This window comes from Pelomonas candidula (genome assembly GCF_043555985.1).
Lineage (GTDB): Bacteria > Pseudomonadota > Gammaproteobacteria > Burkholderiales > Burkholderiaceae_C > Pelomonas > Pelomonas candidula.
On record NZ_JBIGIC010000006.1, the window covers coordinates 1 to 57032 of the forward strand.

Consider the following 57032-nt stretch of genomic DNA (forward strand, 5'->3'; position numbering starts at 1 on the left):
CATGGTGATCACTCCTCACACCCCCGCCCAGCTGTGGATATCTCGGGCAGGGTAGGTTGAACACCTGGGTCAAATTTGGGTCGGCAGGGCCCTCACGGGTGGGTCAAATTTCAGTCGGCGTCAACAAGCCAGTGTTCAATTCCCCCCGGCCCACCATCCAAAGAGAAAGGCCCGTGTAGGTGACACGGGCCTTTTTTCATTTTGGGCGAGCCGGGGAGAATTGAACCCCTGTCCGTGAACCTGATGGTCAGTTGAATCCCTGGCCGCGGATCAGGCCGACTGCCAGGCCTTCGATGCTGAAGTTCTCGCTGTTCTCGTTGACGACGATAGGCTCGAAATCAGGGTTCTCGGGCAGCAACTGGATGCCGTCGGGGCCGCGCTTGAAGCGCTTCACGGTGACTTCCTCGCCGACGCGGGCGACGACGATCTGGCCGTTGCGTGCGTCCTTGGTCGACTGGACGGCGAGCAGGTCGCCATCGAGGATGCCGATGTCCTTCATGCTCATACCCTTGACCTTGAGCAGGTAGTCGGGCTTCCTGGCGAACAGGCCGGGTTCGACGGTATAGGTCTGCTCGACGTGTTCCTGCGCGAGGATGGGCGCGCCGGCAGCGACGCGGCCGATCAGCGGCAGCGTGAGCTGGGCGAGGGCGGGGATGGGCAGGCTGAACTGACGGGCCCGGTTGACGGCACTCAGCGTGTCGGACTTGAGGCGGATGCCACGCGACGTGCCGCCGACGAGTTCCAGCATGCCTTTGCGCGCCAGCGCCTGTAGGTGTTCTTCGGCGGCGTTGGCGGATTTGAAGCCCAGCTCGGCGGCGATCTCTGCGCGGGTGGGGGGGGCACCGGTGCTCTCGATCGCGTTGCGGACCAGATCGAAGATCTGCTGCTGGCGGGCGGTAAGCTTGGGTCGGTCTTGCACAGGCGGCCTTTTGTTGTGACTGGCAATTTGTCCAGTACCTGTATTTTTGCCCAGGAAACCGAGAAATTGCAAATCCCTGAACCTTTGATTGTCATTCTGGGGACCGGCGGCACGATTGCCGGCACGGCCAAAACGGCCAGCGATGGCGTGGGCTATACGGCCGCGCAACTGCGCGTCGAGGATTTGCTGGCGGCCGTGCCGGCGCTGCAGGCGCGGCGGCTGGAGGCGCATCAGGTCGCTCAACTGGACAGCAAGGACATGGATTTTGCTACCTGGCAACGGCTGGCGCAGGCTGTGCAGGCGCAACTGGCGCGGCCGGAGGTGGGGGGCATTGTCGTCACTCACGGCACGGACACGCTGGAGGAGACGGCCTATTTCCTGCACCGCGTGCTGGCGCCGGCCAAACCCGTCGTGCTGACGGCGGCGATGCGGCCTGCGACGGCGCTGGCGCCGGACGGACCGCAGAACCTGTTCGATGCGGTGCAGGTCGCCGCGACGCCGGGGGCGTCGGGTGTCGTCGTCGCCTTCGCGGGCCGCGTGCACGACGCGGTTCAGGTGCGCAAGACGCACAGCTATCGCGTCGATGCGTTCGAGTCGGTGGACGGGGCGCTGGTAGCTCGCGTCGAGGAGGGCGCCGTGCGCCTGCTCGGGTGCTGGCCGGCGGGCGAGGCCGTGGGGTTGGCTCGCGTCGAGAGGTCGGCCGAGAACTGGCCGCGCGTGGACATCGTGATCAACCACGCCGGCGCGGATGGCCGAGTGGTGCAGGCGCTGGTGAGGGAGGGCATTGACGGCCTCGTCGCAGCGGGCACGGGCAACGGCACGCTGGCCGCGCCGCTGGACGCGGCGTTGCGCGATGCCGAGGCGCAAGGCGTGCGTGTCGTCCGCAGCACGCGCTGCGATGCCGGGCCGGTGATGGACCTGCCCGGCCTGTTGCCGGCTGCTGGGGCGTTGAGCCCCGTCAAGGCCAGGATCGAGTTGATCCTGGTGCTGTTGGCATGTTGAGCGGCGTCGCTCAGACGATGGTCAGGGTCACGTCCACGTTGCCGCGGGTGGCGTTGGAGTAGGGGCAGACCTCGTGGGCCGTGGCCACCAGTTGCTCGACGACGCTGCGCTCCAGGCCGGGCACGGAGATCTTCATGTCGACCGAGATGCCGAAGGCGCCCGGCTTGTTGGCGTGAGGGCCGATGCCGACGTCAGAGGTGATGGATACCTCGGCGGGCAGGCTGATCTTCTGGCGACCGGCAACGGCCTTCAGCGCGCCGATGAAGCAGGCGGAGTAGCCGGCGGCAAACAGCTGCTCGGGGTTGGTGCCGGTGGCGCCGTTGCCGCCCAGTTCCTTGGGCGTCGTCAGCACGAGGTCCAGCACGCCGTCGGACGACTTGGCGGTGCCGGCGCGGCCGCCGGTGGCGGTGGCGGTGGCGGTGTAGAGGGCTTTCTCGATGGCCATGGTGGGCTCCAGTGGGGGGGAAGGATTCACGCGGCCGCGTCGGCGGCCCGGTTGAGTTGCTGACGCAGCTGCGTGAGCCGCTGCGTCAGCGCGATGACCTCGTCCAGCTCGCAGGCGCTCGCGCAGGCGAGTTGGCCGGGGATATCCAGGGCCAGCTGGCGCAGCTTGCGGCCCCGAGAGGTGAGGAAGAGGTCGACACGACGCTCGTCGTCGCGGGCGCGGCGACGTTCGACATGGCCTAGGGATTCCAGGCGTTTGAGCAGTGGCGTCAACGTGCCGGAATCCAGCGACAGGCGCTGCCCCAACTGGCTGACGCTCAGGCCCTCGACCTCCCACAGCACCAGCATGACGAGGTATTGCGGGTAGGTCAGGCCCAGCGGAGCCAGCAGCGGCTTGTAGATCTTCGTCATGGCCAGCGAGCTGCTGTAGAGCGCAAAACAGAGCTGGCGATCCAGTTGCAGCCATTGCTCGCGACTGTCGCTGGCGGTGGATGAAGGCTTGCTGCGTGGCATGGCCATAAATATAGTTTGCAATTTAATTGCACGCAAATGAAATGGTCTTTTGGGAGACAGCTCACGCTAGGTTGATCTGCGACGATGCGCCACCCCCAATCGGTAGAGATCAACGAGGAGAGAGGCAATGCTGATGGTCGCGAACGTGCTGGCAGCGCTGGTGGCGCTGCTGCACCTGTACTTCCTGGTGCTGGAGATGTTCTTCTGGACCAAGCCGCTGGGCCGCAAGGCCTTCGGGCTGAAGGCCGACTTCGCCGAGCAGAGCAAGACGCTGGCTGCCAACCAAGGCCTTTACAACGGCTTCCTGGCCGCCGGCCTGGCCTGGGGGCTGATGCAGGGCGCCGCGGGCGCGGGCAAGCCGTGGCTGGCGTTCTTCCTCGGCTGTGTCATCGTCGCCGGTGTGTTCGGCGCCGCGACCGTGTCGCGCAAGATCCTGTTCGTGCAGGCCGTCCCGGCAATGCTGGCGCTGGCGGCGCTGATGCTCATCTGAGGGACCGATGCCGGAGCATGCCGACCGATGGGCGTCGGCGCCTCGCCCGTCAAGCATGCAGCATGCGTGAAAAACGGGGTTAGGTGCCGAGGCCGCCCGCCGGGGTGCCAGCGAGCGCTCGGCTGCCACGCGTCAAGATGCGCGGCCTACTTGCGGCTGAGCTTCATGGTCCGACCGTCCTTGAGCGTGGATTGCAGTGTCTTGCCGTCGACGAACTTGAGCGTCGCGGTCTCGTCAAAGCACCCCTTCAGGACCTTCGCACCCTGGATCGCGATGACCATCTCGGACGCCGTCTGGGACACCACGGAAACCGGAATGTCCCGGTTCGCACACTGATCGATGGTGGTGTAGTTGACCTTCTGCTCGTAGCGCATGGTGCCGCCGCTCTTCGCGATCGTCAGGTCGACCTGGATGTCGCCAGCGCTGGGGCTCGTCGCCGGGCCGCTCCACTTCCCATCGAACGTCGACTGCTGCGCAAACGCAAACGACGTGAAGAGCACCAGGAGCGAGGCAAATTTTGCTGAGGTACGCATGTGATCTCTCTTTGGTTGGTAGGAATGCGTCGCCAGGCGTGAATGCCCGACAACCGAGGTCCCAAGCTTTTTGACTTGGGCGTCTTCAGCAGTGGCGTCGAACCGGTTCGACGCCTACCGCCACCTATTCGGCCGCGACCGGCCTGAATCCCGCCGATGTTGCCTGCTGGTTCAAACGCGGGCAAGACGCAACCTGCGGTTTACTGGCGCGTCGTCGCCGCCAGCTCAATGGCGTCGAAGCTGGCGTGCGTGTCCGCGTGAAGCCCAACACCGGTATTCCGACGAAAAAAAGCGCCCTGCAGGGCGCCTTTCTTTGCTCGCCTCAGGCGCTCATCGCCTCGATCTGCTCGCCCAGCTCCAGCCAGCGCATCTCGTCGGCTTCGAGCTGGTCGGCAATCGCCTTCAGCCGCTTGCCCATCTCCGCGATGGCCGACGCAGCGGCGCCCTCGGCAAGCTGGGCCTCGATCTCGGTGCGTTCCTGGGCCAGTGCGTGCAGGCGCTTGTCGATGGCTTCCATCTCCTTGCGCAACGGCCGCGTTTGCTCGGCCAGCTTGGCGCGGGCCTGGCCGGAGGCCTTTCGGTCATCGCGCGATGCGGGCGCCGGTGCGGCGACAACGGCTGCAACCGGCGCGGGGGCGGGCGCTGCCGCGGGTTGTTTCTTGGCCGCGCGGGCCGCTTCCTTGCTCTGGTCCAGCAGCCAGCGCTGGTAGTCGTCCAGGTCGCCATCGAAGGGCTTGACCTTGCCGTCGGCTACCAGCCAGAACTCGTCGCATACCTCTCGAAGTAGCGCGCGATCGTGGGACACCAGCATGACGGTGCCTTCGAACTCGTTCAGCGCCAGGGACAGCGCCTCGCGGGTGTTCAGGTCCAGGTGGTTGGTGGGCTCGTCCAGCAGCAGCAGGTTGGGGCGCTGCCAGACGAGCATGGCCAGCACCAGCCGCGCCTTCTCGCCGCCAGAGAGGCTGCCGACCTGCTGGTTGACCATGTCGCCGGTGAAGCGGAACTGGCCGAGGAAGTCGCGCAACTCCTGCTCGCGGCCTTGCGGGCCGACTTCGCGGGCGAGCCGAACCATGTGTTCGAGCGGGCCTTCGTCCAGGCGCAGCACGTCCAGCTCCTGCTGGGCGAAGTAGCCGATGGACAGCCCCTTGCCCTCGGTCAGCTTGCCGCCCATCGGCGCCTGCGCGCGGGCGATGGTCTTGACCAGCGTGGACTTGCCCTGGCCGTTGGCGCCAAGGATGCCGATGCGCTGGCCCGCCAGCACGGAGCGGTCCACACCGCGGACGATGATCTTGTCGCCCTCGTCAGTGCGGTAGCCGGCGCTGAGCTCGTCGAACATCAGCATCGGGTTGGGCAGGTTCAGCGGCTCGCGGAACTCGAAGTTGAAGTCGGCCGACGCCAGCACCGGCGCCAGCTTCTCCATGCGCTCCAGCGCTTTCACGCGGCTCTGCGCCTGCTTGGCCTTGCTGGCCTTGGCCTTGAAGCGATCGATGAATTTCTGCAGGTGGGCGACCTTCTCCTGCTGGCGCGCGAAAGCCGCCTGCTGCAACACCATGCGCTCGGCGCGCTGCGTCTCGAAGCTGGTGTAGTTGCCGCCGTAGCGCACCAGCTTGCCTTCGTCCAGATGCAGCGTGACCTTGGTGATCGCGTCGAGGAATTCGCGGTCGTGGCTGATGATGATCAGCGTGCCGTCGTAGCGCTGCAGCCAGGCTTCCAGCCAGACCAGGGCGTCCAGGTCCAAGTGGTTGGTCGGCTCGTCCAGCAGCATCAGTTCGGCCGGGCACATCAGCGCACGGGCCAGCTGCAGACGCATGCGCCAGCCGCCAGAGAAGCTGTTGACGGGCGCGTCGAGCTGCTCGGTCCGGAAGCCCAGGCCCATCAGCAGCGCCTGGGCGCGCGAGCGGGCGTCGAAGGCGCCGGCGTCGGCCAGCGCGGCGTGGGCCTCGGCCATCGCGTGGCCGTCGTTGGCCTTCTCGGCCTCGTCCAGCGCCACGCGCGCGGCCACCAGCGTCAGGTCGCCCTGCAGCACGAAGTCGGTCGCGCCGTCTTCGGTCTCGGGCATGTTCTGGGCGACCTCGGAGCGGCGCCAGTGGCGCGGCACCTCGACCTCGCCCTTGTCGTTGCCCAGACGGCCGGTCAGCAGCGCGAACAGGCTGGACTTGCCGGCGCCGTTGCGGCCGACGAGGCCGATCTTCTCGCCGGGCTGCAGCGTGGCGGACGCACCGTCCAGCACCACCTTGACGCCGCGGCGCAGCGTGATGTCGCGAATCGTGATCAAAGCAAATTCTCTTTCGTCACCAGCAGCACCTGGTCGGCGCCCGATGAGGTTTCCATCCAGACGACTTCGAGCTGCGGGAAGGCGGCCTCGAAGTGCTCGCGCTCGTTGCCGATCTCCAGCACCAGCACGCCGTCCTCGGCCAGCGCGGCGGGCGCGGCGCGCAGCAGGTCGCGGATGAAGTCCATGCCATCCGTGCCACCGGCCAGCGCGAGTTCGGGCTCGGCCAGGTACTCGGCGGGCAGGGATGCCATGCTCTGGCTGTTCACGTAGGGCGGGTTGCAGAGGATGAGGTCGTAGGGGCCTTGTGCACCCTTGAGGCCGTCGCCCTGCAGCAGCCGGATGCGCGCGCCCAGGCCATGGCGGGCCACGTTGAGCTTGGCGACTTCGAGCGCGTCGGTGCTGAGGTCCAGTGCGTCGACTTCCACCTCAGGCCACGCCATCGCGGCCAGCACGGCCAGGCTGCCGTTGCCGGTGCACAGGTCCAGCACGCGGCGGCTGCTCGGGTTCAACCAGGGGTCGATGCTGGCGTCGGCGATCAGCTCAGCGATGAAGCTGCGCGGCACGATGGCGCGCTCGTCGATCGTGAACGGCACGCCCTGCAGCCAGGCCTCGCCGGTCAGGTAGGCGGCGGGCTTGCGGGTGGCGATGCGCTCGTCGATGAGCTTGACGACGGAGGCCATCTCGGCCTCGGTCAGCTCGTCCTCTTCGTGCTCTTCCAGCTCGTCCAGCGGGATGCCGAGGCGCCAAAGCGCCAGCCACATGGCCTCGTCGAACGCGTTCGTCGTGCCGTGGCCAAAAAACAAGCCCGCCTGGGCGAGGCGGGCGGCTTGGGTGTCGATGCAGTCAATCAGCTTCAAGTGCCGCGGACGTCCAGGGTGATTTCGGTGAAGCTGGCTTCGTCGCCGGCCTTCTCTTCCTTGCGCGGCGCCTGGGCGAGGCGCGAGCCGGGCGCCTCATTCTGCAGGCGCCAGAGCAGGTTGGTCGGCGAGTCGGCGAAGGCCAGGCCTTCCTCGCGGGTGATGGTGCCGTCGGTGATGAGCTTGGCGAAATGCTCTTCGTAGGTCTGCGAGCCCTCGGCGATGGACTTCTCCATCGCTTCCTTCACGCCGGTGAAGTCGCCCTGCTCGATGAGCTCAGCCACCAGCTTGGAGTTCAGCAGGATCTCGACGACCGGCACACGGCCACCGGCGGTCGCGCGCACGAGGCGCTGCGACACGACAGCCTTGAGGCCCGCGGCCAGGTCGTTCAGCAGCGCCGGGCGGGACTCCGGCGTGTAGAACGACAGGATGCGGTTCAGCGCGTGGTAGGTGTTGTTGCCGTGCAGCGTGGCCAGCACGAGGTGACCCGACAGTGCATAGCTGATGGCTGCCGTCATCGTCTCGCGGTCGCGGATTTCGCCGATGAGGATGCAGTCCGGGGCCTGGCGCAGCGCGTTTTTCAGCGCGATCTGCAGCGACGCCGTGTCGCGGCCGATCTCGCGCTGGTTCACCACCGAGCGCTTGTTGCTGAACAGGTACTCGATCGGGTCCTCGATGGTGAGGATGTGCCCGGTCATCGTCTGGTTGCGCATCTCCAGCATGCTGGCCAGCGTCGTGCTCTTGCCGGTGCCGGTGGCACCCACCATCAGGATGAGGCCGCGCTTTTCCTTGATCATCGATCCCAGCACCGGCGGCAGCATCAGGCTTTCCAGCGTCGGGATGTCGTGCGGGATGTGGCGGAACACGCCGGCGATCGACCCGCGCTGGCGGAAGCCCGACAACCGGAAACTACCGACACCGGACACGCCAACAGCCAGGTTCAGCTCGCCGGTGCTGTCGAGCTCGGCGAGGCTGCCGGGGTCGATGACCTCGGCAATCAACTGGCGCGGCTGCGGCGGCGTCAGGAGCTGGTCCGACAGCTGCACGGTCTGCCCGTTGATGCGGATCAGCACCGGCATGTTGGCCGACAGGTAGCAGTCCGAAGCACCCTTGTCGGCCATCAGCCGCAGGATGCGCTCCATGTTTCCAGCAGACATTACAGCCCCTCGTCAGTCGGGTACGCCTGCCAATCCCCCGAGGGGATGCGGGCCGGCTTGGGAGCGGCCCGGCGCTCGGCCCGCATGGCGTGGCAGGACGTAGGCAAGGTTTACGCGCGCAGCAGTTCGTTGATGCTGGTCTTCGAGCGCGTCTGCGCGTCGACACGCTTCACGATGATGGCCGCGTACAGCGAGTAGCGGCCGCCATCCTTGGGCAGCGAGCCCGAAATGACGACGGAGCCGGCCGGGATGCGGCCGTAGCTGACGGTATCGGTCGCACGGTCGTAGATCGGCGTGCTCTGGCCGATGTAGACGCCCATGGAGATGACCGAGTTCTCTTCGACGATGACGCCTTCGACGACCTCGGAGCGGGCGCCGATGAAGCAGTTGTCTTCGATGATGGTCGGGTTGGCCTGCAGCGGCTCCAGCACGCCGCCAATGCCGACGCCGCCGGAAAGGTGCACGTTCTTGCCGATCTGCGCGCAGGAGCCGACTGTGGCCCAGGTGTCGACCATGGCACCTTCATCGACGTAGGCGCCGATGTTCACGTAGGACGGCATCAGCACGACGTTCTTGGCCTGGAAGCTGCCGCGGCGGGCGACGGCCGGCGGCACGACGCGCACGCCGCTGGCGCGCAATTGCTCGTCGCTCCAACCGGCGTACTTGGTGGGCACCTTGTCGAAGAAGGTCAGTTCCTTGTCGCCCATGAGGCGGTTGTCGTTCAGGCGGAACGACAGCAGCACGGCCTTCTTGATCCACTGGTGCACCGTCCACTGGCCCACGCTTTCGCGGGTGGCCACGCGCAGGCGGCCGGCGTCCAGCTCGGCGATGACGTGCTCGACGGCCTGGCGCAGTTCGGGTGCGTTGGTGGGGTCCAGCGAGGCGCGGTTGTCCCAGGCGAGGTCGATCAGGCTTTGCAGTTCAGCGGTGTTCATCAGCGTGCTTGGAGAGATTGGGTGTAGGAGACGATGCGGCGGGCGCCTTCGAGGCATTCGGCCTCGTCGGCCACCAGGGCGAGGCGGATGCGCCCGGCGCCGGGGTTGTTGCCATGGGCGGCGCGGGCCAGCAGGCTGCCTGGCAGGACCACGAGATTGTATTGAGCGAGCAGACCCTGGGCGAAGGCGACATCGTCACCATCTGGAACAGCCGCCCACAGGTAGAAACCAGCGTCAGGCAGCGCAACGTCCAGCACGCCAGCCAGCAGCGGCGTGACCTCGGCGAACTTGCGCCGGTAGCGCGCGCGGTTCTCGACGACGTGGGCCTCATCGCCCCAGGCCGCGATGCTGGCTGCCTGCACGATGGGGCTCATCGCGCTGCCGTGGTAGGTGCGGTAGAGCAGGAACTTCTTTAGCAGCGCAGCATCGCCCGCCACGAAGCCCGAGCGCAGGCCCGGCACGTTGGAGCGCTTGGACAGCGACGTGAACGCAATGAGGTTGCGGAAGTCGCTGCGGCCCAGCTTGGCCGCGGCCTCCAGGCCGCCCAGGGGCGCCTCGTCGCGGAAGTAGATCTCCGAGTAGCACTCGTCGGACGCGATGACGAAGCCGTGCTTGTCACTCAGCTCGAACAGTGCCTGCCATTCGGCGAGCGGCATTACCGCGCCGCTGGGGTTGCCCGGCGAGCAGACGTAGAGCAGTTGCGTCTTCGCCCACGTCGCGTCGTCGATCTGCGACCAGTCCACGGCGAAGTTGCGTGCCGGGTCGGAGTTCGCATAAGCCACCTCGGCACCGGCCAGCAGCGCCGCGCCTTCGTAGATTTGATAGAACGGGTTGGGGCAGACCACCGTGGCGCCGGGGCGGCTGCCGTCGACGACCGTCTGCGCGATGGCGAACAGCGCCTCTCGCGAGCCGTTGACGGGCAGCACCTGGGTGGCGGGGTTCAACGTCAGGCCGTAGCGGCGCGAGATCCAGCCGGCGATGGCCTCACGCAGCGCCGGCGTGCCGCCGGTGGCGGGGTAGCCGGCCAGCTGCGGCATCGCGGCCTGGATGGCCTGGGCGATGAAGGCCGGCGCCGGGTGGCGCGGCTCGCCGATGCCCAGCGAGATGGGTGCGAAGTCCGGGTTGGGCTTGATGCCTGCCGTCAGCTCGCGCAGGCGCTCAAACGGGTAGGGATGCAGTCGGTCCAGCAGGGGATTCATTGACCGAGCATCCCCGACTCGAAACCGTGGGAAGGCAACTCGACGCGCGGCGCTGGCGTCCAGCCAGCCTTGCGGTGCTCGGCGACGACGTTGGTGTAGATACCGCCGCGCACGTACCACTTGGCCGTGATGCGGATGAAGCGCGGGTCGGTGACCTTGACGATGTCATCGAGGATCTTGTTCGTCACCTTCTCGTGGAAGGCGCCCTCGTTGCGGTAGCTCCAGAAGTACATCTTCAGGCTCTTGAGCTCGACGCAGAGTTCGTCCGCGATCATGTCGATCGTGAAGTGCGCGAAGTCGGGCTGGCCGGTCAGCGGGCAGTGGCAGGTGAACTCGGGCACCTGGAACTGGATGACGTAGTCGCGCTCCGGGTTCGGGTTCGGGAAGACCAGGATGTCCTTGCTGGGCTTGCTCGGCGGATTCGGGGGCACCTCGCGCATCTTGGGCTTCTTCTTCGTGGCGGGCGCGGCGGCGGACTTCTTGGTGGCCATGTTTCTTGGTCTTTCTGGGAGGGGGTGAATGGTATCATCCGGCCCCGTCGAAGCGCCTGTTGAAGGCGCTTTTCTTTAGCCAAATCAAGGGCTTACGTCCAAGCTTCATGCGGCTGAATTCGATCAAGCTGGCCGGCTTCAAATCCTTCGCTGAACCCACTACCTTCCAGTTGCCCGGGCAGCTCGTCGGCGTCGTGGGCCCCAACGGCTGCGGCAAGTCCAACATCATGGATGCGGTGCGCTGGGTGCTGGGCGAGAGCAAGGCCAGCGAGCTGCGCGGCGAGTCCATGCAGGACGTCATCTTCAACGGCTCGGGCAACCGCAAGCCGGCGGGGCGCTCCAGCGTGGAGCTGGTGTTCGACAACAGTTCAGCCCGCGCCGGCGGGCCGTGGAACCAGTTCTCCGAGATCGCCGTCAAGCGTGTGTTGACGCGCGACGGCACGAGCAGCTACTTCATCAACAACCAGCCCGTGCGCCGCCGCGACGTGCAGGACGTGTTCCTCGGCACCGGGCTGGGGCCGCGCGCCTACGCCATCATCGGCCAGGGAACCATCTCACGCATCATCGAGAGCAAGCCGGAAGAGCTGCGCCTGTTCCTCGAAGAAGCGGCCGGCGTGTCCAAGTACAAGGAGCGCCGCCGCGAGACCGAGAACCGGCTCAAGGACACGCGCGAGAACCTGACGCGCGTCGACGACATCCTGCGCGAGCTGAACGCCAACCTCGAGAAGCTTGAACGCCAGGCCGAGGTCGCGGCGAGCTATCGCAGCCTGCAGGACGCCGGCACGCTGAAGCTGCATCAGCTGTGGTGGCTGAAGGCACGCGATGCCGGGAACGAGGCGACGCGCGTGAAGACGGCGCATGCCGAGGCGCTCAACGCTCTGGAGTCGCGCACGGCCGAGCTGCGCGCCGTTGAGGCGACGCTGGAGGAAGTGCGCCAGGCGCATTACGCCGCCGGCGACGAGCTGCACGCTTCGCAAGGCCGCTACGCCGAGGCGCAGCTCGAAGTGAGCCGGCTCGAAGAGCGCATCCGTTTTGTCGTCGAGAGCCGCAACCGCGCGCAGCAGCGCCTCGCTGAACTGCATGCGCAGGACCAGCAGTGGCGCGAGCGCGTCGAGCAGTCGACGGCCGAACTGGGAGGCATTGCCGAGCAGATCGCCGGTGCTGACGAGCAGAGCGAGATCCTGGCCGCACAGGCCGAGGAGCAGCAAGCGCAATTGCCCAACAGCGAGGACGCGCTGCGGGCCGCTCAGGCTCGCGCCAACGAACAGCGTGCACTGGTGGCGCAGGTGCAGCAGCAGATCCAGGTGCTGGCCGCCGAAAGCCGCAGCGTTGACGAGCAGGCGAGGGCGCTGCGCCAGCGCGAGGACAAGCTGACCGCGGAGTCCCGCGCTCTCGGCGCACCCGATCAAGAGGCGCTCGATGCCTTGCGCGAGCGTAGCGCGGCGGCCGACGAGGCGCGCGAGCTGTCCGACGGCCGCCTGCAGGAACTGGCCGAACAGCTGCCGCAGCTGGAAGAACAACGTCGCGCCGCGCAGCAGGATGCCAACGCGCAGCTCGCCAGGCAGTCCGAGCTGACCGCCCGCCTGGAAGCGCTGAAGGCGCTGCAGGAGAAAGTGCAGACCGAGGGCAAGCTCAAGCCCTGGCTGGCCAAGCATGGCCTCGATGGCCTGCAGGGGCTGTGGACCAAGCTGCACATCGCCCAGGGCTGGGAGAACGCACTGGAGGCGGCGCTGCGCGAGCGCATGGGCGCGCTGAGCGTGGGCCGGCTGGAGACGGTGCGCGCCTTCGAACTGGACGCACCGCCGGCCCGCCTGGCCTTCTATTCGACGCCGGCCGGCACGATCGCCAACACGCACGAGACGCTGCCCAAGCTGACCTCGCTGCTGAAGCTGGAAGACGCCGGCCTCGTCGCGCTGCTGAACGACTGGCTGGAAGGCGTCTACACGGCGCCGAACCTCGACGACGCGCTCGCGGCCCGCGGCCGCCTCACGCATGGCGAGCTGATCCTGACGCCTGCCGGCCACGCCGTTGGCCAGTTCTCCGTCACGTTCTACGCGCCCGACTCCGAGCAGGCCGGGCTGCTGGCCCGGGCGCAGGAGATCGAACAGCTGACGACGGCCCAGCGCGCGCAGAACCTGATTGCCGACGAGGCGCGGCTGACGCTGACGCGCGTCGAGCACCAGTTCAACGACGCCAACGGACGGCTCACGACGCTGCGCCGCGAGGCCAGCGAGGCGCAGACGCGCGCGCACCAGATCCATGTCGAGCTGCTGCGCCTGACCCAGCAGGCCGAGGCCAGCCAGCAGCGCCGCAGCGCGCTGGACGCCGAGCTGGCCGAGATCGCCGAGCAGCAGGAGTCGCTGCAGGAGCGGCGTGCCGTCGGCGAGGCGCGCTTCGAGGAGCTGGACATCCAGTTGGGCGACGCGCAGCAGCGCCACGCCGAGCTGGAAGACGGCACCATCGCCGCCGAGCGCAAGCTGGCGGAGGCCCGTGAGCAATTGCGCACGCTGGAGCGTCGCGCGCAGGAAGCCCGCTTCGCCACGCAGACGCTGGCCGCGCGCCGCGGCGAGCTGCAGCGCGGCATCGAGACTGCGCAGGCGCAGATCGCCACCGTGGCCAGCTCCGCCGCCAGCTTGCAGACCGAGCTGGATGGCTTCAACGACGCCGCCGCACAGGCCGGCCTGCAGGACGCGCTGGCGCTGAAGGTCGAGCGCGAGCAGGCGCTGGCCGCCGTGCGCGCGAACTATGACGACCTCAGCTTGCGCCTGCGCAAGGCCGACGAGCAGCGGCTGACCTTCGAGCGCAGCCTGGACCCGCTGCGCGAGGCCATCACCAAGCTGCAGCTGGAAGAGCAGGCTGCGCAGCTGGGCGGCGCGCAGTACCGCGAGCAGCTGGAGGCGGCGGCCGTCGATCTCGAAGCACTGGCCAAGTCCATCGAGGAAGGCGGCGTGAAGCTCTACGGCCTGCAGGGCGAGATCGACCGCATCAACCGCGAGATCGCCGCCTTGGGCGCCGTCAACCTCGCCGCGCTGGACGAGCTCACCGCGGCGCGCGAGCGCAAGACCTTCCTCGACTCGCAGTGCGCCGACCTGAACGCGGCCATCGGCACGCTGGAGGACGCGATCCACAAGATCGACCTGGAAACGCGCGACCTGCTGGGCTCGACCTTCAATCAGGTCAACGAGCACTTCGGCCGCATGTTCCCGGAGCTGTTCGGTGGCGGTCAGGCCAGGCTCGTGATGACGGGCGACGAGATCCTGGACGCCGGCGTGCAGGTCATGGCGCAGCCGCCGGGCAAGAAGAACAGCACCATCCACCTGCTCTCGGGTGGCGAGAAGGCGCTGACGGCGATCGCACTGGTGTTCGCGATCTTCCAGCTCAACCCCGCGCCGTTCTGCCTGCTGGACGAGGTGGACGCGCCGCTGGACGACGCCAACACCGAGCGCTACGCCAAGCTCGTCGCGCAGATGAGCCGCGTGACCCAATTCCTCTTCATCTCGCACAACAAGATCGCGATGGAGATGGCGGAACAACTGATCGGCGTGACGATGCAGGAGCAGGGGGTGTCCCGCATCGTCGCCGTGGACATGGACAAGGCCCTCGCGATGGCGGAGACGTGAGCCCCTCGCCCAGTCTTGCCGCGCTGGACGCGGGCAAGCCTGGTCGGTCCCCCGAGGGGACGGCGATGGCTTGGGAGCGGCCCGGCGCTCGGCCCGAATGCAAAATGGATAAATAAATGAGCGTCACCCTGACCCAACTTCTCGCAATGGCCGGCGGCGTCGTGCTGGCCGGCGTGGTCGCCCACGGCGCCTGGACGGCGCGCAAGGCCGGCCCCAAGCGCGCCGTGCCGCCGCTGGAGGAGCCGCATTTCGACGCACCGCCGGCGGGTGCGACCGAGGCGGCGGCGGCTGTCGCGGCGGACCCGCTCGACATGACGATGCCCGCCGTGGCCCGCCCGGTGCGACGCGCGTCCAACCGCATCGACGCGTTGATCGATGCGATCGCGACGATCACTGTCGAGTCGCCCGTCTCCGGCGAGCTGGCGCTTCAGCACCAGCCCGGCAGCCGCCGCGCCGGCACCAAGCCGCTGCAGATCGAAGGCCTGAACGCCGGGAGTGGCGACTGGGAGTTGCCGGCGCCGGGCCAGCGCTACAGCGAGTTCCAGGCCGGCCTGAAGATGGCCAACCGCAGCGGCGCGTTGAACCAGATCGAGTACTCCGAGTTCGTGCAGAAGATCCAGGCCTTTGCCGACGGCGTGGGGGGCTTCGTGCAGTTCCCGGACATGCTGGACGTCGTCGCCCGGGCCCGTGAGCTGGACCAGTTTGCCGCCAGCCACGACGCGCAGCTCGCGCTGCTGCTGCGCGCCAAGGCCACGGCATGGACGCCGGGCTTCGTGCAGCAGGCCGCGGCCCGCCACGGTTTCGTGGCCGGTGCGCTGCCGGGGCGGCTGGTGCTGCCGTCGCCCGAGGAGGGGGCGCCGCCGGTGCTGACGCTGCAGTTCGACGCCCAGGCCGCACTCGCCGAGGACCCCGAGGCGCTGTCGCTGCGCGAGCTGACGCTGGCCCTGGACGTGCCGCAGACACCGGCCGAGCAGGAGCCGTTCGCGGCGTGGCAGGAGTCGGCCCGGGCACTGTCCCGCGACCTGGAGGCCGAGGTCTGCGACGACCGTGGCCAGGTGCTGGGCCTGCATGCGTTCGCCGCCATCGACGTTGAACTGAAGAAGCTCTACGAGGCGCTGGCCCAGCGCGACCTGGCGGCCGGCTCGCCTGCCGCTCGCCGCCTGTTCAGCTGATCGGGCCGTCCGTGAACTTGGGCTCGAATCCCTGAGCCTGGTCGGTGTGCGCTTGTAACAGGCGCCCCTAAAGTCAGCGCATCCCTGGCCTGAACAGCCCGATGCGCAGCGGCCACCCCGTCCTCGTCACTCCGACCCCTCGCCATTCCAGCGGCTGTTCGTGGCCAGTCGGGTGGCTGTTGGCACTTGTGCTCGCGTGTTGTTCCGCGAGCGGGCTTGCCGCGCCGACGCTGGCCCGGCAGGTTGAGGCGATCGAGGCGGCGCACGGCAATGACCCTCAGGAGGTGGTCGCGAGGCTGCGCCCGCTGGAGGCGCAGGCGCGGGTGGAGGGGGGCGATGCCTTGCGCGTCTTCCTGGCGGCCTGGGGCTATGCCCATGGCGCCCTGGACCAGTTCACGGTCGCGGACGCGGCCACGGCCGAGCTCATCGACATGGGCGAGCGAGAAGGCAATGCCGCCGCGACGGCCTCGGCTTTCGCGCTGCGCGCGACCATGCTCCAGCTGTCGGGCCGGCTGGAGTCGGCCAACGAGTGGATTGCGGCAGCGCTGCCCTGGGCAGAAAAGACACAGGACGAGCCCCTGCGGTACTGGGTCTTCATGACCGCGGGTGATTTGGCCCTGTCGACCGGGCATCTGCAGCAGGGCCTGTTCGCGCTGCAGGCGGCGGACCGGTCCGCACTCGCGCAGGGCAATGCACGGCGCGGCGCACAGGCCCGGATCACGCTCGCGCCGCTGCGCCTGGCGCTGCACGATGTGGACGGAGCCCGTGACGATGCCCGCGAAGCGTTTCGCCTGGCGTCCGGTGCCGGCAACATGCCGCTCCAGCTTGCCGCCAAGATCATCGAGTCACTCGTCGAGGAAGAGGCCGGGCATCGCGCGGAACGCGATCGGGCGCATCAGCAGGCACGGGAGCTGGCCCGGCGCATCGAGCCCCCGGCGGTTGGCGCGTCAGCGATCAATCCGGCCAAGGGCGGCCCGGCGTGGTTCGGCACGCAGGCGGAGGTGGTGCAGCAGCTGGCCGACCTGCACCTGCGCTCGCGCAACTACGCGGCCGCACGGCGCTACGCCGAGCAGGCTCTGGAACTGTCGCGGCAGGAGGGGGGCGAAGAGGCAGTGGATCTGGCGACCATCAGTCTCGGGCTGGCCCAGCTGGGGTTGCGGCACACCGTTGCCGGCAACGAACTCGTGAACCGGGGCCTGGCGGCGTTGGAGAAGGGCAGCACCAAGGTGCGCCTGCTGGCCCAGTTGAACCGCCACGCCGAGCTGCTGGATGAGCTGGGCGACACCGCGGGGGCGCTGCGTCAGTCGCGCAAGGCGCTGGCGCTGGAGTCCGAGCTGGTGCGCAACGACCGTGTCAGCACGGTGCTGGACCTGCAGCGCCGCTCCAGCTTCGAGCAGAACCAGCGAGCGCTGGAAAGCCTCAAGCACGACAACGAACTGCAGGCCAGCGAGCTGGAGCGTCACCGCAGTGAACGCCGGCTGGGCCTGGGACTGGCGGCGGCCATGCTGGTCGTCGTGTTGTTGACGGTCGCGCTGCATCGGCGGGTGCGCAAGGCCAATCGCGCCCTGCAGGCTCATAACGAGGAGCTGCGCTACGTCGGACTTCATGACCGCGTGACCGGTCTGCCCAACCGGCGCGCGCTGGAGATGCGGGCGTCGGAGCTCGAAGGCTGCGCCTTCGTCGGGCTCGGCATCGCCATCAATCGCTTCGGTCGCATCATGGGCAGCCTGGGCCACGTGGCGGGCGACGAGCTGCTTTGCCAGGTGGCCGGGCGGCTCAAACCCATCATCGAACGCGCCGGTGGGCGGCTGTACCGGCTGGACGGGCTGTCGTTCGGCGCCATGCTGCCCCCGCTGGGCGATGCCGGCGCACTTCGCGGCCTGCTGGACGAGTTGCTGCTGGCGGTAAAGCCGGTGTTCATCGTGCAGCGGCAACAGCTGGCAATGACATTGAGCATCGGGGCCGCCGAGTGCCCGCTGCACGGAGCGCAGACCGCCGAGGTCGCAAAGGCGGTGCAGTTGGCGATGCGCCAGGCACAGAGCCAGCAGGGCAACAGTGCCGTGATCTACACCGAGAACCTGTCGGTGAACGAGCGGGAGCGGCTGGCGCTGGAGACGCAGCTCTCGCAGGCGCTGGACCGCGGCGAGTTCGAGCTGTTCTACCAGGCGCAGTGCGACCTGAACACGCGCCGGCTGTCAGGCTTCGAGGCCTTGCTGCGCTGGCGCCACCCCGACGGCTTGATCCCGCCGGATCGATTCATCCCCATCGCCGAGGAGTCCGGCCTGATCGTGCCCATCGGCCGCTGGGTGCTCCACCAGGCCTGCCGCCAGGCCAAGACCTGGCACGACGCCGGGCGGGACCGGCCGGTCATGGCCGTCAACATCTCGCCACGGCAGTTCCAGCATCCGGAGTTCATGGCCACCGTGCGCGAAGCGCTGCGCGACAGCGGCGTGGACCCGTGCTGCATCGAGCTGGAGATCACCGAGGGGGCCATGATGGACGACGCCGAGTCCACGATTGCCAAGATGGCGGAACTGCGCGCGCTGGGCCTGCACCTGGCCATCGACGACTTCGGCACCGGCTATTCGAGCCTGGCCTATCTGAAGCGCTTCCCCATCGACAGGCTCAAGATCGATCGCAGCTTCGTCCGCGATCTCGGCCGTGACGAGGAGGGGGCGGCCATCGTGCAGGCGCTCATCCAGCTGGCGCACAGCCTGGGCATGACGGTGGTGGCGGAAGGCGTGGAGGACTCGCATCAGGAAGCCTGCCTGCGCGACTGGCGCTGCGACCTGATGCAGGGCTTCGGCTACGCGCGGCCGTTGCCGGAGCCGGGCGCGTCGGCGCTGCTGGAGGCGCATCGCGCCGAGTCGATGCACGACGGCTAAACTGCCAGCCCATCCTGACCTCGGAAACGGCGCTTGACCACCAGTCTGCTGCTGATTGCCCTCCTGATTGCCGGCAGCGCCTTCTTCTCGATGGCCGAGCTGTCGCTGGCGGCATCGCGCCGGCTCAATCTGCAGCAGCGCGCCGATGCGGGTGATGGCCGCGCGGCCAGGGTGCTGGCGGTCCAGGAGCACCCGGGGGACTACTTCACCGTCGTGCAGATCGGCGTCAACACGGTCGCCATCCTGGCAGGCATCGTCGGCGAAGGCGCGTTCACGCCGCATTTCGAGGGCGCGCTGAAGCTGGTCATGGCGCCGGAGCTGGCGGCGACGCTGGGCTTCGCCGGGTCTTTCATCAGCATCACCTCGCTGTTCATCGTGATGGCCGACCTGGTGCCCAAGCGGCTGTCGATGAACGAACCCGAGCGCGTCGCGATGGCGCTGGTCGGGCCCATGCTGCTGTTGTGCCGCCTGCTGCGGCCGCTGGCTTGGGCTTTCAGCGGCATCACCGAAGGCCTGATCCGCCTGCTGGGCCTGCCGGCCAAGCGCGACGAGACCATCAGCTACCGCGACATCCTGGCACTGACCGAGGCCGGCTACCAGGCCGGCGTCGTCGCCGACGAGGAGCAACAGGTCATCGAGAACGTGTTCGAGCTGGACACGCGCACGGTGGAGACGGTCATGACGACGCGCGAGAGCATCGTGTTCTTCTCGCGTGATGAAGACGACGTGCTGATCCGCAACCGCATCGCGGACACGCCGCACTCCACCTACCTGGTGTGCGACGGCGACATCGACCAGGTCGTCGGCTACGTGGACGCGACCGACCTGTTCCAGCGCGTGCTGCGCGGCGAGGCGCTGTCGTTGCGCGACGACGGCGGCGGCCTGGTCAAGAAGGTGCTGATCGTGCCGGACCGGCTGACGCTGTCGGAGATGCTGACGCAGTTCCGCGAGGCTCACGAAGACTTCGCGGTCGTCGTCAACGAGTACAGCCTCGTCGTGGGGGTCATCACACTGAACGACGTGATGAGCACGGTGATGGGCAGCCTCGTCGCGCCGCACTACGAAGAGCAGATCGTGCGCCGCGAGGATGGCTCCTTCCTGGCCGATGGCATCACGCCGATTCCCGATGTCGAGCGGGCGCTGGGCATCGATGGCTGGCCGCATGCCGGCCAGTACGACACGCTGGCCGGCTTTCTGATGGTGATGCTGCGCCGTATCCCGCGACGCACGGACTGCGTGGAGTGGGAAGGCTGGCGCTTCGAGGTCGTCGACGTGGACAGCCACCGCGTGGACCAGGTGATGATCACCCCAGCGACGACGCCTTCGGGAACTGGTAGATCCTGATCGACGCCGGGGCAATGTCGAAGCGCCTGGCGCGCGCGTCGAAACTACCTTGCTGGATGACAACCTCGGGCGGGGCGCCCACGGCGTTGGTAGCGTCGAGGCTCTTGCCGACCAACGTGAAGGTCTTGCCCTGTGCGCCGGTCGCGAAGCCGTCGAGGCTGAGTTCGAGGCTCTGCGCCATTTCGGTCGGATTCACGACAGCGACCGTCAGACCCTTCTCGTCCTTCGTCAGCGCGGCCATCACATCCAATGGATAGGTCGCGCTGCCAGTGTTGACGCGAGGCTGGTCACCGCCTGCGGGATAGGCCCGTGCCGGCTGCGGCGAGTTGCCGCCCACGGCGACGGGGATGCTGCCGAAGTGCTGGTTGTAGAGCTGGAAGACCCGGCCCTTGGTGCTGATGGCCGAGCCCGTCGGCGTGACGTTCATCCACGCGGTGGCCATCGTGTAGCCCGCCATCTCGATGAAGTCGGTGTGCTTGAAGAACTCGTGGAAGGCCAGCGCGATGGCCAGCGTGCCCCGGTAACTGTCGCGGAAACTGAAGGCCCATTCGTCGAAGAAGACCTTGACCTTGCCGTCGTTCAGTTCCGGGAAGAGCTTCTTGTAGTCCTCCCACGCGTCGGCCATCGTCGCGATGCGCTGGGCCGGCTGGCGGGCCCATTCGGTGAGCGTCTGCGTCACGTCGAAGAGCTGGCCGCTCTGCAGGTCGAAGCGTTTGTTCTCGGGCGGGTAGGCGTGCGTTGCCAGAGCGTCGAACTTGCCCTTGGAAAACTTGAACATGCCGTAGGCCCAGTCGCGGTCCGAGCCGACCTTCACCTCGGGCTGGCCAGCGACGAAGATGCCCTGGCCGGTCGTCATCTCGTCGACGAAGCCGCCGGGCGCGACGATGTAGATCGACGGGTCGACCTTGCGCATCGCGTCGGCAAACTGGTTGTGCTTGATGACGTACTGCTCGCGGGCCATGTGGCCGAACTGCCAGTGGCCGTACATCTCATTGCCGATGTCCCAGTACTTGACCTTGTACGGCTGCACGCGGCCGTTGGCGGCACGCTGAGCACCCCAGAAGGTGTTGGCCGCGCCGTTCACGTACTCGACGATCTCGGCCCCCGAGCGTGCCTCGCCAAAGCCGGTGTTGACGCACCAGTAGGGCTCGCACTGGATGAGCTCGCACATCTGCAGCAGCTCGTCGAGGCCGGCGTCGTTGGGCTGCAGCGCCTTCCAGACCGGGTCGAAGATGGGCGGGCGCTTGTCGGGGTCGCCGATGGTGTTCTTCCAGTCGTAGGGCCCCGAGATGAAGTTGCCACCCGGCATGCGCAGGATCTTGCAATCCATCTCCTTCATCAACGCGATGGTGTCGGCACGGAAGCCCTTGATGTTGTCCGCCGGCATCAGCGACACGGCGCCGATCAGCAGCTTGCCCGAGCCGGTGGCCGTGATGCTCAGGCGGGCTTCGGGGGCGTCACCGGTGGCCGTGAACGTGAAGGGCAGGGTGCGCCAGTCGGACGTGGCCTGGAGCTTCACCGTCTGTTCGCGGCCGGACGCTTCAGCGAGGGTGAGGGTGACATCGGTCGGCTGGCCCGCCTTGAGGACGATGCGGCCGGTGTAGGCCTTGCCATTCACCAGCGCGATATGTCCTTGCGTGATGCCGCGCGGCGTCGTGGGCGACAGCTCGATGGCGGGGCTGTGTTCGCCCACGTAGGCGTCGGCCTTGTCGAGCGAGACGCTGGCCATGGGGCCTACGGCCGTCCACTTGTGGATGTAAGCCATCGCGGCGCGGAAGTTTGCCGGATCGGGCTTGGGCTCTTCGGACTCCAGCACGCCGTAGTAGAACTTCCGGTCGTGCAGCATCTCGGCCCACATGGTGTGGTTGATGATGTTGGCACCGTGCTCCAGGAACCCGCCGTAGATGTGCGGGTTGATCGGCTTGAAGCGCTGGCGCGTGTCGACGCTGCCCTTGATCGTGGCGGGCGTTGCCGCAAGGGCGGTGGACGTCCAGGGGCCGGCGAGTGCGGCGGTTCCGAGAAGCAGGTGACGTCGGTTGAGGGCAGCCGTGATGTTCACTGGATCTTCCGTGGTTGGGATGCGCTGGCATGGTATCGCTACCAATCTGTGCTGCAAGGCAGCGTTTGTCCGCGTCCCTAACCCGATGGTCCGGCTGTATGAGCGGGCCCCATGCGGCATCGCGCCGTCATGGGGCGGCCGTCGTCAGAACTTGAAGTTGCCGTCGCTGCGAGCCTGTGTGCCGCCGCCCGTGCAGCTCGTGAACTCGCGGTTGCCGCTGCTGGTCGACTGGTTGCTCTCCCAGACGGCGGTCGAGCCGTTCCATTTCACATACTTGTACTGGACAGCCGTATTGGCGGGCAGGCTGATGGTGCCCGTCCACGGCACGTTGGCGCCCGAGCCCTGGATGGTCAGCGCGAAGCCCGAGGCCGGTGCCCATGAGCCCAGGCCGCTGATGCTGCCGACGACGCGCAGGTTCTGGCCGTAGACGGTGTTGGCGTTGGCAATCGTGAAGGTCACGGCGCAGGTCGTGCCGCCGCCGCTGGTCGCCACCTTCTGGCCGGCGTAGATGGCCACGGCGGGCGTGCTGCCGCTGTTGTTGGCCGGCACCGTGAAGCTGGCGTTGCCGCTGGCGTCCACGGTGACGGAGTCGGCCGTGCAGGCGCTGCCGTCGCTGGTCTTGGTGCCGTTGATGACGTTGCAGTAGGTGCCGGCGGGCAGACCGGTGGCGAAGGTGCGCGTCCACGAGCTGCCGCTGTTGTTGAACGCGGCGAAGCCCACGCTGCCGCGGCTGAAGGCGACCTGGTTGCTGTTGTCGCCGACGACCCAGTTCTGCTGCGCCTGGCCCGCAGCGGCATTGCGGAAGCCCACCATGTTGGCCAGCGGCGTCCAGCGGTGGGCGAAATCCCACACGACGTTGACCTGCGGCACACCGCCGCTGTAAGGGCTGGTGCTCGGGCGGTCCGCATCGGTGCTGGTGAACTTGAAGCCGGAGTACAGCTGCGCCTCGCCGTAACCCTGGGCCAGCATGAAGATGTGCGCCAGCGTGTAGCGCATGCCGGCGGCATCGGCGCCGCCGTTGTTGTTGATGTTCAGCGAGCTGCCGTTGCGCTCGGTGTCCCAGTTGGTGATGAAGACGGTGGCGTTCTGCGGCTGCAGGAAGCCCCAGCTGCCGCCCCAGTTGCCCCACGTCCCCATGACGGTCGGGATGCTCGCGAGGTTCAGGCCGTTGGCGTTGCGGAAGGCGTCCCGCATCGCGTACGTGAACTGGAATTCGTTGATCGTGCCGATCGGCAGATAGCTGGGCCGGTCGACCTCGCCGTCGTTGATGATCTCCTGCGTCAGCCAGATGGACTCGCCCTGCAGCGTGGTCGGGTAGCTGGCCTTCACGGCGGCCATGATGGATGTCCACGCGCTGGCCGGCATGTGCTTGGCCGCGTCGATGCGGAAGCCGTCCACGCCCAGGGCCAGCAGTGCCTTCAGGTAGTTGGCGATCTGGCCCTGCACGTAGCTGCTCTCGGTGGCCAGGTCGGGCAGGCCCCCGAGGCGGCAGTTCTGCACGTTGCTGCGGCCGGCGGCGGAGTTGTAGTCGCTGTCGGCGATGCTGCAGTTGGCGTGGAAGTCGTTGGCGCTGAAGTAGGGGTAGGTCAGCGTGCTGGCGTTCCACGTCGAGCCGTCGGTGGCTGTGCCGCTGCCGTCGGCCATCTGGTTGACGACGATGTCGGCATAGACGCGTACACCGGCCGCATGGCAGGTGCTGATCATGGACTGCAGTTGGGCCGGCGTGCCCATGCGGCTTGTCAGGTTCGCGTAGTTGACCGGCTGATAGACGCCCCACCAGCCGTTGGCGTTCTTCGAGGCGCTGGGCGGCGAGATCTGCACGCCACCGAAGCCCTTGGGCCCCAGCCACTGCGTGCACTCGGTGGCGATGTCGGGCCAGGCCCATTCGAACATCTGCACCGACGTGGTGTTGGGGTTGAGTGCCTGGGCGGGCGCCGTGAAGGTGGCCAGCGTGGCGGCGGCCGTGCAGGTCAGGGCCGCTGCAAGGCGCCGGCGGGTCGGGTGGGAGGTGTGCATGTGATGTCTCCGGTCTGGGGTCGAGAGCCCTCGTTGCGGGGCCGTGATGTCGGCCAGTCGACTGCATGCCATGGCCGCCTCTCCGGTGTGGAGGGTGTCGCGACTCTAGATAGCCTTGAATCAAAAAATACGTAGTAAAACTACTTAATTAAAACAAAATTTGAAATTCACTCCATTGATGGCCGGTGGTTGCATGAACTTCTTTTGGGTGACCTGGCGTTGGTTATGTAGCAATGCAACATCGGCGCCTGCTTTTGCGAAATTGGTGTTCGGGAGCAGGGCGGCCACGCGATCGTTGCCGCACAAATCCGCGCGGCCCTACAAGCAGCCCAGGGACAAGGCCCGTTGCGCCGCCGAACTGCGCAGCCAGGCGGAGCGCGGTTTCATCGACACGGCCTGCGTGGAGGTGCTGCTCGGCGACGACGCCGGACGGCTGGCGATCCGCGCGCGATTCGCCGGTTGAGCGGTCGCCACGTGGCGGCTGAGGTGCCCACGCCAGTCGCGACAATGCACCGATGACCGCCTCCGAAGCCACAGCCCAGCGCGCCGCCGACCTGCGTGCCCAGCTCAACCACCACGCCCACCTCTACTACGTGCTCGACGCGCCCGAGTTGCCGGATGCCGAGTACGACAGGCTCTTCCAGGAGCTGCAGGCCATCGAGGCCACGCACCCCGAGCTGCTGACGCCCGACTCGCCGACGCAGCGCGTCATCGGCGCCGTGCTGGACGGCCTCACGCCCGTGCGCCACGTCGTGCCCATGCTGTCGATCACGACGGAGACCGACACGACCGAGGGTGGCGCCATCGCTTTCGACGCCCGGGTGCGCCGCGAGCTGGGGTTGACGGACGCCGACGCGCCCGTCGAGTACGCCGCCGAGCTGAAGTTCGACGGCCTGGCGATGAGCCTGCGCTATGAGAACGGCGTGCTGGTGCAGGCCGCGACGCGAGGTGACGGCGAGACCGGCGAGGACGTCACGCAGAACGTGCGCACCATCGGGCAGATCCCGCTGCGGCTGTTGGGCGAGGCACCGCCGGTGCTGGAAGTGCGCGGCGAGGTCTACATGCGACGCGACGATTTCGAGAAACTCAACGAGCGCCAGCGCGAGCGCGGCGAGAAGACCTTCGTGAACCCGCGCAACACCGCGGCCGGCGCCATCCGCCAGCTGGACCCGGCGCTGGTGCGCCAGCGGCCGCTGTGCTTTTACGCCTACGGCCTCGGCGAAGTGCAGGGCTGGGACGTGCCGGCCACCCACAGCGGCATGCTGGACGCGCTGGCGGCACTGGGCCTGCCGGTCAACGCCGACCGCGTCGTGGCGCTGGGCCATGAAGGCCTCGTCCAGTTCCATCAGGCCATGGCCGCCAAGCGCGATGCGCTGCCGTTCGACATCGACGGTGTCGTCTACAAGGTCAACTCGCGCGAGCTGCAGCACAAGCTCGGCTTCAAGACCCGCGAGCCCCGCTGGGCCGTTGCGCACAAGTACCCGGCGCAGGAGCAGGTGACCACGCTGCTGGCCATCGACATCCAGGTCGGCCGCACCGGCAAGCTCACGCCCGTCGCGCGGCTGGAGCCGGTGTTCGTCGGCGGCACGACGGTCAGCAATGCGACGCTGCACAACGTCTTCGAGATGCGCCGCAAGGGCGTGCGTGTGGGCGACAAGGTCGTCGTTCGCCGCGCCGGGGACGTGATTCCCGAGGTCGTCGGCCGCGTGCCGGGCGAGCGGCCGGCTTACGTGCCCAACTTCCACATGCCGCGCGAATGCCCCGTCTGCAGAAGCGAGGCGGCGCGCGAGCGTGGTGGCATGGACTACCGCTGCACCGGCGGCGTGTTCTGCCCGGCGCAGCGCAAGCAGGCCATGCTGCACTTTGCCGGCCGGCGCGCGATGGACATCGAGGGCCTGGGCGACAAGCTCGTCGAGCAGCTCGTCGACGCCGGCATCGTTCTGAGCCTGCCAGGCCTGTACAAGCTGGGCGTCGCCAAGCTCGCCGCGCTGGATCGCATGGCCGAAAAGAGCGCGCAGAACATCATCGACGCGCTGGAGAAGAGCAAGACGCCGACGCTGGCGCGCTTCCTGTTCTCGCTGGGCATCCGCCAGGTCGGCGAGACGACGGCCAAGGATCTGGCCCGCCACTTCGGCACGCTGGACAAGCTGATGAACGCCAGCGTCGAGCAGCTGCTGGAGGTGCCGGACGTGGGCCCCATCGTCGCGGCCAGCATCCACACCTTCTTCGCGCAACCGCACAACGTCGAGGTCGTCGAGCAGCTGCTGGCGGCCGGCGTGCAGCCGAAGGAAAGCGAAGGCGAGGGCGACGACCGGCCGCGCCCGCTGCTGGGCAAGACGCTGGTGCTGACCGGCACGTTGCCGACGCTGTCGCGTGACGAAGCCCAGGCCTTGATTGAGGATGCCGGCGGCAAGGTCAGCGGCTCCGTCTCCAAGAAGACGAGCTATGTCATCGCCGGCGAGGAGGCCGGCAGCAAGCTGGAGAAGGCGCGCACGCTGGGCGTTCCTGTGCTGGACGAGGCGGGGCTGCGCGGGCTGCTTGGCTAGGCGTGACGCCCTGGGCCTGCCCGCCTAGCCGGGGCGGTCCATAACGAATCGGTCTGGCGGCTGTCGGGAATCTTGACAGATCGACGCCGTGCGCTTTGCTGCCCTTCGCCCCCGTCCCGGGAAAACCGGCTTGTGGCATCGAACTTGCTCACACTCACCAAAGCGTCAGCACGTCGCCAACCGAGTTGGCAATTCCGGGGAAATGCCATGGCTTCCAAGCGTCTGTTCTCGTTCCGTGGTTGGGTGATCGCCATGGCCGGTCTTGCCGGCATGCCGCTGGCTCACGCGGGGCTGGTCAACATCGACTTCAACTCGGGGGCTGCGGTCGGCACCTACTCGGGGGCTGCAGTCACAGGCGCTGCGGGAGATCTCTGGAACGGCGTCGACGGTGGATCGCTTTCAGCGCCGACGGACAGCAGCAACGTACCTCTGCTGGATGCCGCGGGCGCCAGCACCGGCATCACGCTGAGCTTCGCCGGCACCGGCGGGGCGTTCGACGCGACGGGGAACGGTTGCCTGATGAGCACGTCCTCGTTTGCGCCGTTGATGTGCGACTACCTCTATCGGTCCCTGAGGGCTGATGCCAGCGTGACACTGGCCGGCCTGACGCCCGGGGCGGCCTACGACCTGATCCTCTACGCATCCGCCAACACCGATGGCCGCATCACGGAGTTCACGCTCGACGGCATCACACAGTCCGTGACCGCGGCTGCCGCAACAGGCTTCGCGCTAGGCACGAACTATGCGGAGTTCAAGGGCGTCGTGGCCGCGACCGGGCTCCTGTCCTTCACCTTCACCGGGCCCAGCGAAGGCAACTTGGACGGCCTCCAGCTGACGCAGACCGGCGGTAATGCGGTGACGTTGCCCGAGCCGGCCACCATCGCGTTGCTGGCCCTGGGCTTGGGCACGGTCGCCTGGCTGCGCGGCAAGCGGGCCGGGGCGACGCGCCTTTAGTCGCCTTTCCACCGCGCCGGTGCCGGCTGTCCGGGTGACCGAGCCGGGGGCGAGGCTGGCTCCCGGTTGCATGGGCTGCCCTCGGTTGGATGTCCGGGAGATGCGGGGGCAGGTCGTTGTTCCCGGAAGTGTTGGTTGCGTTACCATTCATTGACCGAATAACAACCAATGCTCGGCGGGTCGCCTCCGGCATACAGGAGACCGCTTGCTGATCACATCCCGCTTCCTGCCCGTGCTGGCGGCGCTGCTGATGACCGCTGGCCCGGCCTGGGCCCAGCGGCTGACACCGGATCTCGTGCACGAGCGACTCGCGCCGCGCGAACGCATCGAGTTGGCGAGCGGTTGGCGCTTCCAGCTCGGCGACCCGCCGGGCGCTGCGCCGCTGATGTACGACGTGCGGCCCGAGGTGCGACAGTCGGCCGACGGCAAGGTGGCCGATGCCCGGCCCGAGGCGGCTGAGCAGGTGCAGGCCAGGGGCGAGGCCGTCCTGAAGCCGTGGGTGCTGCCCAGCGCCAATGCATTTATCGGCGACGCGTCACGTCGCCACCAGCGCCCGGCGGGCCATCCGGGTGGCGACCTGGGCATCGTGCAGGCCGGCTTCGACGACAGCGGCTGGCAGGCCGTCACGCTGCCGCACGACTGGGCCATCGCCGGCCCCTTCCTGGCGGACGGCCCGCATGGCGGCATGGGGCGGCTGAAGAGCTGGGGCGCCGCCTGGTATCGCCGAAAGCTGGACATCCCCGCCACCGATGTAGGGCGCGCGATTTTTCTCGACGTCGACGGCGCGATGTCGTACGCGACGGTGTGGCTCAACGGCAAGCTGGTGGGCGGCTGGCCCTACGGCTACAGCAGCTTTCGGCTGGACCTGACGCCCTACGTGAAGCCCGGCAGCGAGAACCAGCTGGCCATCCGGCTGGACAACCCGCCCGAGTCCGCCCGCTGGTATCCGGGCGCGGGCTTGTATCGCAAGGTCTGGCTCGTGAAGACCGACCCGGTCCATGTGGGCCAGTGGGGCACGCTGGTGCGCACGCCCGACGTGTCCGCCGCCAGCGCCACGGTGGCGCTGGACGTGACGGTCGACAACCAGGGCCAGCGCGCGGTGCGCATCGACGTGGCGACGGAGGTGTTTGCGCTCGATGAGCAGGGCAGGGCGCAGGGGCCGGCGGTGGCGCGCATCGTGCGGGCCGGTGTGGCGGTGGCGGCGGGCGGGCATGGCCTTGCGTCCGGCACGGCGCGCATCGCCAAGCCCAGGCTGTGGGGGCCCAGGCCGCAACAGCAGCCCAACCGCTATGTCGCCGTCACGCAACTGAGCCGCGACGGCCATGTCGTCGACCGGGTCGAGACGCGCTTCGGCATCCGCTCGCTGCGCTTTGACGCCGATGCTGGCCTGCTGGTCAACGGCCAGCCGGTGCGGCTGAACGGCGTCAACAACCACCATGACCTCGGCTCGCTCGGCGCGGCCTTCAACCTGCGTGCGGCGGAGCGCCAGTTGGAGATTTTGCAGGCCATGGGTGCGAATGCCATCCGCATGTCGCACAACCCGCCGGACCCGGCGCTGCTGGAGCTGACCGACCGCATGGGCCTGCTCGTCATCGACGAGATCTTCGATTCATGGGAGCGCAAGAAAACGCCGCTGGACTTCCACCTCATCTTCCCGGACTGGCACGAGCCCGACCTGCGAGCCATGCTGCGCCGCGACCGCAACCATCCGTCCATCATGATGTGGAGCATCGGCAACGAGGTCGGCGAGCAGTACACCGGCGCGGAAGGCGCCGCCATCGCGCATGAGCTGCACCGCATCGCGCACGAGGAGGACCCGACACGGCCGACGACCACGGCAATGAACTACGCCAAGTCCGACATGCCGCTGCCCGCCGAGGTCGACGTCATCGGCCTGAACTACCAGGGCGAGGGCATCCGGCAGGACGCGGAGTTCGAGGGCACGGACCGCATCCGCACACCGCCGCAATACCCACTGTTCCATGCGAAGTTCCCGAGCAAGCCCATCTTCAGCAGCGAGACGGCTTCGGCCTTCAGCAGTCGCGGCGTCTACCTGTTCCCCGTCGCGCCGGCCAACAGCTCGATCACGCGCGATGGCCGCGGTGGCGATTCGACGACGCGCCAGGTCAGCGGCTACGAGCTCTACGCGGTGGACTTCGGCTCGTCGGCCGACAAGGTGTTCGCGTCGCTGGACCGCCACCCCTTCGTCGCCGGCGAGTTCGTCTGGACCGGCTTCGACTACCTCGGCGAACCCACGCCCTACTACGCGTCGCGCAGCTCCTACTCGGGCATCGTCGACCTGGCCGGTTTCCCCAAGGACCGCTACTGGCTGTATCAGTCGCGCTGGCGGCCGGACCTGCCGATGGCCCATCTGCTGCCGCACTGGACCTGGCCCGAACGCGTCGGCCAGGTCACGCCGGTGCATGCGTTCACGAGCGGCGACGAGGCCGAGCTGTTTCTCAACGGCCGCTCGCTGGGCAGGCGCAAGAAGGGGGCGTTCGAGTACCGGCTGCGCTGGGACGACGTCGTCTACGAGCCGGGCGAGCTGAAGCTGGTGACGTATCGCGACGGCAAGCCCTGGGCGACCACGTCGGTCGTGACGGCCGGCACCGCCGCTGGATTGGCGCTGGAGGCCGATCGCACCGACATCGCCGCCGACGGCCGCGACCTGAGCTTCGTCATGCTGCGCGTTGTCGACGCGCAGGGCCGTACCGTGCCGCGCGCCGACACGCGCATCCGCTTCAGCCTCGACGGGCCCGGCGACATCGTCGCCACCGACAACGGCGATGCGACGAGCTTCGAACCCTTCCCGTCCACCACGCGCAAGGCCTTCAGCGGCCAGGCGCTGGCCATCGTGCGTGGCCGGCCCGGCGCGGGCGGCACACTGACGCTTCGCGCCGAAGCCGACGGTTTCGCGCCTACCCGGCTGACGCTGCAGACCCGCAGCCCCCGATGACCTTCACCTGCGTCCTCTGCTGAACGCCGGAAGGTCGGCGAGGCTGCCTGCAACCGACGCGCGGCCGGGTAAAGAAACTCGAGGTCGGGGCAAACGCGCAGCCTAGGGATACCGCTGTCCGGTAAAGTCAGCTGATGGTTGCGCAACCATCAGCGCCGCGGGAATCATCGCGAGGCTCGAGGGTTCCATGCGAGAGCCGGGGGCAGCAGTCGAACTGGATCATTGATGCACAGCTTGAATCCACCCATGCGCCAGCGTCGCGGCGGCAAGGTCTCGACCATTGCGGACGTGGCGGCCTTCGCCGGCGTGTCAGCGATGACGGTGTCGCGCGTCGTCAACGATGAGCCCAACGTCAGACCCGGCACGCGGGAGAAAGTGAAGGCGGCCATCGAGGCGCTGCACTACTCGCCCGGCCCGCCGCCGCGCCGGGTCGCGCCGCCCGCGGCAGGCCTCACGCGCATCGGCGTTCTTTACGGCGACCCCTCGGTCGGCTACCTGAACGACTTCCTGCTGGGCCTGCTGAAGAAGGCCACGCTGCGCCAGGTGCAACTGCTCGTCGAGCGTTGCGAGGGGCCCGAGGACGAACCGCGCCTGTTGGCCAACATGCTGCGCGGCGGTGTCGATGGCGTCATCCTGCCGCCGCCGTTCTGCGACTCGCCGCAGATGCTGCGCATGCTGGCCCAGGCCGGCACGCCCACCGTGGCAGTGTCCAGCGCACAGCCGTCCGAGCAGGTCTGTGCGGTCGGCATCGACGACTACCAGGCGGCCTACGAGATGACGCGGCACCTGTTGTCGCTGGGGCATCAACGGCTGGGTTTCATCGTCGGCGACAAGCATCAGAACTGCAGCGCGCGCCGGCTCGCCGGCTTCCGCGCGGCGATGCAGGACGCCTGCGTCGACATCGCCGAGGACGAGGCCGTTGCACAGGGCAAGTTCAGCTACCGCTCGGGGCTGGACGCGGCGGAGTTCCTGCTTTCCCAGGTTCATGGACGAAGGCCGACGGCGATCTTCGCCAGCAACGACGACATGGCCGCCGCGACCGTGGCCATCGCGCACCGCAAGGGCATCGAGGTGCCTCGTGACCTGACCGTCGTCGGCTTCGACGATGCGCCGCTGGCCACGACGATCTGGCCCGAGCTGACCACCGTGCGCCAGCCCATCACGGCAATGGCCGGTGCGGCCGTGGACCTGCTGGTGCGGCACATCCGCGCGCGCCAGGCAGGCGACGCGCTGCCCTGCGAGCACAAGCTGATGGGCTTCGAGCTGGTGCGTCGCCAGTCCGATGCGGCACCCCGGCCGCGGCCGATACCGGTCGCCTGAGCCGTACTCATCGCGTCGCGGGCCAGCGCGATTGTTGAGGTGTCATCGCAGTCGCATTCGACAGCCCGTCACTTCCTGTCGGGTGTCGATGTCGGGATCGGCAAGGGCGGGGCCTTCACCCAATCGGGTGCCAGCGAACGTGCCCAGGCGGGCTTGGTCTCGAACAGGTGGTCGATGAAGGCGCGCGTCTTGGCCGGCATCAGCCGCCGGCTCGCCGTCAGCAACTGCACGGGCAACGGCTCGTAGCTCCATTCGGGCAGCACGGGCACCAGCGTGCCGGCCTCCACTTCCGATGCCACCATGCCGAACGGGAAGCTGGCGATGCCGCCACCCGCTCGCGCCATCGCCAGCACGAGGCCGATGGAGTTGGCCTCCAGCGGGCCGTGCACGTCGACCTCCACCGTCTGCCGGCCGCATTGCAGCTTCTTGTACATGCCCTTGCCCTGTGTCAGCACGACGAAATCATGCTCGGCCAGGTCGGCCGGCGTCAGCGGCGCGGGCCGCGCCTGCAGGTAGACCGGGCTGGCATACAGGCCTCGCTCCAGCAGCATGTACTGGCGGGCGACGAGGTCGGGCTCGTCCACGGGGCCCATGCGCACGGCGACGTCGTAGGGCTCGTTGAAGAGATCGACGCGGCGCGGCGTGGTGTCCACCTCCAGCTCCACCTTGGGGTAGCGGCGCACGAAGCGCGAGAAACTCTCGGCCAGCACCAGCATCGCGAACTCGGCGGGCACCGACACGCGCAGCCGCCCCTGCGGCGTCGCCTCGCGCGAGGCCAGCCACTGGCGGGTCTCGGCAATGTCGTCGTCGTGCCGGGCCGCACGCTCGGCGAGCTGTTCGCCCAGCTCGGTCAGCGTCAGCCGGCTGGCACCGGGCACGAAGAGCCGGGCGCCAACCGCGGTCTCCAGCGCCGTGAGGCGCCGGCTCAACGTGGCCTTGGGCAAATCCAGCTGGCGGGCTGCCTCGGACAGGGAGCCGGCCTTGTGGACCTGGGCGAGCAGCAGGAGGTCATCAACTTTCATGGCGCCGTTTATCTCGCTTCATCTCGGTTCTTTTCGTTTCGTTTCTGGAACGGTGAGTTTGAGTTTTGTGGCTGTTCGTCGGAAATGGAACTCTCTACAGTCGCGGCCATCATGTCAACCGCGCGTCTTCTCCAGCCCCAAAGGCACCGCATCGGCGCCGGCTTCCAGGCCGAGGGCTGGCGTGAGCCGATGGCATTGCTCGACCCCTTCGTCATGGTCGACCACTTCCGCATGAGCGAGGCGGCGTTCGCGCCTCATCCCCATGCCGGCTTCTCGGCGGTGACTTATCTCTTCGACGACTCGGCGACCGGCATGATCAGCCGAGACTCGCTGGGCGGCGAGCACGCCATCCCGCCCGGAGCCCTGCATTGGACGCTGGCCGGCCGGGGCGTCATGCATGACGAGTTTCCCGCCGAGGCCGGTCGCGAAGCTCACGGCCTGCAGATCTTCGTGAACCTGCCGGCCGACCAGAAGCTGCGCGCTCCCACCGTCATGCATCTCGCGGCCGAGCAAATGCCGCGCCGGGTGGGCGATGGCTGGCGGGCTGTGCAGGTGTTCGGCCCCGAGGCGCCGTTGGCCCTGCCGTCGTCGGCGTCGCTGGTGCTGGTCGACATCGATGCCGGTGCCGGCTTCGACTTCGTGCTGCCCGACGGAGAACAGGGCTTTGCCATCGTCATCCACGGCAGCGGCCGCACGGATGAGCTGCCGCTGTCCAGCGGCCGAGCGCTCAGCCTGCCTGTCGGAGGCGCCACGCGCATCACGGCCGGCGAGGTCCTGCGCCTGGCCTGCTTCTGCGGCAGGCCACTCCACGAACCCGTCGTGCGCCACGGCCCCTTCGTCATGAGCGACGAGGGGCAGGTTGTGGCCGCGCTGCAGAGATTCCAGTCCGGCGGCATGGGCCGCCTCAGCCCCAGACAACAACCCTAACGATCCCATAAGGAAACCTGTCATGAACGCACCGCAAGAAACCAATGCCGCGCCGAAGCCCGTCAAGAGTGGGCCACCCGTGCCGCTGCTGATCGTCGGCGCCATCCTGCTCATCGGCGGTATCGGCCTCGGTGGCCGCATGTGGTGGCGCAGCCAGCATGTCGTCGAGACGGACAACGCCTTCGTGGCCGGCCGCATCCACCCGGTCGCGACGCGCGTGGCCGGCGTCGTCACCGAGATGCACATGCAGGACAACGCCGTCGTGAAGGCCGGTGACGTGCTGCTGCGCCTGGACCCGGCCGATGCCGCCGTGCAGATCGAGCGCCTGAAGGCGCAGATCGCGCAGGCAGATGCCGCCATCGCGACCAGCGGCGCACAGGTCGCCCAGGCCAAGGCGCAGGCCGCCGCGACGAACTCGCAGGTCGCCCAGGCAGAGAGCGTGCTGGCCCGCACCGAGCTGGACGCCAAGCGCAGCCAGGCGCTGTTCGGCGCCGAGCTGCGCGCGACGTCCAAGCAGGAGCTGGACGCCGCGCTGGCCGCGCGTGACGTGGCCCGCGCCGACGTCGCTGCCCGCAAGGCCAGCGCTGCGGCGGCCAAGGAAGCCGTTGCTGCCGCCGAGAGCGCCCGTCAGTCCGCCGCCGCACAGAAGGCCGCCACGCAGGCACAGCTGAAGGACGCGCAGAACCAGCTCGGCTACGTCGAGGTCAAGGCTGCCAGCGACGGCCGCATCGGCAAGCGCACCGTTGAGGTGGGCCAGCGCGTGACGGCTGGCCAGCAGCTGGCCGCCATCGTCGAGCCCGAGACCTGGATCGTCGCCAACTTCAAGGAGACCCAGCTCGCCAAGATGAAGCCGGGCCAGAAGGTGCACGTGAAGGTCGATGCCTTCCCTGGTCAGGAGCTCGAAGGCCACGTCGACAGCTTCGCCCCCGCCTCGGGCGCCAGCTTCGCGCTGCTGCCGCCGGACAACGCGACCGGCAACTTCACGAAGATCGTCCAGCGCGTGCCGGTCAAGGTCGTGTTCGAGCCCGAGAGCCTGAAGGCGCTGGGCGAGCAGGCCAACCGCATCGTGCCGGGGCTGTCCGTCCAGGTGGAAGTCAGCATCGCTGAATGAGCCTCAAGGCACAGCCATGGGCAACGAAAACTATCTACCCCCGCCGCCCGACCAGAAGGTCAGCGGCCGCACCTGGCTGGCCGTGCTGGCCAGCCTGCTGGGTGCGTTCATGGCGGTGCTGGACATCGCCATCACCAACTCGTCGTTGAAGGACATCCTTGGCGCGCTATCGGCCACGCAGGAAGAGGGCTCCTGGATCTCCAGTGCCTACCTTGTCGCCGAGATCGTCGTCATCCCGCTCGCCGGTTTCCTGGCGATGGTGTTCTCCACACGCCGCTACCTGGTCGTCAACGTCGCGCTGTTCCTGATCTTCAGCACGCTGTGCGGCATGGCCTGGAGCCTGGAGTCCATGATCGCCTTCCGTGCGGCCCAAGGCTTCACGGGTGGCGTGATGATTCCGATGGCGATGACGCTGGTCACGCGCAAGCTGCCGCTGAAGAAGCGGCCCATCGGCCTGGCGCTGTTCGGCATGACGGCCACGCTCGCGCCCACGCTGGGCCCGACCTTCGGCGGCTACCTGACCGAGCTGTACGGCTGGCCCAGCATCTTCTACATCAACTGGGTGCCGGGCGTGCTGCTGATGCTGGGTGTCTCCATCGGCCTGGACAAGGAGCCGATGAACCTCAAGCTGCTTCGCGACGTGGACTGGTGGGGCATCCTGTTCATGGCGCTGGGCCTCGGGTCGCTGACCGCGATGCTGGAGGAGGGGAATTCGAAGGACTGGTTCCAGAGCAACTTCATCATCACGGCAGCCACGCTGGCGATCGTGGGCCTCTACGGCTGGGCCTGGCGCGGGCTGACGCGCAAGAACACCTTCATCGACCTGCACATCCTCGGCCGCCCCAGCTTCCTGATCGCCGGCGTCATCGCGTTCACGACCGGCATGGGCCTCTACGGCTCGGCCTTCATCCTGCCGCTGTACCTGGGCCAGATCGCCAACTACACGCCGATGCAGATCGGCCTGGTGATCATGTGGATGGGCCTGCCGCAGCTGTTCATCATGCCGTTCGCGGCCAAGCTGTCCACCAAGCTGGACAACCGCGTGATGATGAGCGTGGGCCTGATCCTGTTCGCGACGTCTTGCTTCATGAACACCCACATGAGCGCCGACACCGCCGGCCCCGAGCTGCTGGCCGCGCAGATCGTGCGCGCGCTGGGCCAGCCGATGATCATGATCACGCTGACCAACTTCGCGATCAACGGCATCCCGCCGCAGCTGCTGCCGAGCGCGTCGGGCATGTTCAACATGATGCGCAACCTCGGTGGCTCCGTCGGCATCGCGACGCTGGCCACGCTGCTGACGAACCGCGAGCACCTGCACAGCGCCCGCGTCGGCGAGGCCGTCAGCCTCTTCGATCCGGCCACGCAGGCGCGGCTGGATGCGATGACGCAGAACTTCGCCAGCAAGGGCATCGACCTCGCCGCGGCGCAGGACATGGCCATCAAGTCGCTCGACAACATCGTGCGCCGCGACAGCTTCGTCATGGCCTACAACGACGCCTTCCTCATCCTCGGCATCGCGCTCATCAGCTGCGTGGTCATCGTCTGGATGAGCAAGAAGGTGCTCGGCGGCGCCGGTGCGGCCGAAGCCGCTCACTGATGGACCACCCCGTAGCGCTTCGCGCCCCCCTCAAGGGGCGCAGCCAGTGGCCCGGCAAAGCCGGTTCCACGGCTGCTGCTTGGAAATTCACTCCTGCTAGGAGATCGAGATGAATGCAAAGTTTTCTTTGTCGCTGCTGTTGACGGCCGCGCTGGCCGCCTGCACGACCGTCGGCCCCAACTACCAGGCGCCCGCCGCCAACGCGCCCGCGGCCTACCGCGCCGCGGCCCCGGCGGCCGGCGCCGAGCTGCAGCGTGACTGGTGGTTGATGTTCAACGACGCCCAGCTCAACGCGCTGGAGGCGCAGGCGCTGCAGGCCAGCCCCACGCTGGCCGCCGCCGCCGCACGCATCGAACGTGCGCGTGCCGTGTTCGGCGCGACCAAGGCCGACGAGCTGCCGCGCCTGGACGTTGGCGGCAGCGTCACCAACCTGCGCACGTCGGCCAAGTCCGTCACGACGCCGGTGCTGGGCGGCCAGGCCATCGTGTTCGACGGCACGCAGACCGGCCTGCAGGCCTCGCTGGGCTGGGAGATCGACCTGTGGGGCCGCGTGAAGCGCGAGGCCGAAGGCGCCCAGGCCCAGCTGGACGCGTCCACGCTGGACGCCGCTGCCGCCCGCGTCGCGCTGACGGCCGACGTCGCCGCCGCCTACTGGCAATGGCGCGCGCTGGCCGATGAAGGCACCGCGCTGCAACGCCTGCGCGACAGCCGCGCCAACGCCTTCAAGGTCGCGCAGACGCGTTTCGACGCCGGCTCGTCCACGACGCAGGACCTGGAACGCGTGCGTGCCGAGCTGGCCTCGGCCGATGCCGACGTCGCCGACCTGCCGCGCCGCCAGTCGCTGGTGCTGAACCAGCTCGCCGCGCTGACCGGCCAGGGCTCGGCTGACCTGAAGCTGCAGGCCTCCGCGCAATCCCCGCTGACGACACCCCCCGCCATCCGCGCCGGCCTGCCGTCCGAGCTGCTGCAACGCCGCCCGGACCTGGCCCAAAGCCTCGCGCAGCTGCACGCAGCCACGGCCCAGGTCGGCATCGCCGAAGCGGCCTTCTACCCGTCCATCCGCCTGACCGGCAGCTTCGGCTACCAGAGCAAGGAATTGGGCGACCTGCTCTCTGCGCCGGCTCGCCTCTACAACGTCGGCCCCAGCATCTCGCTGCCGATCTTCGAGGGCGGCCGGAACAAGGCCAACCTGGCGGGCGCCAAGGCGCAGGTCGACGAAAGCCTCGCTGCCTTCCGCGGCCGCATGCTGCAGGCGCTGCGCGAGGTGGACGACGCGCTGGCCGAACTGCAGGGCCGCGCGGCCGTGGTGGAGGCTCAGAACCAGACGCTGGCCTCGGCCAGCCAGGCGCTGACCGTCGCCAAGAGCCGCTACGACAAGGGTGCCGTGAGCTACCTCGACGTGACCGAGGCCGAGCGCACGCCGCTGGCGACCGAGCGCGCGCTGGCGCAGCTGCGCGGCGCGCAGTGGGCGGCGACGGCGCAGCTCGTCAAGGCGCTGGGCGGCGGCTGGGCGACGCCGGGCGGCTGACGTCCACAATCGGAGCCTCGTCGCACGACATGAGGCTCCCGATGAACGCTGAGAACCTGCGCGCAGCCCAGGCGCCGCTGAAGGACCGCTACCGGGAAGACCCGTCGGCGGCGCTCATCACGCTGCGTGCGCAGGGACGCCTGGGCGAGAACGTGAGCTGCCGCCTCGAGACCGGCAAGGCGCTGGTGACTGCCGGCCTTCACCCTGCCACCGGTGGTAGCGGCGTGGCCGCCTGTTCCGGCGACATGCTGCTCGAAGCCCTGGTGGCCTGCGCCGGCGTGACGCTGAACGCGGTGGCGACGGCGCTCGGCATCGAGCTGCGGGACGCCCGGATCGAGGCCGAGGGCGACCTCGACTTCCGCGGCACGCTGGGCCTGTCCAAGGACGTGCCGGTCGGCCTCCAGACCATTCGGTTGCGCTTCATTCTCGACACCGACGCGTCGGAGGAGCAACTCGCAACGCTGCTGCGCCTGACCGAGCGTTACTGCGTCGTGTTCCAGACGCTGGCGAATCCGCCGCGTCTGGAAGTCAGCCGGCAGGGGGCCGCGACGGAGCGTTGACGCCTCCGTGAAGGCGGCACGTTTCGTGAACGACTACAGCAGCGCCTTGGCCATTCGTGCTGCAGCGCCGCGGTGCGCGGACGAGAAGGAGAGGGCGTTGCGGCTCATCGCTTCGCGGGCTGGTGCGTCGGCGCACAAGGCCAGGCCCCGCGTGACGGCGTTGCCCATGGATGCGCAGCGCTCGGCGGCACCCGCCGCCAGCGACAGCTCGGTCGCCTCGGCGAAGTTGAACGTGTGCGGCCCCGCCAGCACCGGGCAGCCGCAGGCCGCCGCTTCGATGAGGTTCTGGCCACCCAGCGGCTCGAAGCTGCCGCCCAGCAGTGCGACGCTGGCGAGGCCGTAGTACAGCGGCATCTCACGCATCGAGTCGCCCAGCCAGACGTCCGCCTGCAGGGCCTCGACGGGCGGCTCGTCACCCCAGCCGCTGCGACGCGCGAGCGTGAAGCCGGCGCTGGTGATCAGCGCGGCGATCTCGTCGAAGCGCTGTGGGTGGCGCGGCACGATGGCGAGCAGCGGGCGCGGCGCCGGCCACTTCGTCCATTCGGCCAGCAGCGCGGCTTCCTCGCCTTCACGGCTGACGGCCAACATCAGCACCGGTCGGCCGATCTGCTTCGCCCAGGCCTGGCCGCGGGCGATCAGCGCCGGGTCCATCGCGATGTCGTACTTCAGGTTGCCGGCGACCTCGACGCGCGCCGTGCCCATCTCGCGGATGCGCTGCGCGTCGGCCTCGGTCTGCGCCAGCGCCAACGTCATGCGGCGCGCGGCGGGGCGCAGCAGCGCGCCGAACCGCTGCCCCTGGCGCAGGCTCCTGGCCGACAGCCGCGCGTTGGCGAGCACCATCGGCACACCGGCCCGCTCGGCCTCGCGCTGCAGCGTGGGCCAGACCTCGGTCTCCATCAGCACGCCGAGGCGGGGTTGCCAGTGGCGCAGGAAGCGGCGCACGGCGCCGGGCGTGTCGTAGGGCAGCCAGGCCTGCGCATCACCGTCCTTCAACAGCGCCTCGCCGGCTTCGCGGCCGGTGGCGGTGGAGTGGGTCAGCAGGATCTTCACGCCCGGCTCGCGCTCGCGCAGCGCGGTGATGAGCGCGCTGGCTGCGCGCGTCTCGCCGAGCGACACGGCGTGGACAAACAGCCGGCCGGGCTGGGTCTTGCCACGGTAGAAGCCCAGCCGCTCGCCGAGCGCGTGCCGGTACAGCGCTTCCTTTGCACCGCGGCGCCAGAGCCGCAGCAGGTACAAGGGCGCCAGCAGCCGCAGCGCGGCCGCGTAGAGGGCCAGCGCCAGGCCCTCAGGCATCAGCCACCTTTGCGCGCCAGTTCATGCGCAGCACGCAGACGGCGCATGACGGGCTCGTTGAGCTGGCGGCTGACCTTGTTCCACTGGTTGACCTGCCGGTCGATGTCCGTCTGCAGCCGCGCGGCTGTGGCGGCGTCACCGGTGGCGAGTGCCCAGATCGAGAACTCGGCGTTGGCCTCGAAGCTGCCGAAGCGGCGCACGGCCTCCTCGAAGCTCTCGCGCGCCTCGGCATTGCGTGAGGTACCGCCGTAGCAGCGGGCCAGCAGCAGCAAGACCTGGTCCGGGCGGAACTCGGGCCTCTCGGCCTTCAGCGCCTGCAGATGGGGCAGGGCGGCGGCGTAGCGCTGGCATTCGACATAGGCCCGCGCGGCGCCGAAGCGCAGGTCCGGGTCGCTGGCGAACGGCCCCTTGAGCGCGCCTTCGTAGAGCTGGGCAGCCTCCTGCGCTTCACCGTTGTTCAGCAGCGCCTCGGCCAGGCGCATCTGGTTCTGGGCCGATGGCGACACATCGAAGGCGGCACGCGCCTCGCGCTCGTCGCGGCCCGGGTCCATCGCACGGGCGGCGGCGGAAACGGCCCGGCGCGCGCCGTGGTCCAGCCTCGAGTTGGGCAGGTAGACGGCGAAGAAATACACGACGCTGCCCAGCAGCGGGAAGGCGAACAGGATGAAGAGCCAGTACAGCTGCTGGCCGCTGCGCACGACATGGACCGCGCACAGCAGCGCGATCAGGATGTGCAGGCCTCCGATGAATGGCATGTCGAACTCCCTTAATCAAAAAGAGCGGCTCTGCGGCCGCCTGCCTTACCCCAACCAGCCACTGCGCGGGGCTGGCTTGGACTTGGTTCCCTTCGGCCACAGCGCGTACAGCAGCGGCCCGCCCAGTGGCATGCAGAAAAACACTACGAACCAGAGGCGGGGCTGGTTGTTGCGCAGCACATGGCCGATGGCCAGCAATGCAAGGGTGACATAGAGCGCCAAAATTCCCAGTACCGTCAGGATGAAGCCGACGTCACCCATGGCGCGCTCAGTGCCCCGCGGCGAAAGTCGCGTCGGGCTTCACGCGTTTGAGTTGCGCCAGCACGTCGTGCTGGATGCGGTCCAGCGCCTCGGGCGTGTGGCCTTCAAAGCGCAGCACCAGCACCGGCGTCGTGTTGGACGGGCGGATCAGGCCGAAGCCGTCGGCGTACTCGAAGCGCATGCCGTCGATGGTGTTGATCTCCAGCACGCCGGGCAGGTCGGCCGCCGTGACCAGTTCCTTCAGCTTCTTCACCACGTCGTGGTGCTCGCCTTCGGCGCAGGGCACGTTGATCTCGGGCGTGTTGAAGCTGTTGGGCAGGCCCTTGAGCGTGGCGCTGGGGTCGGCGTCGCGGCTGAGGATCTCCAGCATGCGGCCGGCCGTGTACATCGCGTCGTCGAAGCCGTACCAGCGTTCGCTGAAGAAGATGTGGCCCGACAGCTCGCCGGCCAGCGGCGCGCCGGTTTCCTTCAGCTTGGCCTTGGCCAGCGAGTGGCCGGTCATCCACATCAGCGGCTTGCCGCCGTGCTCCCTGATCCACGGCGCCAGGCGCTGCGTGCACTTCACGTCGAAGATGATCTCGGCGCCGGGGTTGCGCTTCAGGATGTCGGCGGCCAGCAGCATGATCTGACGGTCCGGCATGATCATCTCGCCGTCCTTGGTGACGATGCCGAGGCGGTCGCCGTCGCCGTCGAAAGCCAGGCCCAGCTCGGCGTCGCAGGCGTGGACGATCTTCTTCAGGTCTTCCAGGTTCTCGGGGCGCGAGGGATCGGGATGGTGGTTGGGGAAGTCGCCGTCCACCTTGGAGTAGATGTCGACGACCTCGCAGCCCAGCGCGCGCAGGATGGCCGGTGCCGAGGCGCCCGGGATGCCGTTGCCGCTGTCGACGACGATCTTCATCGGGCGGGCCAGCTTGCAATCCTTGACGATGCGGGCGGCGTACTCGGGCACGATGTCCATCTGACCGACGCGGCCGGTGCCGGTCGCGTAGTCCTCAGCCTCGATGCGGCGCTTCAGACCCTGGATCTGCTCGCCGTAGACGGCGGCGCCCTTGAGCACCATCTTGAAGCCGTTGTAGTCCTTGGGGTTGTGGCTGCCGGTGACCTGGATGCCCGAGTTGCAGCCATGCTTGCCGCGCGTGGCGGCTACGTAATAGAGCATGGGCGTCGTCACGGCACCGATGTCGACGACGTCCAGCCCGGTGGACTGGATGCCACGCACCAAAGCGGCGACCAGACCGGGGCCCGACAGGCGGCCATCGCGGCCCACGGCCACGGCTTTTTCGCCCAGCGCCTTGGCCTCGGTGCCGAAGGCACGGCCCAAGTGCTCGGCGAGTTCCTCGTTCAAGGTCTGGCCGACGACGCCGCGGATGTCATAGGCCTTGAAGATGGAAGCGTGAACCTGCATGAATGCCCTCTGAAAGCTGGGTTTTGAATCGCGGCGGATTGTAGGCACGCCCTCGTGACGCCATCCGTCGCGCCGGTTGTCGATTCGTCACTCATGCAAGGGGCATGCCGCGGCGGCTTCCTACACTCCCGCCCCATGACATTCCTGGAAGAACTGGGGCAGGCGGTACGCCACCAACGCATGCTGATGAAGCATCGGCCCGACCGTGCGCGCTTCCGGCTGCTGATCTACGCCGCCTGGATGCTGTTCTTCGGCCTGGCCTTCGCCGTGGCAGCCGGTCTGCAGCGTGGCGACCTGGGGGCGGCGCGCTGGTGGCAGGAACAGCTGCCGGCCAACCTGCTCGTCAGCGCCTGCGTGATGGCCTGCTTCTTCGCCGTGTTCCGCAGCTTCGAGAAGCTGGCGCCGCAGCGCTGGTTGGACACCATCATGGGCTGGCGCGACTGGCGTTCGGCGGTCTTCTTCTCGGTGGTGTCGATGGGCTGCTCGCTGATCGGCGTCGTCACGGGCCTGCTGTTGGTCGACGTCATCTGGAACGTGCCCAACCTGCGCTACGTGCTGGGCAACCTGGGTTTCTGGCGCCAGTTCCTCATCGTGTCGGTGGTGATCTCGAGCATCATGGTCTGGCGCTACCGCGCGCGCCTGAGGCAGCAGCTGATGCAGGCCCGCGTCACCGAGGCGCAGCTGAGGCTGCTGCAGGGGCAGATCGAGCCGCATTTCCTGTTCAACACGCTGGCCAACGTGCAGAGCCTCATCGATTTCGACCCCGGGCGTGCCAAGCTGATGCTGGAGCGCTTCACCGACTATCTGCGGGCCAGCCTGGGCCAGTTGCGCGGCGAGTCGACGACGCTGGCCCAGGAGTTCGCGATGCTGGAGGCCTATCTGGGCCTGATGCAGCTGCGCATGGGCGAGCGGCTGCGGGTGACGCTGTCGCTGCCGGCGGAGCTGGCCGGTGTCGAGCTGCAGCCGCTGCTCGTCCAGCCGCTGGTCGAGAACGCCATCCACCATGGACTGGAACCGCAGATCGCCGGGGGCACCGTGGCCGTCAGCGCCCGCCGCGTGGACGGCCGGCTGTGGATCGAGGTGGCCGACGACGGCCAGGGGCTGGACGGCCCGCGGCGTCGCGGCGGCAATGGCGTCGCCCTCGGCAACATCCGTTCGCGCCTGGCCGCACGCTTTGGCCCATCCGCCCAGCTGGAGCTGCTGCCCCGCGAAGGCGGTGGCACGCTTGCTCGCATCCAGTTCCCCCTCTCCTCCAACGCTGCACCTCAGTCATGACCAACGCCCCCACCGCGCTGATTGCCGACGACGAATCCCACCTGGCCCAGTACCTCAAGGCCCAACTGGCCCAGGCCTGGCCCGAGCTGCAGATCGTCCGCGTCGCGGCCAACGGCGTCGAAGCCGCCGAGGCCATCGCCGAGCTGGAACCTGACCTGGCCTTCCTCGACATCCAGATGCCCGGACTGACGGGGTTGGAAGTGGCCCAGGGCATCGAGGGCGCGACGCGAGTCGTCTTCGTGACGGCCTACGACCAGTACGCCGTCGACGCCTTCGAGGCGCGCGCCGTCGACTACCTGCTCAAGCCGCTGAAGGCCGAGCGGCTGGCGGCCTGCGTCGAGCGGTTGCGGCGCGAGCAGCCCGCCGGTGACGACGCGCTGGCCGAGACGCTGAAGCGGCTGCTGCCCGTGGCGAACGCGGCGCCCCGGCTGCGCTACATCCGCGCGGCGCAGGGCGAGCTGATGCACCAGGTGCCGGTCGATGAGGTGCTGTTCTTCCACGCCGACGACAAGTACACCATCGTGCAGACGGCCACGGCCGAGCACCTGATCCGCACGCCCATCTTCGAGCTCGCCGGCCAGCTGGACCCCGACCGCTTCTGGCAGGTGCACCGCTCCACGATCATCAATCTCGATCACCTCGCCGGTACGCGCCGCGACGAACAGAGCCGTCTGTTCGTGCGCATCCGCGGGCAGGGCAGGGAGCTGCCGGTCAGCCGGGCCTACGTGCACCTGTTCAAGGCGATGTAGAGGTCGCCGGGGCAGCGCTAGAGTCGGGGGGCGAAACGAGAGCCCTCAAGATGCTGCGTCGTGACCTGCTGCTGTTGTCCGTTCCGGCGGGCATGCCCGCGCCCGTCAAGGCGCAGCAGCATCCGAACGACGCCGCCGAGCGCACGCCGCCGCTGGAATGGGTCGCCGGCGACTTGCCGCCTTTTGCCTGGCGCGCGCCGGGCGGCGCGCGTGGCTATGCGCATGACCTGATGCTGCTGATGGCCCGGCAGCTCGGTCGCCCCGCGCAGGTGACCTACTACCCCTGGGCCCGCGCCGTGCAGCTGACCGAGCGCAGCGACCACGTCGGCATCTTTCCGCTGGCGCGCACGCCGGATCGCGAGAAGCGCTTCCAGTGGCTCGTGCCGCTGATGACGACGCGCTACGTGCTGGTCACGACTGCCACGGAGCGCCGGCTGGTCCTGAGCCAGTTGCGGCTGCTGCGCGTGGGCGTGCTGCGCGGGTCGCCCATCGTGCGCAACCTGCAAGGCGAGCACTTCCAGACCATCATCGAAGGCAAGGACTACAAGGACCTGCTGCGCATGCTTGTCGGAGGCACGCTGGATGCTGTCTACGCCGGTGCCTCGATGATCGAAGCGGCGATGGACGAATACGGCTATGCGCGTCAGCGGTTCACCACCCATCTGGCGCTCGGTGAGGCCAAGCTCTACATGGCGGCCTCGCTCGCACTGGCGCCAGAGGAGGCCAGGCGCTGGCAGAAGGCCTACCAGCAGCTGGAGGAGGACGGCAGCGTCGAGCGGCTGCGGCGGCGCTACTTCGCCGCTGAAAAGCACTGACGTGTCAGCGTGTCCGGAAACGGCCAGTCATGCTGGGGGGCGAGGCCTAGACTGCAGCCATGCTTTCCAGCCCACTTCCGCCCGATGCCGCCTACGCCGCCCTGCAGGCGCACGACGCGCGCTTCGACGGGCGGCTCTACGTGGGTGTCACGTCCACCGGCATCTACTGCCGCCCCGTCTGCCGCGTGCGCCTGCCGCGGCGCGAGAACTGCCGCTTCTTCTCGACGGCTGCGCAAGCCGAGGCCGAGCGCTTCAGGCCCTGCATGAAATGCCGCCCCGAGCTGGCTCCGCGCGCCTTGCCGTGGACGACGATGGACGCCTCGCGCACGCTGGCGCAGCAGGCTGCCGCGTGGCTGGACAGCTGCGATGACGCCGAGGCGAGCGTCGAAGACCTGGCCAGGCACCTCGGCATCACGAGCCGCCATCTGCGCCGCATCTTCCAGGCCGAGCACGGCGTATCGCCGCTGCAATACCTGCAGACGCGCCGCCTGCTGCTGGCCAAGGCGCTGCTGACCGACAGCACGCTGCCCGTGCAGGAGGTGGCGTACGCGGCCGGCTTTGCCAGCCTGCGGCGCTTCAATGCCGCCTTCGTCGAGCACTACCGGCTGCAGCCCACAGCCTTTCGTCGTGTCGGCAAGGAGGGCGGCGGCACGGCACCGATGTCGCGGCTGCGGCTGAGCTATCGCGAGCCCTATGACGTAGCCGGCGTGCTGGCCTTCCTCGCGCCGCGGGCCATCGCCGGCGTCGAGAAGGTCGAGGACGGCGCCGTCACGCGCTCGCTGGCGCTGATGCACGCAGGCCAGCGCCATGCCGGCTGGCTGCGCGTGTGCTTCGAGCGGGCAGGGGAGGTGGCCGTCGAGTTGTCGCCCACGCTGTGGCCGGCCGTCGGTTCGCTGCTGCCGCTGCTGCGCCGCTGGCTGGACCTGGATGCCGAGCCCGAGGCCATCGCGGCGGCGCTGGGCGAGGGCGGCGTGCCGGGCCAGCGCCTGCCGGGCTGCGTGGATCGCTTCGAGCTGACCGTGCGCGCCGTGCTGGGCCAGCAGGTGACGGTGGCTGCCGCGCGGACGCTGGCGGGCCGCTTCGTCGAGCGCTTCGGCGAGCCATTGGCTGAATCTGATTTGGCGCCAGAAGGCTGCCAGCGCCTGTTCCCGACGCCCGAGCGCATCGCCGCCGTGACGCGCGACGACATCGCGTCGCTGGGCATCATCAGCCGTCGTGCGGACAGCCTCATCGCGCTCGCTCAGGCCTGGCCGACGCTGGCCTTTGCGCGCCGTGAGGGCACGCCCGAGGCCGCCGCCGAGGCGCTGACGCAGATCCCCGGCATCGGCCCGTGGACCGCCGGCTACATGCTGATGCGCGGCTGGAGCTGGCCCGACGCCTTTCCGCCCGGTGACGTCGTGCTGCGCAAGGCGCTCAGTGCGGGTGGTGCGCCCGTCTCGCCCAAGGCCTACCTCGAAGCCGCGGAACGCTACCGGCCCTACCGCAGCTACGCCGTCCTTCATCTCTGGAGACACGCATGAACATGCAACACCACATCCTGCAGCGCCGCATCGACACGCCGCTGGGCCCGCTGACCGCCGCGCGCAGCGCCGCCGGCCTGTCGGGCCTGTGGTTCGACGGGCAGAAGCATCACCCTGGCGACCTCGACGTGCCCGAGGACGACGGTCGCGACCCGGTGCTGTCCGCCACCGCCGCCGCGCTGACGGCCTATTTCGGCGGCAAGCCGTTCACGCTGCCGCCGCTGGACCCGGCGGGCACGGCCTTCCAGCGCGAGGTCTGGAAAGTGCTGCTGAGCATCGAGCCCGGCCATCCGTCCACCTACGGCGCGCTGGCCGAAAGGCTGGGCCGCGCCAGCGCCGCCCGTGCGCTGGGTGCGGCCGTGGGGCGCAACCCGATCTCGGTGCTGGTGCCCTGCCACCGCGTCGTCGGCGCCGATGGCTCGCTGACCGGCTATGCCGGTGGGCTGGCGCGCAAGCAGGCCTTGCTGGCCCTGGAGGGCGCGGCGGCATGAAGCCTTTCGACATCGGCGAGCTGGTGCTGCTGGCCGCACTCTGGGGCGCGTCCTTCCTGTTCATGCGGCTGGGCGTGCACGAGTTCGGGCCCGTCGCACTGGCCGCCGTGCGCGTCGGCCTGGCCAGCGTCATGCTGATCCCGCTGCTCGCGTCGCGCGGCCTGCTGGGTGAGCTGCGCACGCACTGGCAGGGCCTGCTGCTCGTCGGCGCGCTGAACGGTGCGATCCCGTTCGCGCTGTTCTCGTTTGCGGCGTTGTCCATCACGGCGGGGCTGTCCAGCATCGTCAACGCGACGACGCCGCTGTGGACGGCCGTCGTCGCCTTCGTCTGGCTGCGCCAGGGGCTCACCCCGCTGCGCGCGCTGGGCCTCGTCGTCGGCTTTGCCGGCGTGGCCTTCCTGGCCTGGGACAAGGCCAGCTTCAAGCCTGGTGCCGACCACTCGGGCCTGCTGGCCGTGCTGGCCTGTGCGGGCGCGACGCTGTGCTACGGCGTTGCGGCGAACGCGACCCGGCGTTTTCTCTCCGGCGTGCCGCCGCTGGTCGTCGCCACCGGCAGCCAGGTGGCCGCGGCGCTGTTGCTGGCGGTGCCGGCGGCCTGGTTGTGGCCTGCCGCGCAGCCCAGCGGTGCCGCCTGGGGCGCCGTGCTGGCGCTGGCGGCGCTGTGCACGGCGCTGGCCTACATCATGTACTTCCGCCTGATGAGCCGCGTAGGCCCGACGAACGCGGTGTCGGTGACCTTCCTGATCCCGCTGTTCGCCATCCTGTGGGGCGCCATCTTCCTCGGCGAAGCCATCACGGCGCAGATGGCGGTGGGCGGTGCCATCGTGCTGGCGGGCATCGCGCTGGCGTTGGGGTTGGCGGGACGAAGCCCCGGTAAGCAGCCTGATTTTCCGACCGCAATGAAGGGACGGGCGAAACGGTGGTAGCGTGCGGCCACAATCATTGGTAGCGCTACCTTCGATGGCGCCAGGAGACTGCATGACATCCCCGTTCCCTGCTCGCGGCCTGCGCCGCTGTGCTTTCGTGCTCAGCCTGCTGGCGGCCCAGTTCTTGTCCGCGCCGCTCGCGTCGGCCCAGCCGTCGGGCGGCCCCTACGGCCCGATCCCGCAGCGCTACGCGTTGCCGAAGGCTGCGCACGTCTACATCGTCGCGCCCGACGGCAAGGCGGACGCCGCCGGTTCGCTCGCTGAGCCGACGAGCCTCGAATCGGCGATCGCCCGCGTCGTGACAAACGACGCCATCGTCATGCGCGGCGGCACCTACCGCACCGGCGGGTTGCAGCTGAACCAGGGCATCACGATCCAGCCCTACCTCGACGAGACACCGGTGCTGAAGGGCACGCGCGTCGCGACCGACTGGGAGCCCCTGCCGAACAACGTCTGGCGCACGAAGTGGTCCACGCTGTTCCCTGCGGCCCCGCTGGGCTGGTGGCGGGCGGAGCGCGAGGGCATGCTGACGCCGCTGCACCGCTTCAACAACGACCGGGTCTTCGTCGATGGCGAGCCGCTGCACTCCGCCGGCTGGCCGGGCGAGGTCGGTAGCAAGGGCTTCTTCGTCGATTACGCCAAGGGCTATGTCTACATCGGCGTGAACCCGGCCGGCCGCACCGTGGAGATCACGGCGCACGACGTCGCGCTGCACCGCCCGTCGCGCGCCGTGAATGGCAGGCCGTCGGACCGCAAGGGTTTCACGCTGCGTGGCGTCACGCTGACGCAGTACGCCTACCGCGCCATCGACATCGAGGGCAAGAAGCCCGCGGTGCCGGTGTCCGAGGAACCGACCGACGACCCGGTCGGCCCGTCTCCCGAGGCCGACCACGGCAAGGAGGTCGTCGGCACGACGCTGGAGAACGTGACGATCACGTACTGCTCGCGCGTGGCTGGCTACTTCCGCGGCGACAAGCTCGTCATCCGCAACTCGCTCATCAGCGACACCAGCACCGAAGGCATCTACGTCATCGGTTCGTCCGACGTGCTCCTGGAGCGCAACATCATCAGGCGCAACAACGTCGAGAAGCTGACCGGCTATTACCCGTCGGCCGTGAAGATCTTCAACCAGTCCTACCGCGTCACGGTGCGCGACAACCTCATCGTCGAGCAGCCCAACTCCAACGGCGTCTGGTACGACGTGGGCAACGTCGATGGCGTGTTCGTCAACAACTACGTCGAGGGGGCGATGGCCGGGCTGTTCTTCGAGATCAGCAAGGGCATCACGGTCGCCGGCAACGTGTTCGTCAACAACCAGCAGGGCATCCGCATCCTGAACAGCTCGGGCGCCAAGGTGCTGCACAACACCTTCGTCGATTCCCAGGTGCTGATCGACCGCAACGAGCGCAGTGCGCAGGGCGACCACTTCGGCTGGCATCCGCAGACGGGGCCGGACGTCAACGATCGCGTGGGCCATGTCTTCGAGGGCAACCTGCTGGTGGCCGGCGCCGGCCTGAAGGGGCCGCTGTTGCGCTTCGAGCAGTCGCCGGTCACCTGCGGCAAGGTCACGCAGGCGATGACGAACCGTGTCGACGGCAACGTGTACATCCGCGCGGGCAGCGGGCAGCCGCTGATCAGCTGGGCGCCGGTGCCCGGCGCGAACTGCCTGGCCACGTTCGCCAGCCTCGACGCCTTCCGTCAGACCGTGCCCGGCGTGGAGGCCACGGGCAGGTCGCTGCCGGGCTACGACGGTGCCGTGTTCAGCAGCCCCGAGCTGCGCCGCTTCGAGCTGGCGCGCGTGCCGGAAGGCGTGCAGCCGCTGCCGGTGGCGCCGGAGCTGCGCAAGCTGCTCGGCTGGGACGCCACGCATCTGCCCGGCGCGCTGCCGGCAGCCCGTTGACAGGGAGCGCACCATGCACTTCAAGCGCATCGCCCACGTCTGCCTGCACGTGACGGATCTGCAGCGCTCGCTGGCCTACTACGGCCGGCTGGGCTTCACCGAGGTCTTCCACTTCACGCGCAAAGGCAGGGACTTCGGCCGCTACCTGCAGGTGGCGGACCAATGCTTCCTCGAGCTGTTCGAGGAGCCCGGCCGTGGCCCGGTCGTCAACAACGGCATCGTCCACTTCTGCCTGGAGACCGACAACCTGCAGGCGCTGATGGCCTTCCTCGACGCGCAAGGCGTGTCCTACACGGCACCGAAGCTGGGCGGCGACTTCACATGGCAGATCTGGCTGGAAGACCCTGACGGCAACAAGTTCGAGGTCCACGCCTACACCGACAGGAGCATGCAGCAGCACGGCGGCACGATGGAGGCCGACTGGTGAGGCGCCGTCTGCTGATGGCGTTGGCGGTGCTGCCCGCGGTGGCGCAGGCAGGTGTCGAAGATGGCGCGACGGGTTGCGCGTCGGCGCCGCTCGTGGCCTACGCGGACTTGCCCGCGACGGCTGCGCTGCCCGATCCGTTTCTCAGCCGTTCGGGTGCAGCTTTGAAGCGCAAGTCCGACTGGCCGTGCCGTCGCCGTGAAGTCAGCCAGCAGTTGCAGGCCTACGAGCTGGGCGAGAAGCCCGCGCCCGTCCCTGGCAGCGTCAGCGCCACGCTGGACGGCACGGCGCTGACCGTCACCGTGAAGGACGCCGGCCGGAGCGTCAGCTTCGTTGCCAACGTGCAGCTGCCCAGCAGCGGCACGCCGCCGTATCCCGCGCTGATCGGCATCGGCCGCTCATCCCTGAACAACGCCGAGCTGCTGCAGCGTGGCGTCGCGATCATCAACTTCCCGAACGACGACATCGCGCAGCAGCGCAATGGCCAGTCACGCAACCTCGGCAAGTTCTTCGAGCTTTACCCGCAACGCGAAGGTGCGGGCGCGCTCGTGGCCTGGGCCTGGGGTGTGAGCCGACTCATCGACGCGATCGAGCTCGGTGCGCTGCCGAACGTCGATGCCGGTCGGCTTGGCGTGACCGGCTGCTCCCGCAACGGCAAGGGCGCGCTGATGGCCGGTGCGCTGGACGAGCGCGTCGCGCTGACCATCGTGCAGGAAAGCGGCTCGGGCGGCGCCGCGGCCTGGCGGGTATCGGACGCGCAGAAGGCGGCCGGGCAGAACGTGCAGACGCTGGGTCAGATCGTTCAGGAGAACGTCTGGTTCCGCAGCAGCTTCGGCCAGTTCGGCGCAGGTGCCGCGAAGCTGCCTTACGACCATCACCAGGTGCTGGGGTTGGTGGCGCCGCGCAGCCTGCTGGTCATCGAGAACACGTCGATGGAATGGCTGGGCAACCAGAGTGCCTGGACGGCCGCACTGGCGGGCCGTGAGGTCTGGACGGCGCTGGGCGCGACCGACCGCATGGGCATCTCTCAGGTCGGCGGACACAACCACTGTTTATTGCCGGCGTCGCAGGCGGTGGAGGTGAATGCCTTCGTCGACCGATTTCTGAAGGGCACGGCCGGCGTGGCCACCGACGTCGTTCATACCGACGGCAGCTTTCCCGTCGAGCGCAGCCGCTGGATGCCGTGGAAGACACCGGCGCTGGACTGACGGTGCACGCTCAGAACCGGTAGCAGTGGTCCGGTTGCGCTTCGCTGCCTGCCGCCTTCACCGCGGAGGCTGACACGGTGGCGCCGGGATAGGCGCCTCTCTGGCAGGCAATCAACGCTTCACGGCTGCCTTCGATGCCCTGCTCGATGAGCGATTTGCGAGGCTCCAGCCGTATCGGCTGGCTGCGCGATGCCCGCGCGAACAGCGGAGTTTCAACGGTTGATGGCCGCACCCGCAAATACAGTCGGTCGGCGCTGGCATGGTCGGCCTGCGGCCGGGGCAGTTGCGGGGAGGGCTCGTCCGTCGCCTGACTCTGCACGGGCACCAGCATCGCCAGCATCAGTGCGACTGGCGGCAGGCGCACCGCACGGCTCGCCATCACTTCGGCTTGGACTCCGTCGTCCCGTCCAGGCGGATCACGCGGCGCGAGCGGCTCTCGGTGTCGTCCAGCGATTCGCTGACGAGACGGTTGTGCTGCTCCCAGTCCTCCGCGCTGCGGATGATGCTGGGCTTGATCAGCACGACCAGTTCGCGCTTGCGGCCGGTGTTGGCGCGGTTGCCGAACAGCATGGACGTGATCGGGTTGCTGTCGGCGCCCGGCAGGCCCGAGCCGCGGCGCGTGGCTTCCATCTGCATCAGACCGCCGATGGCGACGATCTGGCCGTCGGGGATGCGCACGATCGTGTCGGTCTCGTTGACGCTGGCGCTCGCCAGCGGCAGGCGGAAGCTGCCGACCGAGCCAAGGTCCACGTCCTTGACCTTCTCCGTCACGTTGGACACCGACGGGTGGATGTGCAGCGTGATCGTGTCGGCCGCGTCGATCTGCGGCGTCACGTCCAGTGCGATGCCGCTGAAGAACGGCGTCAGCGTCAACGTCGGGATCTGGTTGGTCGTGCCGTTGGTGCCGGTGTTGCTCGACGTGCCGCTGTTGCTGCCGCTGATGCCGGTGATGAAGTAGTCGTCGGTGCCGACCTTGAGCACGGCCTTCTGGTTGTTCAACGTCGCGATGCGCGGGCTGGACAGGATCTGCGTGTCGCCATGGCTCTCGAGGAAGCTCAGCAGCGCCTGGAAACCACCTTTGGACAGCGCCAGGCCAAAGGTGCCGCTACCGGCCGAGGGCACGGGGATGAGGTCGGACCAGGCCGGGCTCTGCGTGCCGGAGGACAGCGTCGGAAAGCCGCGACCGTTGCTGACCAGCGGGTTGATGATGCTGTTGACCCCTGTGGGCGTGGACGGGTTCACGCTGGTCTGGCCGACGGCGCCGTACTTGCCGATGCTGGACCAGTCGATGCCGCTCTGGTAGCCCTCGCGCAGCTCGACCTCGACGATCTTGGCCTCCAGCATGACCTGGCGTTCGACGGCCATCCGCGTGGCCTTGAGCCAGGCCTCCACGTGGCGCAGCTCGTCGGGCATGGCGCGCACGGCCAGCGTGCCGGTCTGCGGGCTGACGATGACGGTGCGGCCCTCGCCGTTGCCCACCAGCGCCCTCAGTGCGGCGGTCGTCTCGCCCCAGAAGTCGTTGGCGACCTTGGTGCTGAGCTGGCTGCTTTCCTGTTGCACCACGGTCGTGCCGTTGCTGCCGCCGGTGCCGTTGTTGGGCGTGGCCGCGTTGCCGTTGCCCTGGTTGCTGACCGGTGCCGCGCCGGAGCTGACGCGTACCTCGCTGCGGCCGCTGCGCTGCAGCGCCAGCGCGTTGATCGTGAACACGCGTGTCTGCAGCGTGGGCGGGAAGACCGTGATGCGGCGGCCGTCGATGGAATAGTCGAAGCCGTAGACCTCACGGATCGCGTCCAGTGACTCGCGGATCGTCACGTCCTTGAGCGTGACGGACAACTGGCCGGTCACGGCCGGATGCACCAGCATGCTGTAGCGCGTGTCGCTGACCAGGGACAGGAAGACATCGCGCGCCGGGGCGCCGTTGACGATGAGGTCGAAGCGCGGCTCGGGCGGCAGCACGGGCGCGGGCGGCGGCACCGGGACGGCCTCGGCCGCCGGTGTGGCGGAGGCGGCGGGTGCCGGCGGCGTGCTGCGCTGGGCCTGCAGTTCGTCACGCAGCGACCGGCTGGGCTGGGCGACCTGCAGGGGCTTGTCGGCGCAACCCGCAAGCCCGGCGGCCAGCAGGGCGACGGCCGCGCTCAGCAGCAGAAGACGGGGACGACGGTTGGCCGGGGCCTTCATGGCTGCTTCTCCTTGGATTTCTTGGCGGCAGTCGCCTTGGGCGCAGCGGGCGGGCGCTTCTCGACGCCGCCGTACAGCGGCTCGCGGCGCAGCTGCCCGGCCTCGCGCAGCCAGACGGCCTGCTCGGTGATGCGTTCGATGCGGGCGCCGTCGAGTTGCTCGCCGACGGCGTAGCGCCGGCCGCGTTGCACGACGTAGGCGTGGCCGTTGGCGAAGACAACCTGGCGGATGCCCTCACGCGCGGCTTCGGCGCCCGAGGCGGGCGACGACGCGGCCTCGGCGGCCGCGATGGCATTGCGCAGCGCGGGTGGCAGCGCGGTGGGGTCGCGGCTGGCGTCCTGTGCCTGGGCCGACAGTGCGGCGAGCAGCGACAACAGGGGAAGGGCTCTCATGGCTGCACCTTCAGCAGGAAGAGCTGGGCTCGCAGGCGCGGCGGCTCCTTGGTGCCAGACGCGCTGAGATGCATCTCGCCCCAGCGCAGGCCAGGCAGCTCGCGCTCCAGCGCCTGCAGGTAGCGCTGGATGTCGCCGTAGCGGCCCAGCACCTGCAGCTCCACGCCCTGCCAGCTCATGCCCGGCATGGTGGGCAGCGCGGCGGGCGCGCTGACCGAGGCCGCGGAAGCGGCGCGCGGCGCGGTGACGGGCAGGTCGTCCAGCAGCGCGAGGCGCTCCAGCACCAGGCCGGGCTGCTGGGCCAGCAGGCGCTGCAGCACGGCGGACAGGCCCTCACCACCGCTGGTCGAGCCCGCCTTGCGCAGCTCGGCGTCCAGCCGCGTGCGCTCGGCCTGGGCGGCTTCGAGCTGCGGGCGCAGCTGGCCGGCGGGATCGTTGGCATTGCGGCTTGCGGCGACGAACTGCTCGCGCAGCTGCGCGACCTCAGCCGCCTGCTGGGCCTCGGCATCGGCACGCAATTGGGCGCGCGCCGTGACGGGCGTCAGCACCAGCTTGTCGAACAACGCGGCGAGCACGGCCACGATGCTGAGGAACAGGATGGCGCGCTCGCGCAGGCTCAGCGCGTCGATGCGCTTGGCCTGGCGCTCCCACACGGCGCGCAGCGGGGCGAGGCTGATCGGCGTGGAGGCCTTCATCGCGTGGCTCCCGAAGCGGCGGCGGCCGGTGCGCTGACGACACGGAAGGCCCACACCGGCAACCCCGCCTGCGCGACCGGGCTTGTGCCGGCCAGCAGCGGGTTGCTGCTGGCGTTGAGACCCGGCGTGCCGACGCGCTCCACGCGCAACGCCGACAGCTCCTGGCCGGCCAGCAGCGGGTGGCCGGCGAGCTGGCCCAGCCAGGGGCGCAGCACGGCGGTGTCCAGCGTGCCGCCGATCAGCTCGACGCGGCCGGGCGCGTAGTTCAACTCGCCCAGCCAGGCCGCCTCGGGCAGGCTGCGGGCAATCAGCGCCAGCAGGTCGGAGTGGCGCCGCCCTGGCTTGCCGCCGCCTTCGGCGCCCAGTGCCTGCAAGAGTGCGCGGCGTTCATCGTTGCCCGTCAGCAACGGCATCAGTTGCTGCTGCAGGGCGTTGCCATCCAGCGGCACGGGCAGGCCCGCGCGGGCGACGGTGAGCTGCTGGCGTTCCGTGGCGTAGCCGGCAAGCAGGGCCTGGTGCTCGGCCTCGGCGTGACGGTCGCGCTGCTGCAGCCACAGCGTTGCGGCGGCGGCGGCTACCAGCAGCAGGCCGGTCGCCTGCAGCAGCGTCAGCGCCGAGAAATAGCGCCTGGGAGCCAGCAGGATGGGCGTGAGGAGGTTGATCTGCTGGGCCATCAGAGCTTTCTTGTCTCCGTGCGCAGCGCGGCGCCCAGCAGCGGAATGCAGGCGGCGAGTGCCTGGGTGGCGTTGCCCTCGGGCGCCGGCGCGCCGGGTGCGAAGCCGGCCAGCGGGTCCAGGGCCACGGTGCGCTGGCCCAGCTCGCGCTGAATCAGCGCCGCGACCTCGGCCCCGTGGTCAGCCATGACGACGTAGAGCCGCGTCAACGGCAGGTCGGGCCAGCTGCGCTCCCAGACGTCGATGGAGCGCTGCAGCTCGACGACCAGCGGCGAGTCCTGCATCGCGCCGCCGTCGAAGGTGCCGCCGGGCTGGTACTCGAAGCCGAGCGGCAGCTCGGCCGCGGGTGCTTCCGCCTGGTCGCCGCGGGCGCGAGCCAGCAGCTGGTTGTCACGTTCGAGCCGGCGCGTGTAGAACAGCTCGTCGCCGGCGCAGACCACCAGCAGGCAGTGGTGCGTGTCGATGTGCACGGCAGCGCAGGCGCGGCCGGCGAGGTCGTCGGCGCGGGCCTGGGCGGCGAGCAGGTTGCGCAGCGCCGTCTCCCAGACGTCGACGATGCCGATCTGCTCGTGAACGGCGGCCGCGCCATCGGTCAGTGCCTTGATGGCGCTGTTGCGGGCCGCAACAACGAATAGCTGACGCTGCGCGCGCTCCACGTCACCGCCAACGTGCATGACGTCGAGCGTCAGCTCGGCGACGTCGGCGTCCACCATCTCCTTGATCTGCCAGCGCGCCGCGGCCTTCAGCTCTTCCTGCGGCACCGGTGGCGTGTCGACCTTGAGGATCTGGTAGTCGTCCGGGTCCAGCAGCGCGATGGCCTCGCCGGCCGCGACGGGCCGTGGTTCGGGCAGCAGGCCCCAGCGCAGCAGGCGTGCCTGCCCCTCGTCGGGCGCGCCGTCGGTCAGCACGAAGGCGTGCTGCGTGCCGACCGGGCGCAGCAACAGCCGGTGGCCGCTGCGGCGCGGAGACCAGGGCCAGCGCATCAATAGTTCTCCCGCTGATAGAGCACGCCGTCGCTGCCCCGGTACGCACCCCAGGTGGCGCGGGCGCCGGGGTCGCTGAAGCTCGTGCCGCACCAGAGGCCACGCAACGCGGTCTGGCTGGCGCCGGTGGTGGCGGCCTTGGTGGCCGTCCAGCCGGCCTGGGTCTTGAGGCAGGAGGCGTCGGTGGGCGGCGTGGCCGCGTCCAGCGCGATCGCGACGTCCAGCGTGCCGACGTGGCCGGTGGCGGGCGCGGCCAGCGCGAGGGTAGCCTTGCCGCTCGTCACCGTCACCGAGCTGCCCACCATCGCGGCGTCGCTGGCCGCCAGCGTCTTGCGCAGGTTGCCGAAGCTGAGGTTGGTGGCGCTGACGCGGGTGCAGGAATCCAAGGTGTTGGTGGAGTAGGCCGTACCGGACCAGTACTGGGCTTCGAGCGGCAGGTTGAGCGGGCGGTTGGCGGCACCGATGCCATTCTGGAGGCGCAGACGCCCGAAGCGCAGAGGGATTGTGCCCACCTTGGTACGGTCCACGCCGTTCGCCGGCACGTCGGTGTCGAGATCCAGCGACAGCATGGTCACGCCGTCGGGGTCCACGGGCAGGATGCCGAAGTCGGCGCTGAACGGGCCGTCGGGCGTGGTGGTGCGCAGCGCAGCCGC

49 protein-coding genes (1 of these 49 running past the window's edge) are annotated in these 57032 nt (G+C 68.8%); 25 read left to right on the top strand and 24 right to left on the bottom strand.

Features of this window, described 5'->3' with window-relative positions; all coding sequences use genetic code 11:
• Positions 1-247 precede the first annotated feature (247 nt).
• Positions 248-919 (bottom strand): transcriptional repressor LexA, encoded by a 672-nt coding sequence (gene lexA, locus ACG04R_RS13245; RefSeq protein WP_394410933.1) that lies wholly within the window; start codon positions 917-919, stop codon positions 248-250.
• 27 nt (positions 920-946) lie between these two features.
• On the opposite strand from lexA, the gene ACG04R_RS13250 reads away from it, so the two are divergent.
• Positions 947-1921, top strand: a complete 975-nt coding sequence (locus ACG04R_RS13250) for an asparaginase (RefSeq protein WP_394410936.1) — start codon at positions 947-949, stop codon at positions 1919-1921.
• A gap of 10 nt (positions 1922-1931) precedes the next feature.
• On the opposite strand, the gene ACG04R_RS13255 is transcribed toward ACG04R_RS13250, so the two are convergent.
• Together ACG04R_RS13255 and ACG04R_RS13260 are read right to left on the bottom strand one after the other, a co-directional pair.
• Positions 1932-2366, bottom strand: a complete 435-nt coding sequence (locus ACG04R_RS13255) for an organic hydroperoxide resistance protein (RefSeq protein ID WP_394410939.1) — start codon at positions 2364-2366, stop codon at positions 1932-1934.
• 26 nt (positions 2367-2392) lie between these two features.
• Positions 2393-2878 (bottom strand): MarR family winged helix-turn-helix transcriptional regulator, encoded by a 486-nt coding sequence (locus tag ACG04R_RS13260; protein WP_394410942.1) that lies wholly within the window; start codon positions 2876-2878, stop codon positions 2393-2395.
• 127 nt (positions 2879-3005) lie between these two features.
• On the opposite strand from ACG04R_RS13260, the gene ACG04R_RS13265 reads away from it, so the two are divergent.
• On the top strand, positions 3006-3368 hold the full coding sequence (locus ACG04R_RS13265) for a DUF1304 domain-containing protein (protein WP_394410945.1): 363 nt from the start codon (positions 3006-3008) through the stop codon (positions 3366-3368).
• 146 nt (positions 3369-3514) lie between these two features.
• Here ACG04R_RS13265 and ACG04R_RS13270 read toward each other — a convergent pair whose 3' ends face one another.
• The 7 genes from ACG04R_RS13270 to queF form a co-directional block, all read right to left on the bottom strand.
• Positions 3515-3901 carry a hypothetical protein gene (locus tag ACG04R_RS13270; protein ID WP_394410948.1) on the bottom strand — a complete coding sequence of 129 codons (387 nt, stop codon included), beginning with the start codon at positions 3899-3901 and terminating at the stop codon, positions 3515-3517.
• Positions 3902-4223: 322 nt separating this feature from the next.
• Complete coding sequence (locus tag ACG04R_RS13275; RefSeq protein WP_394410951.1) at positions 4224-6176, bottom strand: ATP-binding cassette domain-containing protein; 1953 nt, start codon at positions 6174-6176, stop codon at positions 4224-4226.
• Positions 6173-7033: a 50S ribosomal protein L3 N(5)-glutamine methyltransferase gene (gene prmB / locus ACG04R_RS13280; RefSeq protein WP_394410954.1), complete on the bottom strand. Its 861-nt coding sequence runs from the start codon at positions 7031-7033 to the stop codon at positions 6173-6175. Before prmB ends, ACG04R_RS13275 begins: the two co-directional genes overlap by 4 nt.
• A complete protein-coding gene (locus ACG04R_RS13285) occupies positions 7030-8175 on the bottom strand; it encodes a PilT/PilU family type 4a pilus ATPase (protein ID WP_394410957.1) in 1146 nt (381 codons plus the stop codon). Before ACG04R_RS13285 ends, prmB begins: the two co-directional genes overlap by 4 nt.
• Before the next feature lie 125 nt (positions 8176-8300).
• Positions 8301-9125, bottom strand: a complete 825-nt coding sequence (gene dapD / locus ACG04R_RS13290; protein WP_394410960.1) for a 2,3,4,5-tetrahydropyridine-2,6-dicarboxylate N-succinyltransferase — start codon at positions 9123-9125, stop codon at positions 8301-8303.
• Complete coding sequence (dapC, locus tag ACG04R_RS13295) at positions 9125-10324, bottom strand: succinyldiaminopimelate transaminase (protein WP_394410963.1); 1200 nt, start codon at positions 10322-10324, stop codon at positions 9125-9127. Before dapC ends, dapD begins: the two co-directional genes overlap by 1 nt.
• Positions 10321-10764 carry a preQ(1) synthase gene (gene queF / locus ACG04R_RS13300; RefSeq protein ID WP_394411848.1) on the bottom strand — a complete coding sequence of 148 codons (444 nt, stop codon included), beginning with the start codon at positions 10762-10764 and terminating at the stop codon, positions 10321-10323. Before queF ends, dapC begins: the two co-directional genes overlap by 4 nt.
• A 158-nt stretch (positions 10765-10922) precedes the next feature.
• On the opposite strand from queF, the gene smc reads away from it, so the two are divergent.
• From smc to paeA, 4 genes are all read left to right on the top strand, one after another.
• On the top strand, positions 10923-14435 hold the full coding sequence (smc, locus tag ACG04R_RS13305) for a chromosome segregation protein SMC (RefSeq protein WP_394410966.1): 3513 nt from the start codon (positions 10923-10925) through the stop codon (positions 14433-14435).
• 116 nt (positions 14436-14551) lie between these two features.
• Positions 14552-15607: a cell division protein FtsZ gene (locus ACG04R_RS13310; RefSeq protein WP_394410969.1), complete on the top strand. Its 1056-nt coding sequence runs from the start codon at positions 14552-14554 to the stop codon at positions 15605-15607.
• Between the two features lie 284 nt (positions 15608-15891).
• A complete protein-coding gene (locus tag ACG04R_RS13315) occupies positions 15892-18492 on the top strand; it encodes an EAL domain-containing protein (RefSeq protein WP_394410972.1) in 2601 nt (866 codons plus the stop codon).
• A gap of 33 nt (positions 18493-18525) precedes the next feature.
• Positions 18526-19836, top strand: a complete 1311-nt coding sequence (gene paeA / locus ACG04R_RS13320) for a polyamine export protein PaeA (RefSeq protein ID WP_394410975.1) — start codon at positions 18526-18528, stop codon at positions 19834-19836.
• Here paeA and ACG04R_RS13325 read toward each other — a convergent pair.
• Entirely contained in the window at positions 19796-21895 is a 2100-nt protein-coding gene (locus ACG04R_RS13325) for a hypothetical protein (protein WP_394410979.1), read from the bottom strand. The two genes, paeA and ACG04R_RS13325, sit on opposite strands and share 41 nt — an antisense overlap.
• Before the next feature lie 144 nt (positions 21896-22039).
• Entirely contained in the window at positions 22040-23911 is a 1872-nt protein-coding gene (locus tag ACG04R_RS13330; RefSeq protein ID WP_394410982.1) for a carbohydrate-binding module family 20 domain-containing protein, read from the bottom strand.
• A gap of 160 nt (positions 23912-24071) precedes the next feature.
• Between ACG04R_RS13330 and ACG04R_RS13335 the strand changes: the two genes are divergently transcribed.
• The 5 genes from ACG04R_RS13335 (at position 24072) to ACG04R_RS13355 (ending at position 31687) form a co-directional block, all read left to right on the top strand.
• A complete protein-coding gene (locus ACG04R_RS13335; RefSeq protein ID WP_394410985.1) occupies positions 24072-24374 on the top strand; it encodes a hypothetical protein in 303 nt (100 codons plus the stop codon).
• A gap of 52 nt (positions 24375-24426) precedes the next feature.
• Entirely contained in the window at positions 24427-26457 is a 2031-nt protein-coding gene (ligA, locus tag ACG04R_RS13340; protein WP_394410988.1) for an NAD-dependent DNA ligase LigA, read from the top strand.
• A 207-nt stretch (positions 26458-26664) separates the two neighbouring features.
• Positions 26665-27411, top strand: a complete 747-nt coding sequence (locus ACG04R_RS13345) for a PEP-CTERM sorting domain-containing protein (RefSeq protein ID WP_394410991.1) — start codon at positions 26665-26667, stop codon at positions 27409-27411.
• Positions 27412-27616: 205 nt separating this feature from the next.
• On the top strand, positions 27617-30367 hold the full coding sequence (gene galB, locus ACG04R_RS13350) for a beta-galactosidase GalB (protein ID WP_394410994.1): 2751 nt from the start codon (positions 27617-27619) through the stop codon (positions 30365-30367).
• A 246-nt stretch (positions 30368-30613) separates the two neighbouring features.
• Positions 30614-31687: a LacI family DNA-binding transcriptional regulator gene (locus tag ACG04R_RS13355; protein WP_394410997.1), complete on the top strand. Its 1074-nt coding sequence runs from the start codon at positions 30614-30616 to the stop codon at positions 31685-31687.
• A gap of 68 nt (positions 31688-31755) precedes the next feature.
• Here ACG04R_RS13355 and ACG04R_RS13360 read toward each other — a convergent pair whose 3' ends face one another.
• Positions 31756-32709: a LysR family transcriptional regulator gene (locus ACG04R_RS13360; RefSeq protein WP_394411000.1), complete on the bottom strand. Its 954-nt coding sequence runs from the start codon at positions 32707-32709 to the stop codon at positions 31756-31758.
• Between ACG04R_RS13360 and ACG04R_RS13365 the strand changes: the two genes are divergently transcribed.
• From ACG04R_RS13365 to ACG04R_RS13385, 5 genes are all read left to right on the top strand, one after another.
• On the top strand, positions 32671-33636 hold the full coding sequence (locus ACG04R_RS13365) for a pirin family protein (RefSeq protein WP_394411003.1): 966 nt from the start codon (positions 32671-32673) through the stop codon (positions 33634-33636). The two genes, ACG04R_RS13360 and ACG04R_RS13365, sit on opposite strands and share 39 nt — an antisense overlap.
• Before the next feature lie 22 nt (positions 33637-33658).
• Positions 33659-34747, top strand: coding sequence for an HlyD family secretion protein (locus ACG04R_RS13370; protein ID WP_394411006.1), 1089 nt, complete (start codon positions 33659-33661; stop codon positions 34745-34747).
• Positions 34748-34763: 16 nt separating this feature from the next.
• Complete coding sequence (locus ACG04R_RS13375) at positions 34764-36347, top strand: DHA2 family efflux MFS transporter permease subunit (protein ID WP_394411009.1); 1584 nt, start codon at positions 34764-34766, stop codon at positions 36345-36347.
• A gap of 109 nt (positions 36348-36456) precedes the next feature.
• Positions 36457-37875, top strand: coding sequence for an efflux transporter outer membrane subunit (locus ACG04R_RS13380; RefSeq protein WP_394411012.1), 1419 nt, complete (start codon positions 36457-36459; stop codon positions 37873-37875).
• A gap of 41 nt (positions 37876-37916) precedes the next feature.
• A complete protein-coding gene (locus ACG04R_RS13385; RefSeq protein ID WP_394411015.1) occupies positions 37917-38435 on the top strand; it encodes an OsmC family protein in 519 nt (172 codons plus the stop codon).
• A 33-nt stretch (positions 38436-38468) separates the two neighbouring features.
• Here the strand turns inward: ACG04R_RS13385 and ACG04R_RS13390 are convergent, their stop codons facing one another.
• From ACG04R_RS13390 to ACG04R_RS13405, 4 genes are read right to left on the bottom strand one after another with little or no spacing between them, the layout of a single operon-like run.
• Positions 38469-39728: a 3-deoxy-D-manno-octulosonic acid transferase gene (locus ACG04R_RS13390; protein ID WP_394411018.1), complete on the bottom strand. Its 1260-nt coding sequence runs from the start codon at positions 39726-39728 to the stop codon at positions 38469-38471.
• Complete coding sequence (locus ACG04R_RS13395) at positions 39728-40483, bottom strand: tetratricopeptide repeat protein (protein ID WP_394411021.1); 756 nt, start codon at positions 40481-40483, stop codon at positions 39728-39730. Before ACG04R_RS13395 ends, ACG04R_RS13390 begins: the two co-directional genes overlap by 1 nt.
• A 45-nt stretch (positions 40484-40528) precedes the next feature.
• Positions 40529-40744 (bottom strand): hypothetical protein, encoded by a 216-nt coding sequence (locus ACG04R_RS13400; RefSeq protein ID WP_394411024.1) that lies wholly within the window; start codon positions 40742-40744, stop codon positions 40529-40531.
• Between the two features lie 7 nt (positions 40745-40751).
• A complete protein-coding gene (locus tag ACG04R_RS13405; RefSeq protein WP_394411026.1) occupies positions 40752-42149 on the bottom strand; it encodes a phosphomannomutase/phosphoglucomutase in 1398 nt (465 codons plus the stop codon).
• 135 nt (positions 42150-42284) lie between these two features.
• Here ACG04R_RS13405 and ACG04R_RS13410 point away from each other — a divergent pair, with 135 nt between their 5' ends.
• The 9 genes from ACG04R_RS13410 to ACG04R_RS13450 are packed head-to-tail and all read left to right on the top strand — an operon-like array spanning position 42285 to position 51457.
• Complete coding sequence (locus ACG04R_RS13410; protein WP_394411029.1) at positions 42285-43424, top strand: sensor histidine kinase; 1140 nt, start codon at positions 42285-42287, stop codon at positions 43422-43424.
• The gene (locus ACG04R_RS13415; protein WP_394411032.1) at positions 43421-44173 is read left to right on the top strand and encodes a LytR/AlgR family response regulator transcription factor; all 753 of its coding nucleotides are present in this window, start codon (positions 43421-43423) and stop codon (positions 44171-44173) included. Before ACG04R_RS13410 ends, ACG04R_RS13415 begins: the two co-directional genes overlap by 4 nt.
• A 50-nt stretch (positions 44174-44223) precedes the next feature.
• Positions 44224-44988 (top strand): substrate-binding periplasmic protein, encoded by a 765-nt coding sequence (locus ACG04R_RS13420; protein ID WP_394411035.1) that lies wholly within the window; start codon positions 44224-44226, stop codon positions 44986-44988.
• Positions 44989-45047: 59 nt separating this feature from the next.
• Positions 45048-46508 (top strand): DNA-3-methyladenine glycosylase 2 family protein, encoded by a 1461-nt coding sequence (locus ACG04R_RS13425; protein ID WP_394411038.1) that lies wholly within the window; start codon positions 45048-45050, stop codon positions 46506-46508.
• A gap of 2 nt (positions 46509-46510) precedes the next feature.
• On the top strand, positions 46511-46999 hold the full coding sequence (locus ACG04R_RS13430) for a methylated-DNA--[protein]-cysteine S-methyltransferase (RefSeq protein ID WP_394411851.1): 489 nt from the start codon (positions 46511-46513) through the stop codon (positions 46997-46999).
• Positions 46996-47925, top strand: coding sequence for a DMT family transporter (locus tag ACG04R_RS13435; protein ID WP_394411041.1), 930 nt, complete (start codon positions 46996-46998; stop codon positions 47923-47925). Before ACG04R_RS13430 ends, ACG04R_RS13435 begins: the two co-directional genes overlap by 4 nt.
• A 52-nt stretch (positions 47926-47977) precedes the next feature.
• Entirely contained in the window at positions 47978-49825 is a 1848-nt protein-coding gene (locus ACG04R_RS13440) for a right-handed parallel beta-helix repeat-containing protein (RefSeq protein WP_394411044.1), read from the top strand.
• A 13-nt stretch (positions 49826-49838) separates the two neighbouring features.
• Positions 49839-50252: a VOC family protein gene (locus ACG04R_RS13445; protein WP_394411047.1), complete on the top strand. Its 414-nt coding sequence runs from the start codon at positions 49839-49841 to the stop codon at positions 50250-50252.
• A complete protein-coding gene (locus ACG04R_RS13450; protein ID WP_394411049.1) occupies positions 50249-51457 on the top strand; it encodes a glucuronyl esterase domain-containing protein in 1209 nt (402 codons plus the stop codon). Before ACG04R_RS13445 ends, ACG04R_RS13450 begins: the two co-directional genes overlap by 4 nt.
• Positions 51458-51467: 10 nt before the next feature.
• Here the strand turns inward: ACG04R_RS13450 and ACG04R_RS13455 are convergent, their stop codons facing one another.
• The 7 genes in view from ACG04R_RS13455 to ACG04R_RS13485 are tightly spaced (at most 38 nt apart) and all read right to left on the bottom strand, a layout consistent with a single transcriptional unit that may run on beyond the window.
• Complete coding sequence (locus tag ACG04R_RS13455; RefSeq protein WP_394411052.1) at positions 51468-51797, bottom strand: hypothetical protein; 330 nt, start codon at positions 51795-51797, stop codon at positions 51468-51470.
• Between the two features lie 38 nt (positions 51798-51835).
• Positions 51836-53635: a secretin N-terminal domain-containing protein gene (locus ACG04R_RS13460; protein ID WP_394411055.1), complete on the bottom strand. Its 1800-nt coding sequence runs from the start codon at positions 53633-53635 to the stop codon at positions 51836-51838.
• Entirely contained in the window at positions 53632-54027 is a 396-nt protein-coding gene (locus tag ACG04R_RS13465) for a hypothetical protein (RefSeq protein WP_394411058.1), read from the bottom strand. The genes ACG04R_RS13460 and ACG04R_RS13465 overlap by 4 nt, the downstream gene beginning before the upstream one ends.
• Positions 54024-54722, bottom strand: coding sequence for a hypothetical protein (locus ACG04R_RS13470; RefSeq protein ID WP_394411061.1), 699 nt, complete (start codon positions 54720-54722; stop codon positions 54024-54026). The genes ACG04R_RS13465 and ACG04R_RS13470 overlap by 4 nt, the downstream gene beginning before the upstream one ends.
• Positions 54719-55396 carry a hypothetical protein gene (locus tag ACG04R_RS13475; protein WP_394411064.1) on the bottom strand — a complete coding sequence of 226 codons (678 nt, stop codon included), beginning with the start codon at positions 55394-55396 and terminating at the stop codon, positions 54719-54721. The genes ACG04R_RS13470 and ACG04R_RS13475 overlap by 4 nt, the downstream gene beginning before the upstream one ends.
• Positions 55396-56379, bottom strand: coding sequence for a hypothetical protein (locus ACG04R_RS13480; protein WP_394411067.1), 984 nt, complete (start codon positions 56377-56379; stop codon positions 55396-55398). The genes ACG04R_RS13475 and ACG04R_RS13480 overlap by 1 nt, the downstream gene beginning before the upstream one ends.
• Positions 56379-57032, bottom strand: the final stretch of a protein-coding gene (locus ACG04R_RS13485; RefSeq protein WP_394411070.1) for a DUF6701 domain-containing protein. The gene runs 2955 nt beyond the window's last position; 654 of the gene's 3609 nt are visible here — the last part of the coding sequence; the start codon falls outside the window, past its right edge; its stop codon occupies positions 56379-56381. The genes ACG04R_RS13480 and ACG04R_RS13485 overlap by 1 nt, the downstream gene beginning before the upstream one ends.

What these genes read in the sequence shown, in the direction of transcription:
- ACG04R_RS13255 (WP_394410939.1), bottom strand. Translation starts at nt 2,366, where the DNA reads ATGGCCATCGAGAAAGCCCTCTACACCGCCACCGCCACCGCCACCGGC.
- ACG04R_RS13260 (WP_394410942.1), bottom strand. Translation starts at nt 2,878, where the DNA reads ATGCCACGCAGCAAGCCTTCATCCACCGCCAGCGACAGTCGCGAGCAA.
- ACG04R_RS13265 (WP_394410945.1), top strand. Translation starts at nt 3,006, where the DNA reads ATGCTGATGGTCGCGAACGTGCTGGCAGCGCTGGTGGCGCTGCTGCAC.
- ACG04R_RS13270 (WP_394410948.1), bottom strand. Translation starts at nt 3,901, where the DNA reads ATGCGTACCTCAGCAAAATTTGCCTCGCTCCTGGTGCTCTTCACGTCG.
- ACG04R_RS13285 (WP_394410957.1), bottom strand. Translation starts at nt 8,175, where the DNA reads ATGGAGCGCATCCTGCGGCTGATGGCCGACAAGGGTGCTTCGGACTGC.
- dapD (WP_394410960.1), bottom strand. Translation starts at nt 9,125, where the DNA reads ATGAACACCGCTGAACTGCAAAGCCTGATCGACCTCGCCTGGGACAAC.
- dapC (WP_394410963.1), bottom strand. Translation starts at nt 10,324, where the DNA reads ATGAATCCCCTGCTGGACCGACTGCATCCCTACCCGTTTGAGCGCCTG.
- queF (WP_394411848.1), bottom strand. Translation starts at nt 10,764, where the DNA reads ATGCGCGAGGTGCCCCCGAATCCGCCGAGCAAGCCCAGCAAGGACATC.
- smc (WP_394410966.1), top strand. Translation starts at nt 10,923, where the DNA reads ATGCGGCTGAATTCGATCAAGCTGGCCGGCTTCAAATCCTTCGCTGAA.
- ACG04R_RS13310 (WP_394410969.1), top strand. Translation starts at nt 14,552, where the DNA reads ATGAGCGTCACCCTGACCCAACTTCTCGCAATGGCCGGCGGCGTCGTG.
- ACG04R_RS13330 (WP_394410982.1), bottom strand. Translation starts at nt 23,911, where the DNA reads ATGCACACCTCCCACCCGACCCGCCGGCGCCTTGCAGCGGCCCTGACC.
- ligA (WP_394410988.1), top strand. Translation starts at nt 24,427, where the DNA reads ATGACCGCCTCCGAAGCCACAGCCCAGCGCGCCGCCGACCTGCGTGCC.
- ACG04R_RS13345 (WP_394410991.1), top strand. Translation starts at nt 26,665, where the DNA reads ATGGCTTCCAAGCGTCTGTTCTCGTTCCGTGGTTGGGTGATCGCCATG.
- ACG04R_RS13355 (WP_394410997.1), top strand. Translation starts at nt 30,614, where the DNA reads ATGCGCCAGCGTCGCGGCGGCAAGGTCTCGACCATTGCGGACGTGGCG.
- ACG04R_RS13360 (WP_394411000.1), bottom strand. Translation starts at nt 32,709, where the DNA reads ATGAAAGTTGATGACCTCCTGCTGCTCGCCCAGGTCCACAAGGCCGGC.
- ACG04R_RS13370 (WP_394411006.1), top strand. Translation starts at nt 33,659, where the DNA reads ATGAACGCACCGCAAGAAACCAATGCCGCGCCGAAGCCCGTCAAGAGT.
- ACG04R_RS13375 (WP_394411009.1), top strand. Translation starts at nt 34,764, where the DNA reads ATGGGCAACGAAAACTATCTACCCCCGCCGCCCGACCAGAAGGTCAGC.
- ACG04R_RS13380 (WP_394411012.1), top strand. Translation starts at nt 36,457, where the DNA reads ATGAATGCAAAGTTTTCTTTGTCGCTGCTGTTGACGGCCGCGCTGGCC.
- ACG04R_RS13385 (WP_394411015.1), top strand. Translation starts at nt 37,917, where the DNA reads ATGAACGCTGAGAACCTGCGCGCAGCCCAGGCGCCGCTGAAGGACCGC.
- ACG04R_RS13390 (WP_394411018.1), bottom strand. Translation starts at nt 39,728, where the DNA reads ATGCCTGAGGGCCTGGCGCTGGCCCTCTACGCGGCCGCGCTGCGGCTG.
- ACG04R_RS13395 (WP_394411021.1), bottom strand. Translation starts at nt 40,483, where the DNA reads ATGCCATTCATCGGAGGCCTGCACATCCTGATCGCGCTGCTGTGCGCG.
- ACG04R_RS13400 (WP_394411024.1), bottom strand. Translation starts at nt 40,744, where the DNA reads ATGGGTGACGTCGGCTTCATCCTGACGGTACTGGGAATTTTGGCGCTC.
- ACG04R_RS13405 (WP_394411026.1), bottom strand. Translation starts at nt 42,149, where the DNA reads ATGCAGGTTCACGCTTCCATCTTCAAGGCCTATGACATCCGCGGCGTC.
- ACG04R_RS13410 (WP_394411029.1), top strand. Translation starts at nt 42,285, where the DNA reads ATGACATTCCTGGAAGAACTGGGGCAGGCGGTACGCCACCAACGCATG.
- ACG04R_RS13415 (WP_394411032.1), top strand. Translation starts at nt 43,421, where the DNA reads ATGACCAACGCCCCCACCGCGCTGATTGCCGACGACGAATCCCACCTG.
- ACG04R_RS13420 (WP_394411035.1), top strand. Translation starts at nt 44,224, where the DNA reads ATGCTGCGTCGTGACCTGCTGCTGTTGTCCGTTCCGGCGGGCATGCCC.
- ACG04R_RS13425 (WP_394411038.1), top strand. Translation starts at nt 45,048, where the DNA reads ATGCTTTCCAGCCCACTTCCGCCCGATGCCGCCTACGCCGCCCTGCAG.
- ACG04R_RS13430 (WP_394411851.1), top strand. Translation starts at nt 46,511, where the DNA reads ATGCAACACCACATCCTGCAGCGCCGCATCGACACGCCGCTGGGCCCG.
- ACG04R_RS13435 (WP_394411041.1), top strand. Translation starts at nt 46,996, where the DNA reads ATGAAGCCTTTCGACATCGGCGAGCTGGTGCTGCTGGCCGCACTCTGG.
- ACG04R_RS13440 (WP_394411044.1), top strand. Translation starts at nt 47,978, where the DNA reads ATGACATCCCCGTTCCCTGCTCGCGGCCTGCGCCGCTGTGCTTTCGTG.
- ACG04R_RS13445 (WP_394411047.1), top strand. Translation starts at nt 49,839, where the DNA reads ATGCACTTCAAGCGCATCGCCCACGTCTGCCTGCACGTGACGGATCTG.
- ACG04R_RS13455 (WP_394411052.1), bottom strand. Translation starts at nt 51,797, where the DNA reads ATGCTGGCGATGCTGGTGCCCGTGCAGAGTCAGGCGACGGACGAGCCC.
- ACG04R_RS13460 (WP_394411055.1), bottom strand. Translation starts at nt 53,635, where the DNA reads ATGAAGGCCCCGGCCAACCGTCGTCCCCGTCTTCTGCTGCTGAGCGCG.
- ACG04R_RS13465 (WP_394411058.1), bottom strand. Translation starts at nt 54,027, where the DNA reads ATGAGAGCCCTTCCCCTGTTGTCGCTGCTCGCCGCACTGTCGGCCCAG.
- ACG04R_RS13470 (WP_394411061.1), bottom strand. Translation starts at nt 54,722, where the DNA reads ATGAAGGCCTCCACGCCGATCAGCCTCGCCCCGCTGCGCGCCGTGTGG.
- ACG04R_RS13475 (WP_394411064.1), bottom strand. Translation starts at nt 55,396, where the DNA reads ATGGCCCAGCAGATCAACCTCCTCACGCCCATCCTGCTGGCTCCCAGG.
- ACG04R_RS13480 (WP_394411067.1), bottom strand. Translation starts at nt 56,379, where the DNA reads ATGCGCTGGCCCTGGTCTCCGCGCCGCAGCGGCCACCGGCTGTTGCTG.